The following is a 56,753-nucleotide window of genomic DNA, read 5'->3' on the forward strand; positions in this document are numbered from 1 at the left end:
CGCACGCCTCACCGCCGTCGGCGACGCCCGCGCCCGCACGGTGGGGGCGGCCGTGGCGCCGAGCGGTGCGCGGATCTCGGTGACCACCAACGGCGACGAGATCACCGTGCGGGTCGAAGCCGACGCGCCGCTGCTGCCGATGCTCACCGTGAGCGGGCACGCGGTCGCGGTGAAGGAACCCGACGGCGAGGGCGGGGAACCCGCGGATGCGCCGGCTGCTGGGTGAGGACGACGGCTCGGCCACTCCGGCGGGTGTGGCCGTGGTCGCCTGCCTGATCGCGTTGACGCTGGTCCTGGTCCACCTCGGGTCCGCGGTGCTGGGACGTCACCGTGCCGCCGCCGCGGCCGACCTCTCGGCGCTGGCCGCCGCGGCGGCGGTGCTCGCGGGCGAGGACGGATGCGCGACCGCGTCGCGGGTGGTTCGTGCGCAGGGCGACCCGGCGATGCGGCTGGCGTCCTGCACCGTCGACGGCGACTTCGTCGACGTGCGAGTCGAGGTACCGCTGAACCTGGGCCGCTTCGGCGTCGCGACGGCCCGGGCCGAGGCACGGGCGGGTCCGGTGGAATCCTGACCGTCGGAATTCAGCACTCGGCCTAGGCGTTGCACCACCCGTACGGGACGAACGCGGAGGCGAGGGTCGGGCAGATGGGCGAGTGGCACGGTGCGGAGTTGGACCTGGCGGCCCTGCTGACGCGCATCGGATTCGACGGAGAACCTGAACCGACCCTGTCGACCCTTGCGGCACTGCACCGCGCGTACACGACGACGATGCCGTTTGAGAATCTCGACATCTTTTTGGGGCGCCCGATCCCACTCGGGATCGCCGAGCTGCAGGACAAGCTCGTCCAGCGTCGACGAGGCGGCTATTGCTTCGAGCACGCGACGCTGTTCGCGGCGGCGCTCGAGGCGTTGGGCTTCCGGTTCACCGCCGCACTGGGACGGGTCAGCATGGGAGCGGCCGAGCCCATGCACCGCCCGGCCACGCACGCATTGCTCGTCGTCGAGTTCGACGACTCCAGGCGTTGTCTCTGCGACGTCGGATTCGGCCGTGGCCCGCTCGAGCCGATTCCCGTCGAGGACGGGACGGAGGTCGATCAAGAGGGTTGGCGGCTGCGGCTGACCCGGGACGCCGACGGGCCGCGCGGGTCGGCGCAGGCGTGGACGCTGTGGCAGCGGTCCGAGGTCGACGGCGCCGTCGGGTGGATCGACCGACACCGGTGGACTCTCGACCAGCGGCACCCCGTCGACTTTGCCGTCGGCAACCACTACGTCTCGACCTCCCCGCGTTCGCCGTTCACGATGCGACCGTTCGTGCAGCGGTTCCTTCCCGACCGGCAGGAGACCCTCGACGGCCGGACCTGGACCACGGTCGCGCCGGACGGCAGCGTCACGGCACAGCGCACGGTGGAGATCGAGGAGTTCCCCCAGATTCTCGACGAGCGGTTCGACGTCGAACTCACCGATACAGAGGCGACCGATCTGGTTGCCGTGCTGCCCGGCCTGCCGTGGATGCGCGAGTCGGCCGCAGCCCGGTGAGTTCAGGACTCCAACAGGCGGCGCGGACCCGGCCCGTGCTCGCCCCACCCGTCGTGCGGGTTGGCCAGTGTGCAGCGCTCCAATGACAGACATCCGCACCCGATACAGCCGGTGAAGTCGTCACGCAGCTGTTGGAGGCGGTGGATGCGATCGTCGAGGTCGGCGCGCCAGCCGGCTGACAGCTTCTCCCAGTCCGTGCGGGTGGGGGTCCGGCCCGCAGGCAGGCGGTCGAGCGCGTCGCGGATCTCGGCGAGGGGGATGCCGACCCGCTGCGCGATGCGGATCAGCGCCACCCGGCGCAGGGTGTCGCGGCGATAGCGCCGCTGATTGCCCGACGTGCGGCGGGCGGTGATCAGTCCCTCGCGCTCATAGAAGTGCAGTGCCGAGACGGCGGCGCCGCTACGCGCGGACAGTTCACCCACGGTCAGCTCCCGCTGATTCCAGGCCGGTGCGTCGGACATGACCGCCTCCTCGCTTGACCTCAACCTTACTTGATGTTTAACAGTGGTGGGACGCCGGACGATCGGCGTCGAAGGGAAGTGGACGAATGAGTATGGAGAGCACCGTGTGGAGCTCGATGTACACGACGATGTACGCGCGGCGCGACGAGCGACCGTTCAGCGCGGTGACGCTGCGGCGGATCGGCCGCTTTGCGCGGCCGCATCGTCGTCGGCTGGTCTGGTTCGCGGTGGTCAGTGTCGCCGTGGCGGTGTTGACCGTGGCGACGCCGCTGCTGGCCGGGCGCGTCATCGACGCGATCACCCATCGGTCGACGACGGGCACGGTGATCGGCCTCGCCGGCCTCATCGCGCTCGTGGCGGTTGCCGAGGCCGCGCTCGGCCTGGTCCAGCGACGACTCTCCGCGACCATCGGCGAAGGGTTGATCCTCGACCTGCGCACCGCCGTCTACGACCATGTGCAGACGCAGCCGGTCGCCTTCTTCAGCCGCACCCGCACCGGGGCGCTGGTCAGCCGCCTCAACAACGACGTGATCGGCGCGCAGCGCGCGTTCAGCGACACCTTCGCCGGGTTGGTCAGCAACGTCGTGACTCTGGTGCTGGCGCTCGTCGCGATGGTCACGCTCTCGTGGCAGATCACCCTGCTGGCACTACTCCTGCTGCCCGTCTTCCTCCTGCCGGCGCGTCGGATCGGCTCGCGCCTGGCCGGGCTGCAGCGGGAGCGGGCCGAGCACAACGCGGCGATGGGCAACCGGATGACCGAGCGCTTCTCGGCGCCGGGCGCCACGCTGATCAAGCTGTTCGGCGACCCGGCGCGCGAGTCAGCCGAGTTCGCCGCCCGGGCCGGTCGCGTCCGCGACATCGGGGTGCGCAGCGCCATGGTGCAGGAGACGTTCTACGTCGCGCTGATGCTGGTGTCGGCACTCGCGTTGGCGCTGATCTACGGGCTCGGCGGCTACTTCTCGCTGCGCGGTCAGCTGCAGGCGGGCACCGTCGTCGCCCTGGCGATGCTCCTCACCCGCCTCTATGCCCCGCTCACGGCGTTGGCCAACGCGCGGCTGGAGGTGATGAGTGCGATGGTCAGCTTCGAGCGGGTCTTCGAGGTCCTCGACCTCCCGCCGCTGATCACCGACTCACCCACCGCCGTCCCCGTGCCCGACGGCCCGCTCGACGTCGAGTTCGACGGTGTCCGATTCGCCTACCCGTCGGCCGACCGCGTCTCACTCGCCTCGCTCGAGGAGGTTGCCGTCCTCGACCCGCGGGCGGGGAGCACGGTGTTGCACGACGTGTCGTTCCGCGTCCCGGCCAGCAAGACCGTCGCCCTCGTGGGGTCGTCGGGAGCGGGAAAGTCGACGATCGCCGCGCTGGTTCCGCGGCTATACGACGTCGACGGCGGCGCCGTGCTCGTCGGCGGGCGCGATGTGCGCGAGCTGGAAGCGGCGTCGCTGCGGCGAGCGGTCGGCATGGTCACCCAGGACGGGCACCTGTTCCACGACACCGTGCGCGCCAACCTGACTCTCGGTCTGCCCGATGCCACCGACGAGCAGCTGTGGGACGCGCTACGACGAGCGCGACTGGTCGACCTGGTCGAGGCGTTGCCCGACGGCCTGGACACCGTCGTCGGTGAGCGCGGCTACCGCTTCTCCGGTGGGGAGCGGCAGCGCATGACGATCGCCCGCGTCCTGCTGGCGCAACCACGGGTGGTGATCCTCGACGAGGCGACGGCCCATCTCGACTCGACGTCGGAGGCAGCCGTCCAAGCGGCACTCGGCGAAGCACTGGCCGGGCGGACGGCCCTGGTCATCGCCCATCGACTCTCGACCGTCCGGCAGGCCGATCAGATCCTCGTCGTCGAAGCCGGGCGCATCGTCGAGTCCGGCACCCACGACGAGCTGCTCGCCGCCGACGGCCGCTACGCGCAGCTGTACCGCACCCAGTTCGATGACGTCGATGAGACAGCGGCTTGACGAGAGTCCTGAGATCTTTCGTGATGATCAGCCTGCAGATCGAGCGGAATCACGCCCAAGAAGCTCAAGCACCGCAATAGCCCCGGCCTTGTCGAGCGGCTCGTTGCCGTTGCCGCACTTGGGTGACTGCACGCAGGACGGACAGCCCTTCTCGCACCCGCACGACGACACCGCTTCATGGGTGGCGCGCACCCATTCGTCGAAGGCCTCGTAGCCGCGATCGGCGAAGCCTGCCCCACCGGGATAGCCGTCGTAGACGTAGACCGTCGGCAAACCCGTGTCGGCGTGGATGTTCGTCGACAGCCCACCGATATCCCACCGGTCGCATGTCGCGACCAGCGGCAACATGCCGATCATCGCGTGCTCGGCGGCGTGCAGCGCACCGGGAAGGTTGACGTCGGTGATCCCGGCGCCGGCCAGCGCCTCGGGGGTGAGGGTGTACTGCACGGCCCGCGTCGGCAGCGTTTGCGGCGGAAGGTCCAGTTCCACCGAGTCGAGGATCTCCCCGCTGTGCAGCTTGCGCAGGTAGCCGACGACCTGCGAGGTCACCTCCACCTCGACCAACCCCACGTGCAGCGGTCCGCGGTCCCACTCGCGGATGGTGTCGACCACCGCCACCTCGGTGGTCTCGCGCGGCGACGTCGTCCAATCCGGTTCCTCCGGATGCACCAGCGCCAACCCGTCCTCCAGGTCGAGGTCGTCGACGACGAAGGACGCGCCCTGGTGGATGTGGACGGCACCGGGGTGGACCGTCGAGAGCGCCCGAACGGTGTCGACGGTGCCGAGCAACCGCGACGTCGACGTGTCGACGATCAGGATCTGCCCGCCGATGCCGCCGCGGATGTCGATATCGGCGTGCGGCTCCACCCCGGCCGCGAGGTACCAGCCGGCCTTGCGCCGCCGCAGCAGTCCCTCCCCGGTCAACTCGTCGACGGCCTCGGCAACGCCCAGCCATTCCACCTCCGCCGGCTTCAACGGCAGTTCGGCGGCCGCGCACAACAGGTGCGGCTTGAGCACGTACGGGTTCATCGGATCGAAGACGGTCGCCTCCACCGGCTTGTGCAGGAGTGCCTCCGGGTGGTGCACGAGGTAGGTGTCCAGCGGGTCGTCGCGCGCGATGAGCACGACCGCCGACGCCGCTCCCCGTCGCCCGGCACGACCGGCCTGCTGCCAGAAGGACGCGACCGTCCCCGGGTAGCCGGCGATCACCACCGCGTCCAGACCGCTGATGTCCACGCCCAACTCGAGTGCGTTGGTCGTCGCAATGCCGAGCAGTTCGCCGTCGGCGATGGCGCGCTCCAACCGTCGCCGGTCGTCGGCGAGATAGCCCGCGCGATAGGCGGCCACCCGCCCCGCCAACTCGGGGGCCGACGACTCCAGCAACCCGGCCGCGGTGCGTGCGGTGATCTCCGCCCCGCGTCGGCTGCGCACGAAACAGAGCGTCCGCGCGCCCTCGATGACGAAGTCCGCCAGGATGCGCCCGGCCTCGGCACCCGCCGACCGTCGCACCGGTGCGCCGTTCTCCCCGGTGACCTCCGGAAGGAAATCCGGCTCCCAGAGTGCGACGGTTCTCTCCCCGGTGGGTGAGGAGTCGTGGGTCACTTCCACCGCGGGCTCGCCGATCAACCGGGTCAGCGTCCGCGCGGGCTCGGCGGTGGTGGCACTGGCCGCGATGACGACCGGCTCGGCGCCGGCCGCGCGGGCCACTCGCAATAACCGTCGCAGCACCAGTGCCGTGTGTGCTCCGAACACCCCGCGATAGTGGTGGCACTCGTCGACGACGATGAACTTCAGCTGCCGCAAGAACTGCTGCCAGCGGTGGTGGCCGGACAGGATCCCGATGTGCAGCATGTCCGGATTGGTGAACAGCACGCGCGAGTTCGCCCGCGCCCACTGACGCATCTGCGCGTCGGTGTCCCCGTCGTAGGTGCACGGCGCCAACCTCGCGAATTCCGGGTTCGTCGCGAGAATCGTTGTCAGAGAGCGCAATTGGTCGACGCCGAGCGCCTTGGTGGGCGATAGGTACAGGGCGGTCGAGGCATGGTCGTGGAGCAGGCGCTGCAACACCGGCAGTTGATAGGCGAGCGATTTGCCCGACGCCGTGCCGGTGGAGATGACCACGTGGCGGCCGGCGTGCGCGTGCTCGGCGGCCTCGATCTGGTGGCGCCACGGACGGTGAAGCCCCAGGTCGGCGTAGGCGGCGACGATGTCCGGGTCCAGCCACGACGGCCAGTCGACATGCTCGGCGACGGCCGCCTCGATCACCTCGGTGTGGGTGACCGGCGAGGCGTCGGGGTCGGTTCCGGCGAGGGCGGCGCGCAGCAACTCCTCCCCGTAGGAATCGCTCATCTCGCCCCAAATCCCGCCCGCGGCACACGTTCGGGCCGTCCCTGCAATCTAGCGATTGCGTGACGAGTTCGGCGCAATCGGGTCGGTGGACTATCGCGGCGCCCCGGAACGTGATTGACTGAACTCGGTCGCACGATTTGACCGTGTCTCGGGGGATCTCCCCGCCGCAGTCCGAATCTTGTTGCGAGCGTTGTACTTGGGTTGGTTCGCGGGCTCCGCAGGCTTTCACTCAGAATGGCGGTCGGAACCGACCACGACGCGAGACATCCTCGGTCGCAATCAGTAAATATGTAAGGAATTCTGGAATGGCACAGGGAACTGTGAAGTGGTTCAACGCGGAAAAGGGCTTCGGCTTCATCGCCCCCGACGAGGGAAACGGTGACGTGTTTGTGCACTACTCGGAGATTCAGGGATCCGGTTTCCGCACCCTGGAAGAGAACCAGCGCGTCGAGTTCGAGGTCGGCCAGGGCAGCAAGGGCCCGCAGGCTACCGGCGTTCGCGCCGTCTAAGACCTCGGGTCGCTGACGCGAACCACGAGACCAACACCGCGCCCGTCGCGTCCGGATCACCTCCGGACCGGCGGGCGCGGTTGTTTCTGCCGGTCATCGGGAGCCGCCGTACCGGCGATGTAACACGATCGCCGTAGCATTGGGGGCGTGAGCCAGCTCGCCTTCTTCTCCGCGGATACCGACGATCCGTCGCTTGCCGACGTCGCCGGTCTCCTCGCGGGCACCGGGCAGGCGGTCCCGATGGCCGGCGGAACGCGGGTTTCGGTCGTCGTCGACGCGCAGTGGCGCGCCCTGGCCCTCGCCGACGAGCTGACGGCCATCGGGCTCGACGTCGAGCTCACCCATTCCGAAGAGGGGTCGCCGGTCGTGCGCACCGAGCCGACGGCACTGCTCGACGACTTGCGCGAACAGTGGTCGTCGGGCGCGGTGAAGGCGGTGCCGCCGGGCTGGACGCCGACCGCCCGCGCGCTGCGGCAGTGGGCCATCGCCTCGGGCCGCCGCGACGGCGACAAGTACCTGCTCGGGCTGGACCCACACGCCCCCGACACCCATCCGGCCCTCGCCACGGCGCTCATGCGCGTGGGCGTCGCGCCGATCCTCACCGGCACCCGAGGGGGCGATCCGGGGCTGCGGATCGCCGGAAAACGACGGGTGACGCGATTCGTCGAGATGGTCGGCGCCCCGCCACAACAGCCCGGTGCCGCACAATTCTGGCCAACCTTCTGACGTCGACGCGGATTTCACCGGTGACCAGCGACGACGGCGTGCACCGGCCGGAAATGCCGCGCCGGGAACCGCTACCGTATGTGCAGTAGCACCCATATATAAGGTAGAAACCTCACCAGCGGGGTGCATCCGGCACTCCGAGGTGAACTGAGGGACGCCCGTGGCAAAGACCGACACCGCATCGCCCGGATCGGGCCGGACTCGACGACTCGTGATCGTCGAGTCGCCCACCAAGGCGCGCAAGATCGCCGGGTACCTCGGAAGCGACTACGTCGTCGAATCGTCGCGCGGCCACATCCGCGACCTTCCGCGCGGCGCCGCCGACGTCCCCGCGAAGTACAAGGGTCAGCCGTGGGCGCGCTTGGGCGTCAACGTCGAAGACAACTTCGAGCCGCTCTACGTGGTGTCCCCGGACAAGAAGTCCACCGTCACCGAACTCAAGCAGCTCCTCAAAGAGGTCGACGAGCTCTACCTCGCCACCGATGGTGACCGCGAGGGCGAGGCGATCGCCTGGCACCTGCTGGAGATCCTCAAGCCCAAGGTCCCGGTCAAGCGGATGGTGTTCCACGAGATCACCGAGCCCGCCATCCGGGCCGCCGCCGAGAGCCCTCGCGAACTCGACATCGACCTCGTCGACGCGCAGGAGACCCGGCGCATCCTCGACCGCCTCTACGGCTACGAGGTGTCGCCCGTGCTGTGGAAGAAGGTCATGCCGAAGCTGTCGGCGGGCCGCGTGCAGTCGGTCGCGACGCGGATCATCGTCGACCGCGAGCGTGAGCGCATGGCGTTCGTCTCCGCCGACTACTGGGACCTCGCCGCCACGCTCGACGCGGGCAAGGAGGCGACCCCGCCGACCTTCTCCTCGCGCCTGGTGAGCGTCGACGGCCAGCGCGTCGCCGCCGGACGTGACTTCGGCTCCGACGGCAAGCTGCGCAAGGCCGACGGCGTCGTCGTCCTCGACGAGACTCGTGCCCGCGCCCTCGCCGCCGGGCTGGACAAGGCGACGCTGACCGTCGCCTCGGTGGAGGAGAAGCCGTACACCCGCCGGCCCTACGCGCCGTTCATGACCTCGACGCTGCAGCAGGAGGCCGGGCGCAAGCTGCGCTTCACCTCCGACCGCACGATGCGCATCGCGCAGCGGCTGTACGAGAACGGCTACATCACCTACATGCGCACCGACTCGACGACGCTGAGCGAGTCGGCGATCACCGCGGCGCGCGCCCAGGCCCGCGACCTCTACGGCGACAACTACGTCCACCCGACGCCGCGCCAGTACACCCGCAAGGTGAAGAACGCCCAGGAGGCGCACGAGGCGATCCGCCCGGCCGGCGACAGCTTCCGCACCCCCGGTCAGGTCGCCTCGGCCCTGAACGCCGACGAGTTCAAGCTCTACGAGCTGATTTGGCAGCGGACGGTCGCGTCGCAGATGGCCGACGCCAAGGGCACGACGATGAGCGTGCGCATCAACGGCGCCGCCTCCGGCGGCGAGCAGGTCACCTTCTCCTCGTCGGGCCGCACCATCACCTTCCCCGGCTTCCTGTCGGCCTACGTCGAGACCGTCGACGAGCAGGCCGGCGGCCAGGCCGACGACGAGGAGCGCCGCCTGCCGCAGCTGCGCGAGGGTCAGACCCTGACCGCCGCCGAGCTCACCGCCGACGGGCACTCCACCAATCCGCCGGCCCGCTACACCGAGGCCTCGCTGGTCAAGGTGCTCGAGGACCTGGGCATCGGCCGCCCGTCGACCTACGCGTCGATTATCGGCACCATCCAGGACCGCGGCTACGTGGTGAAGAAGGGCAGTGCCCTCGTCCCGCAGTGGGTCGCGTTCGCCGTCGTCGGTCTGCTCGAGGGCTACTTCGAGAGCCTCGTCGACTACGACTTCACCGCCTCCCTCGAGGACGATCTGGACCAGATCGCCGCGGGCGAGGCCAATCGCACGCAGTGGCTGTCGGACTTCTACTTCGGCGACGCCGAGGGGTCGGGCACGGGCAGCGCCAAGCGCGACGTGGCCCACGCCGGCGGCCTCAAGAAGCTCGTCGGGGTGAACCTGGAGGAGATCGACGCCCGCGAGGTCAACTCGATCCACCTGTTCGACGATTCCGAAGGCCGCCCGGTCTACGTCCGCGTCGGCCGCTTCGGCCCGTACCTGGAGCGCTCGGTGACCGCCGCCGGTGCCGCCGAGCCGGAACTGCAGCGCGCGAACCTGCCCGCCGACATGACGCCCGACGAGCTCACCCTGGAGGTCGCCGAGAAGCTCTTCGCGACGCCGCAGGAGGGTCGCACGCTCGGCGTCGACCCGGTCTCCGGAAACGAGATCGTCGTCAAGGAGGGCCGCTTCGGTCCGTACGTCACCGAGATCCTGCCCCCCGACGACGAGGACGGCGAGGCGCCCGCGCTGACCGTCCCGGCCGGTCCGACGCCCCTCGACGGCGGCGAGGCGCCGGTTCCGCTGGACGTCGACGAGGGTTCCGGCGCGACGAAGACCGCGAAGAAGACGGCCAAGAAGACCGCCAAGAAGGCGGCGAAGAAGACCGGTCCCAAGCCGCGCACCGGGTCGTTGTTCAAGTCGATGACTCCCGCGACGGTCACCCTCGAGGAGGCGCTGCGACTGCTGTCGCTGCCGCGCGTCGTCGGTGTCGACCCGGCGACCAACGAGGAGATCACCGCACAGAACGGTCGCTATGGGCCGTACCTGAAGAAGGGTGCGGACTCGCGGTCGCTGGCCGGCGAGGAACAGCTCTTCGAGATCACGCTCGAGGAGGCGCTCAAGATCTACGCCGAGCCCAAGCGCCGCGGTCGTGCGGCCGCCGCGCCTCCGCTGCGCGAACTGGGCAACGACTCGGTGAGCGAGAAGCCGATGGTCATCAAGGACGGCCGCTTCGGCCCGTACGTCACCGACGGTGAGACCAACGCGAGCCTGCGCAAGGGCGATGAGGTCGCGACCATCACCCCGGAGCGGGCGATGGAGCTGCTGGCCGACCGTCGCGCCCGTGGACCGGTGAAGCGCACGGCGAAGAAGACCGCGGCCAAGAAGACGACGGCGAAGAAGGCCGCGGTCAAGAAGAAGGCCTGAGGCTAGGCGTCGGCGGCGTCCGCGGCCTTGCCGGGGCGGCCGATGGTCCTGTCGTCGGCGTTGGACTCGGAGATCGGCTCGATCTTCGGGCGGGCGAGCAGGGTCTCGATACCCCTGCCGCGCAGCTCCACGCCCTCACCGATCTCCCAGTGCGTCGCCTCCTCGTCGTCGCCGAGGAAGACCGCACGGGCCGATCCGAGCACGCGCGTCGGCTCGTCCTTGGCGAGCTCGGTCAGTCGGGCGGCCTCGTTGACCGGGTCGCCGATGACGGTGTACTCCAGGCGCTGCTCGGAACCGATGTGCCCGGCGACCGCGCGGCCGGCCGAGACGCCGATGCCGAAGTCCGTGTCGCCCAGGGTCGTCTCCAGTTCGATCCGCAGCTCGCGCGCGGCGGCCAGCGCCCGACCTGCGAAGTTGTCGAGCTCGAGCGGGGCGCCGAAGATCGCCAGCGCCGCGTCGCCCTGGAACTTGTTGACGAAGCCGCCGTGTCGGCCGACGACGTCGACGACGACCCGGAAGAACTCGTTGAGCAGGTCGACGACCTCGCGCGGCGCGTTCTGCACGGCCAGGCGCGTCGACCCGACGATGTCCACGAACAGGATGCCGACGTAGCGGTCCTCACCGCCCAGCTCGGTGCCCGTCTCGACGGCGCGGCGGGCGACGTCCTCACCGACGTAGCGGCCGAACAGGTTGCGCAGCTGGTTCCGCTCGCGCAGGTCGGAGACCATCTCGTTGAAGCCCGCCTGCAGCAGGCCGACGTCGCTGCCGTCGTAGATCCGCACCGACGTGTTGAGGTCGCCGTCGCGGACGCGGCTCATCGCCCGGCGCAGCTGGGTGATCGGGTCGTTGATGGCGCTGACCAGTCGGTACACCGCGAGGATGCCGAAGACGACGGCCGCGATGGACATCCAGATGATCGGCCGGATGACGGTGCGCGCGTCGGCGATGCCGAACGGCACGCAGAGTGCCATGCCGGCGATCGTCAGCAGCGGCAGGGCCACGGCGATGAGCCAGAAGACGGTGATGCGCGTCGAGACGCTGGGCGCCTGCGCGGAGTCGGGATCGTTGGCCATCGCCGCGACGGTGATGGGTCGCAGCACCTTCTCGCACTGCATGTAGCTCAGCGCGCCGGTCACGATGCCGCCGACGAAGCTGCCGAGGGCGACCATGATCGCGGTCTTGGGGGAGTCCAGCCAGGTCATGAACGTCAGCAGTCCGCCACCGATGACCCACAGGATGCCGTTGGACAGCGTCAGCATCCACGGCAGTGCGAGTGCGCGCCGCCGGGCGAAGTCGTTGTCCAGTCGGGTGCGGCGGCGGTGCCAGATCAGCACCGGCAGCGAGAGCTGGATGCTCAGCAACATGCTGGCGATCGTGCCGATGAGCAGGTAGGCGACGAAGACGATCTGGTTGCGCGCCGAGCCCTCGGTGAAGGTGACGGCGTAGTCGCTGGCCATGCCGAAGCGCAGGAAGGCGAAGGTGAAGATCGCGCCGATCATGTTGGCGCGCACCAGGTCCAGGGCGAGGATCGGCCACGGCGTACGGGCCAGCCACCGTGCGGTGTGCACGGCTGACGCCCATCGAGACCGCTTGTCGACCATGGCTTCAAGATTAGCTAAGTGCTTGCAATTGTTAAACACCCGAAGCGGCGGCTCGAGCGTCCGAGGAGGCCGATAGGCTGGTGGCGTGGCAGGGGTGTTCGATCGGCTGGTGGGCCAACACGGCGTCGTCGACGAGCTCCGTGCTGCCGCCAAGGGCGCGGTCGCCGCGTCGCGCCGACTGGACGAGAAGGCCTCCGGCGCGGTCTCAATGTTCGACTCCGACGCAGGTCAGGGCCTAGAAACCGTCGCAGCTGATCGGGCCGCCATGACACACTCGTGGCTGTTCACCGGTCCGCCCGGATCGGGTCGTTCGGTCGCCGCGACCTGCTTCGCCGCGGCCCTGCAGTGCCACTCCGAGGACGACCCGGGGTGTGGCGAATGTCGCGCCTGCAGCACTGTGATGAATCGCACCCACGCCGACGTGCGCCATGTTGTGCCACAGGGGCTGAGCCTGTCGGTCGCCGAGATCCGCGACGTCGTGCAAGCGGCCGCGCGCCGTCCGGCGACCGGTCGCTGGCAGATCGTCGTCGTCGAAGACGCCGACCGGTTGACCGAGGCGGCCGCGAATGCCCTGCTGAAGGTCGTGGAGGAGCCGCCCGCGCGGACCGTGTTCCTGCTGTGTGCCCCATCGGTGGATCCCGAGGACATCTCGGTGACGCTGAAGTCGCGTTGTCGGCACGTGCCGCTGGCCATCGCGCCGGCGGCCGACATCGAGCGCGTGCTCATCGAGCGCGACGGGATCGACCCGGCGAACGCGGCCTGGGCGGCGTCGGTCTGCGGCGGACACATCGGCCGGGCCAAGCGCCTCGCCACCGACCAGGGCGCCCGCGAACAACGGATGGCCGCTCTGGGCCTGGCGCGGGCCGCCGCCGTTCCGGCGCGCGCCTACGCCGCCGCCGAAGACCTCGTGAAGTCTGCGGAGGCGGCCGCCAAGGCGATCAGCGCCGAGAAGGACGAGGCCGAGGTCGAGGAGCTGATGACGGCGTTCGGCGCCGGTGGCACCGGCAAGGGGACCGCCCGGTCGACCCGCGGCAGCGCCGGTGCGATCAAGGACCTGGAGAAGCGGCAGAAGTCGCGGGCCACCCGCACCGCGCGCGACGTGCTGGACCTGGCGCTGATGGACCTGGCCGGGCTGTTCCGCGACGCGCTGATGGTGTCGTCGGGGGCGCACGTCACCGCCATGCACCCCGACCAGGCCGACCAGGTCGCCGGACTGGCCAACTATGCGACGAGCCGTCAGCTGCTCACCTGTATCGACGCGGTCCTCGAGTGCCGCGAGGTGCTCGACTTCAACGTGAAGCCGAAGTTCGCCGTCGACGCCATGGTCGCGACCATCGGGCAGGCGCTCGCGAACAGTGGGCGGACAATCAGGTAGTCACATACTCGTTTGACGGCGTCTCGGTTGATTGACGATGTTCTTGCTCCTCAGCAATCAACCCACGGAGGTCCCCGATGAGCACCATGAAGACGGCGTCGATTCTCGTCGCCATGTCCGCCGCTTCGGCCGCCACGTTCGGCGTCATGAGCCCGGCCGCGGCAGTCACCGAGAATCACACGATTGGCCACTTGTGTTCGGCGTGGGGCGGCGACTGCGGCCCCGCCGACACGTTCACCGTTTCCGCGTCGACGATCAGAATGATCGTGACCAACCGGGGCTGCTCGGAGATCTCGGGCGTGATGTTCGTCGACGGTCGGCCGTCACCGCACTTCACCATCTCCGAAGGACAGTCCAGCCCGGTGTTCAAGTTGAGTGTGCCGGCGGCCAGTCACAAGGTCGGCGTCGTCGCCTCGGCGCGGGTGGGCAGCTGCCCGGCGACCGTCTCGAAGCGAGTGAAAGGCGATTTGAACGTCCAGACCGATCTCGACGCCCTGATGGCCAGCTGACCCCGACGGCGCCGCGGGGGTCGACGGTTCAGTCGGCTCCCGCGCCCTTTTCCTCGCGCAGGGCGGCCACCTCGGCGCGCAACTGTCGCACCTCGTCGGTCAGGGCGAGCACGGCGGCGTGCGTCTGTTCCTCCACCTTCTCGGCATCCTCGATCGCCTCGACGAGCCAGGAGGCGACGAAGGCGGTGACGACACCGAGCAGGGCGATGCCCGCGAACATGAGGGTGACCGCCACCGACCGGCCGACGACGGTTTCGGGCACCTTGTCGCCGTAGCCGACGGTCGTCATGGTGGTGATCGCCCACCAGAGACCGTCGCCGACGCCGTTGATGTTCGATCCGGGACGGCCGCGCTCGGCCTCGGTGATGGCCAACGACGACACGGTCAGCAGCAGGATCGCACCGCCGAAGGCGTACACCGCGACCCGCCCGCGCAGCGACCGCGTCCCCACCCGGTTCAGCACCGACAGCAGCGTGATCAACCGCAGCATGCGCAACGGACGGGCCATCGGCAGGATCAGGATCACCAGGTCGAACAGGTGGTGGGTGAAGAATCGCCAGCGGTCGCGGGCGCGCAGCAGCCGCACCAGGTATTCGGCGATGAACAGCGCCCACACGGCGACGGTCACGATCCCGCAGATCCGTCGACCGGTCGCGCTCAGTGCGGGGTGCAGGATCGGCGCGGCATACGCGGCCAGGAACAGCAGCGAGGCGACGATCATCAACCATTCACCGGCGTGCGAGTCGAGCGTGCGGGTGACGGTGGTGCGGGCGTTCACGGTTCCAGCCTGTCAGACCGGGAAACCGCGGTGGAGCCGCCTAGGAGAATCGAACCCGCGTGGTCGGCGCGTACGCCAGAGCCTCCGGACGTCCGGGAGCGCGTCGCCAGTCATCGCCCCGGTGATAGCGTGACTCTCTTCGCCATTGGCGGAGTATCCGAGGAGGTTCGATGCCGAACCATCACCCGTCCCGCTCGTGGCGAGGTTGTGCGATGTGCAAGCCACAGAAGCGCCGCGGCAAAGGCCGTCCGGAGCGCGACCCTGTCGCGGTGCGCCGCAAACTCGGTCAGGCCCGCCGCTATTCACGGCACGACGTCGGAGACTGAGCGCGGTGGCCGCCCCACAGCCACATCGCGCAAACGGCACAATCTGGCGGATCTAGAGTCTGAACCGGCGTCTGTGCCGGTAATGGAGCCGCCTAGGAGAATCGAACTCCTGACCTATTCATTACGAGTGAATTGCTCTACCGACTGAGCTAAGGCGGCGTGCCGCGCTGGGCAGCGAGACTGAGTGTATCGGCAACGTCGACGCAGACCAAAACCGGTTTGCGCGCCTCAGTCCGTCGCCAGCAGGTGGCGCAGATAGCGGTCCGGTGCGGCGAGGAAATCGCGGGTGAGGCGCACCGGTGGCGCGTCGTCGTAGTCGACGCGGGCGATCGTTCCCTCGTCGTCGATGGCGAAGATCGTGGCTCCGGGCAGCGCCAGCAGGATCGGCGAGTGCGTGGCGATGAGGAACTGGCTGCCGCGGTCGACGAGGTCGGCCATGAGGGCCATCACGGTCAGGCAGGCCTGCGGTGAGAGGGCAGCCTCCGGCTCGTCCATCACATACAGCCCACCGGGGAAGAACCGCGACCGAATCACGTCGACGAACGACTCCCCGTGCGAGCGCTCGTGCGGGGAGACGCCGCCGAACACGTCGAGCTGCTCGGGGCCGAGGTCCTCGGTCGCGGTGGCGACGTTGTAGAAGGACTCGGCGCGCAGGAAGAAGCGGCTGCGCGGCTTGAGCGGGCCCCAGGTGGGGAACAGGTTGTCGGCGAGGTCGGATTCGGTGGAGCGCGTCGTGAAGCGGTAGTTCTGGCTGCCGCCCTCGGCGTTGAGGCCGACGGCCACGGCGATTGCCTCGATCAGCGTCGACTTTCCGCTGCCGTTCTCGCCGACGAAGAAGGTGACCCCGCCGGGGATCTCGAGGCCCTCGTCGGCCAGGTGCTCGACCACGGGCAGGTTGAACGGATAGCGGTCGCCGTCGTAGGAGCCGCCGACGCCGATCCGCTGGATGAACCGACCGGGCTCGCCGGCGCGATCGTCGAGCCCGGTCATTCGGGGAATTCGTTCTCGCCGCACGGCACCCGGACCCGATGGGCGGGGTCGAGCGCGTTGCGGACGAGGGCGCCCACCGTCGGCGAGAAGGCCATCCCGACGTGGCCCACGCGCGACGCCGGGCAGACGTGCTGGATCAGCGTGTTCGTGATGCCGGGCCCGGGCGGCATGAGGGTGACCGGATACGGGGTCGAGATGTGGTCGAACCGCGTCGCCAGGTTCACGTAGCGGATCCCGGGATGACGCGGCCCCCAATAGTTCTGACCCGGTGCCCGGGCGGGCAGGGCGTGTTGGAGCTCGTCGACGTCACTGTGCCCGCGGCTGGAGGCCGACAGTCCGACGATGGTGCCGATGCGGGAGGCGCGGCGCTGTGAGGCGAGCTGGGCGATCGGGCCGCCCTGGGAGTGGCCGATCAGGTCGACCTTGGCGGCACCGGTCGCGGCGAGCACCCGGTCGAGGAACGGCACGACTTGGCGGTAGGCCGACGCTTCGCGCTTGGCGAGGCCGCCGGTGTTGCCGCTCCAACTCGTCTGGCCGTAGGTGAGGCTGAAGACGCAGTAGCCGGCGTTCGCGAGCATCGGGGACAGGTACGCGAAGTTGGCCGCCTGGTTCATGGCGGTCGCGTGCAGCAGCACGACGGGATTGTGGCCGCTGTGGCACGACCACCGGTTCGCCCCGGGTGGGGGCGTCTGCGCGGAGGCGAAATAGTTGGCGGCGATCGCCGTCGGGACGTCGGTGGTCACCGGGAAAGGAACGGCTTGTGCGGCACCCGCGCCGGTCCCGATCAGGACGGCGGCCGCTGCGGAGAGGCTGGCGAGAAGGCGCATGACCCGATTCTGCAGCAGACCTAGTGTCGGCGGGCGGCACTGGGCAGCATCGGCGGGCACGGGGTGCCCGGGAACGTGACCGCCTCGAAGTGCCACCACTCGTTGGCGTAGGTGCGGCACAGTCCGTATCGGTTGCCGTTGCGCTCGAGCCAGAGGGCACCGCGACGCGGGCCGACGTCGATCGCGCGGCCGCTCACGTGGGTCGAGCGCGACGGCGGCAGGACCCAGCGCTGGGCCTCGCCGGGGCTGCCGTACTCCTTGATGCCCGCGCGCCACATGCGGTCCTGCTCGGCCCACGACCGTTTGCCCGAGGTGATCCACAGCGGCACACCCTCGAGATCGGCCTGCGCCTTGGCCAACTGGTAGGCGATTGCCAATTCGGGCACCAGGCCGGCGGTCGAGCCGGGGGCCGCGTGGGCGGTCGTCGCGGCGACGGCGGGCAGGGCCAGGGCACCGACGAGGGCGGCACCGGCGGTCAGCGTGCGAAGCGAGGACATGGGCTCATCCTAGGGGTGCTGGCTCCTCGGTACGATGGGCCGCCATGACCACCCTGACGCCGCCGCCGCGCTCGGCCGGGATCGGCGCCTCCGCGTGGACCCCCGTCGGCGCTGCGCTGTTCGTCAGCGCGTGGGGCGGCAACCAGTTCACCCCGCTGCTGGTGATGTACAAGCAGGAGGGGATCTCCAACGTCGTCGTGGACACCCTGCTGTTCGTCTACGTCTTCGGCATCGTCCCGGCCCTGCTGATCGGTGGACCGGCGTCGGACCGCTGGGGTCGTCGACCGCTGATGCTGCCCGCGCCGATCCTCGCCGGCCTCGGCTCCATCGCGCTGGCCCTGGGTGCGCACTCGGTGGTCCTGCTGAGCATCGGGCGGCTGCTGTCCGGCGCGGCGCTGGGTCTGGCGATGGCGGTCGGCGGCAGCTGGGTGGTCGAGCTGTCCCGCGGATCGGGTGCACCCGCAGGGGTCGGCGCCCGCCGCGCGACCATGTGCCTGACCGCGGGTTTCGGCGTCGGCGCCGCGGTGGCCGGGGTCCTCGCCCAGTGGGGACCGTGGCCAACGGTCCTGCCGTATCTCATCACCGTGACCCTGGCCGTCGTCACGTCGATCGCCCTGTGGCGGGTACCGGAGACTCGTTTCCGCGACCCCGGGCGGTCGACGAGTCTGCTCGCCGACCTGCGCATCCCCTCGGTCTTCACCCGACGGTTCCTTCTGGTCGTCGCACCGGTCGCGCCGTGGGTGTTCGGCTCCTGCGCCATCGCCTACGCGATCGTGCCCGACCTGCTGAGCGAGCAGACGTCGGTGCCCATCGCCTTTGCCGCGGCGTGCTGCCTGATCGGGTTGGCCGCGGGCTTCGGCATCCAGTCGGTCGGCCGTCGGATCGATCGGCCCGATTCGGTGCGCGGCATGGTCGTGGCCTGTGCCGTGCTCGCGATGGGACTGCTCATGGCCATCGCCGCCGACGCGACGCTGAGCGTGCCCGTGGCCCTGTTGGCGGCGGCCGTCCTGGGCTGCGGCTACGGGATGGCGCTCATCGGCGGCCTGCTGGAGGTGCAGCGGATCGCCGGGCCCGACGACCTCGGCGGACTCACCGCCGTCTTCTACGCGCTCACCTACATCGGCTTCGGCTCACCGGCCCTGCTCGCCTGGCTCGCCGCCCACCACCCGTCGCTGAGCTATCGGGAGTTCTTCGCCTTCGGGCTCGTCATGACCGGCGTGTGCCTGGCGCTCGTGCTGATCGGCGGGCGGCTGGGCGGTCGCCGCGCGGGCGACACTCCGTAGACTGCCCTCATGCGTGTTCTCCTCACCGGCGGTGCCGGGTACATCGGTGCGCACACCGCGGTGGAACTCATCGAGGCCGGCCACGAGGCGGTGATCTTCGACGACTTCTCCTGCTCGAGCCCCGTCGCGATCGAACGCATCAACGAGATCACCGGCCGGGTCGTGCCGTTCCGCACGATCGACGTCACCGATGCCGACGCGGTGCGCACCGGCATCGAGGAGACCGGCCCGTTCGACGCGATCATCCACCTGGCCGCGCGCAAGGCGGTCGGCGAATCGGTGACCATGCCGCTGGAGTACTACGCCACCAACGTCGGCGCCACGATCGTCATGCTGGGCGCGATGCGCGACCACGACATCGACACCTTCTTGTTCTCCGGCACCGGCACGGTCTACACCCACCAGGAGGACCTCCCGTTCGTGGAGACCTCGCGCACCGGCATCGAGCTGCCCAACCCGTACAGCAAGTCCAAGCGGATGTGTGAAGAGGTGATGGCCGACTTCGCGCTCACCGATCCGGCGAAGAAGCTCATCGGCCTGCGCTACTTCAACCCGATCGGCGCGCACGAGAGCGGGCTCATCGGGGAGGACCCGCAGGGCATCCCCAACAATCTGATGCCTATCGTTGCGCGGGTCGCCGCCGGACTCCTGCCGCAGGTCAGCGTCTTCGGACGCGACTACGACACCGCCGACGGGACCGCGCTGCGCGACTACATCCACGTCGTCGACCTCGCCAAGGGGCATCTCGCCGCGATTGAGCACGCCGAGGCGGGCATGCACTTCTACAACCTGGGCACCGGCAATCCGTCGAGCGTCCTGGAACTCATCGCGGCCTTCGAGGCGGCGTCGGGGACGACCATCCCCACCGTCGACGCGCCCCGTCGTCCGGGAGACGCGCAGGCCACCTATTGCCTGCCCGACAAGGCGCACGCGAAGCTCGGCTGGCGCGCCGAATACGACATCGCCCGCGCCTGTCGCGACTACTGGCGCTGGCAGGAGAAGAACCCGGCCGGCTATCGCTGACGGACTAGTCCCGCTCCCTCGTTTCGATCCTGCTCCCTCGATCGGTGGAGCGGGACCAGAATGCGGGCGCGGGAAGCTCAGTCCGTGACTTCCTGAGCGCGATCGAGGGTCTTCTCGGTCTTCGCATAGTTGGCCTCGACGCCGGCCTTGCGCGCGCGCCACCACGACTCGTTCTCGCGATACCAGTCGATGGTCGCGGCCAGGCCGCTGCGGAAATCGGTGTAGCGCGGTCGCCAACCGAGCTCGGTGCGCAGTTTCGTCGAATCGATCGCGTAGCGGCGGTCGTGACCGGGCCGGTCGGTGACGAAGACGAAGTCGTCGGCCGGCTTGCCCAGCAACTCGAGGATGGTCTCGACGACGGTCCGGTTGTCGGTCTCACCGTCGGCGCCGATCAGGTAGGTCTCGCCGACGCGCCCGCCGTCGACGATCGCCCACACGGCGTCGTTGTGGTCGTCGACGTGGATCCAGTCGCGCACGTTCCGGCCGTCGCCGTAGACCCGCGGCCGCACGCCGGTGAGGACGTTGGTGATCTGGCGGGGGATGAACTTCTCGACGTGCTGGTAGGGCCCGTAGTTGTTGGAGCAGTTGGAGATGGTCGCGGCGAGGTCGAAGGAGCGCACCCAGGCGCGCACGAGCATGTCCGAGCCGGCCTTGGTCGAGCTGTACGGACTCGACGGGTTGTACGCGGTGGCCTCGGTGAAGCGCGCCGGGTCGTCGAGTTCCAGGTCGCCGTACACCTCGTCGGTGGAGACGTGGTGCAACCGCTTGCCGTGGCGGCGGATCGCCTCGAGCAGGGTGAACGTGCCGACGAGGTTGGTCTGCACGAACGGCGAGGGATCGTTCAGCGAGTTGTCGTTGTGCGACTCGGCCGCGAAGTGCACGACGAGGTCGGTCTGTGCGACCAGACCGTCGACCAGCTCGGCGTCGGCGATGTCCCCGACGACCAGCCGGATCCGATCCTCCACCGCCGCGAGTGACGCCGGGTCGGCGGCGTAGGTCAGCTTGTCGAGCACCGTGAGCTCGACGTCGCCGCGGGTCGCCAGGGTGCGCAGCACGAAGTTGACGCCGATGAATCCGGCGCCACCGGTCACCAGTACGCGCATGCATCTCCCACGTCGACACGGCAGTGTTGCCGCCGCCCAGTGTATGTGTCCTGTCGGGAAAAGCCGGCGAGCCCGATAGCCTGGGGTGATGCGCGGAATCATCCTGGCCGGCGGCACCGGCTCGCGGCTGCACCCCATCACGCAGGGGGTCAGCAAGCAGCTGGTTCCGGTCTACGACAAGCCGATGATCTACTACCCGCTGTCCACGCTGATGCTGGCGGGGATCACCGACATCCTCATCATCACCACCCCGCACGATCGCCCCGCCTTCGAGAACCTCCTCGGCGACGGCTCGCAGTTCGGCATCTCGTTGAGCTACACGGTCCAGCCGCAGCCCGAGGGACTGGCACAGGCGTTCGTCCTCGGCGCCGACCACATCGGCTCGGACTCGGTGGCCCTCGTCCTCGGCGACAACATCTTCTACGGCCCCGGGTTGGGCAGCCGATTGGCCGGCAACCGCGACGTCGAAGGCGGCGCCGTCTTCGCCTACTGGGTGGCCGATCCGAGCGCCTACGGCGTCATCGAGTTCGACGACGACGGCAAGGCCGTCTCGCTGGAGGAGAAGCCCGCGCGACCGCGGTCGAGCTTCGCGGTGCCCGGGCTGTACTTCTACGACAACGACGTCATCGAGGTCGCACGCGGGCTGACGCCGTCGGCGCGCGGCGAATACGAGATCACCGACGTCAACCGGCACTACCTGGATCGCGGCGCCCTGTCGGTGACGGTGCTGCCGCGCGGCACCGCTTGGCTCGACACCGGCACCTTCGACTCGCTGCTCGACGCGGGCAACTTCGTGCGGACCGTCGAACAGCGGCAGGGACTGAAGATCGCCGTGCCCGAGGAGATCGCCTGGCGGCAGGGGTGGCTCTCCGACGAGGATCTTCGGACGCGCGCGGCGGGCCTGGCGAAGTCGGGATACGGCGACTACCTGCTGGACCTCCTCGAGCGCGGGAAGGCCGTCTAGCGCGATGGACATCCGGGAACTGGCGATCAGCGGCGCGTGGGAGTTCACGCCGAAGCAGCACGGGGACAGCCGCGGGGTGTTCCTCGAGGCCTTCAAGGCACCGCTGCTCGCCGAGGTCATCGGCCACGACCTCCAGCTCGCCCAGGTCAACGTGTCCGTCTCGGCGGCCGGAACCCTGCGCGGCATCCACTTCGCCGACGTCCCGCCCGGGCAGGCCAAGTACGTCACCTGCACGGCGGGCGCGGTCCTGGACGTCATCGTCGACATCCGCGTCGGCTCCCCGACCTTCGGCCGACACGACGCCGTGCTGCTCGACGACGTCGACCGTCGCGCGGTCTACCTCAGCGAGGGACTCGGCCACGCCTTCTGCGCGCTCGCCGACGGCTCGACCGTCTCGTACCTGTGTTCCACCGGCTACAACCCGTCCGCCGAGCACGGGGTCAACCCGCTGGACCCGGCCCTGGGCATCGAATGGCCGACGACGGCCCGCGACGGCTCGCCGCTGACCTACGAGCTGTCCGCGAAGGACACCGCCGCGCCGACCTTGGCCGAAGCGGCCGACGCCGGCTTGCTGCCCGACTTCGACGCGGTGACCGCCTACCTGCGGGCGCGCTCGGACGAGAGCGAGGGCTGATGACCAAACCGGGCCGCACGACCTTCGACCTCGACGACGTGTCGCTGGAGGCACTCACGTGGGGGGACGCCGGCGCACCGCTGGCGCTGTGCCTGCACGGCTACCCGGACACCGCGTGGACGTGGCGCCACCTCGGCCCGGCACTCGCCGACGCCGGGTATCGCGTCGTCGCGCCGTTCTCCCGCGGGTACGCCCCGTCGTCGGCGCCGCGCGACGTGTCGACCGGCGCGCGGGTCGCCGACGCCCTGGACATCGCCGCGCAGACCGGGGCGAAGCGATCGGTGGTCATCGGCCACGACTGGGGTGCGTTCACCGCCAACGCACTGGCGGCGATGCCCGAGCAGCCGTTCGACGCGATGGTCTCGATGGCGGTACCGCCGTTGTCGGCGGTCCGCATCACACGGGCCGACTTCGCCCGCCAGGTGCTGACCGTGCTCGCCCAGTCCGGCAACAGCTGGTACATCCTCGCCAACCAGGTGCCGGGGATCCCCGAGCGCGTCTTCACCTCGATGACCGCATTGCTGTGGCGCCGCTGGTCGCCCGGCTACGACGCCACCGAGGACCTCGCCCACCTCGCCGCGGCCGCACCACCGGACCACCGCTCCGCCATCATCGGCTACTACCGGCAACTCATCGCGCCCAAGCCGAGCTCGGACCGCCACCGCGAACTGTGCGACCTGCTCATGGCCCCGCTGCACCACCCGATCCTGCAGCTCTACGGCGCCACCGACGGCTGTCTGCGCCAACGCTTCTTCACCGGGCTCGCCGAACAGCTGCCCGCGGGCAGCCGACTCGAGCGGATCGAACGGGGCGGCCACTTCATGCATCTCGAGCAGCCCGAGCAGGTCAACGCGATCGTGCTCGACTACCTCGCCTCGACTCGCTGACCGCTCAGCCGGGAAACGGCGGCAGCTCGACGTCGTGCAGCCACGCCTGCCACAGGTCGCCGAGCGGCTCGGGCGAATGGTGGGCGGCGAGCGCGGTGAAGTCCTCGGTGCCCACAGAGCCGTAGCGGTACTTCTCCGTCCACTGGCGCAGCAGTGCGAAGAAGGACTCGTCGCCGATCCGCAGCCGCAGGGCGTGCAGGGTCAGTGCGCCGCGCTTGTAGAGCCAGTCGTCGAACATGTGGTCCGGGCCCGGGTCGGCGAGGGGGCGTTGCTGGGCCTTCGATGCCCTGAGCTTGCCGTAGTAGTGCCGCGCCCAACTCTCGGTGGTGACCTGGCCGCTGCGCTCGCTCCACAGCCATTCGGCGTAGCAGGCGAAGCCCTCGTGCAGCCAGATGTCGCGCCACCGTTTGATGGTCACCGAGTTGCCGAACCACTGGTGGGCCAGTTCGTGCGCGACGAGGCGCTCGGCGTCGCTCTCCGGGTAGCAGTGGTTGGCGCCGAAGGTCGACAGGCCCTGGGCCTCGAGCGGGATGTCCAGCGGGTCCTCGGTCACGACCGCGGTGTACCGCGGGAAGGGGTAGGGCCCGAACATCTCGGTGAAGACCCGCAGCATCTCGACCTGCGGCTCGAAGCGGGCCAACGCCTCCCGCCGCAGTCGTGGCGGCGCGACCAGGTCGACGGGCACCGGGCGCGCGGCCAGCGCGACGCTCTCGTACTGGCCGATCTGGATCGCCGCCAGGTAGGTCGCCATCGGCTCGGTCTGCTCGAACACCCACGTCGTCTGGGCGGCCTTGGTCCGCTTGCCGGTCAGGACGCCGTTGGCGACGACGTGGAACGGCGAGTCGGTGGTGATCGCGATCCGGTAGCTCGCCTTGGAGATCGGATGGTCGTCGCAGGGGAACCACGACGGCGCGCCGTTGGGCTGGTTGGCACACAGCGAGCCCTCGGTGAGCTCCTCCCAGCCGACCTCGCCCCACTTCCCGCGCACCGGTCGCGGGTTGCCGCCATACCGGACGACGATCGAGAGCGCGCCCCCGGTGGGCACCGGCTCCGACAGCGCCACGACGAGCTTGCCCTGCCGGTGGGTGTAGCGGCGCCGCTGCCCGTTGACCGTCACCCGAGCGACGGTCATGGTCGTCGCCAGGTCGAGCTGGAGGCGCTTGAGCGACGCGGTGGTGGTGGCTGTGATGGTCGCGATGCCGGCGAGCCGGTTCGCGGCGACCTTGTACTCCAGCTCCAGCTCGTACCGGCTCACCCGGTAGCCGAGGTTCCCGTTCTCGGGCAGATAGTCGTCGACGACGTCGATCGGGCTGCCGAGCACAGGGGAGGGTCGGCCGGATCGGCTGTTGCCTGACTTCGGCGACACGGGGTGCTCCTGACAGCGGATCGCGGCGGGTGGAATCGGTAAAACGCGGCTTCGCGGCCAACGTTACCTGGCAGGCTGAGCGGTAGCTCGGCGGCTGCGCGTCGAGCACGTCGACGAGAGGACTCGACCATGACCTTCCTGCGTACCCCCGCGCTGCTCCTGGCGCGCCTGGCCCTTGGCTTCATCTTCGTCATGCACGGCTGGCAGAAGTTCCACAACGGCCATGCCGCCACCACCGAGGGGTTCCGGGGGATGGGCGTGCCCAACCCCAGCGCCTCCGCCTTCTACGCGACGTGGGTCGAGCTGCTCGGCGGAATCGCGCTGATCCTGGGCGTGCTGCTGCCGCTGGCCGGTTTCCTGCTCGCCGTCAACATGATCGGCGCACTGTTCACCGTCCACGCCGAGCACGGGTTCTGGATGCCCGACAAGGGTTACGAGTACGTGCTGGCGCTCGCCGCGGGCGCCCTCGCCGTCGGCTTCGCCAACTCCGGCGTGGTGTCCATCGACCACTATCTGTTCCGACGCGCCGGGGCCGGCAAGCAGGTGGTCGTCGAAGGCAGCTGACACCCGTCGCGCGTGAGCCATTAGGGTGTCCTAATTAGGACATTCCACCCGAAAGGCAACCGATGGCTCACGTGCGCACGGCGACGCTGTTCCTCCTCCGCATCACCCTGGGCGTGGTCTTCATCGCCCACGGGTGGGAGAAGCTGCATCTCAAGGGCATCGACAAGACGGCCGCGATGTTCGACAAGCACCTGCACATCCCGTATCCGACGGCGGCCGCGTACTTCGCGACCTGGGCCGAGTTGCTCGGCGGGATCGCGCTGATCCTGGGCGTGCTGCTGCCGTATGTCGGGGTGCTGCTCGCCGCGACGATGATCGGCGCCGGCTACTACGGCCACCACGAGAACGGCTTCTGGATCCAGAAGAACGGCTGGGAGTTCAACCTGGTCCTGGCCGCCGCGGTACTCGCGGTCGGGTTCGCGGTTCCGGGGATCACCGCGCTGGACCACTACCTCCGCAAGCGCCGGTCACACCCGGTTGGCGGCGGTGACGAGCCACAGGGCGCCGGGTAGTTTCACCGACCCGTCGACGAGGTGGCGGCGGATCCCGTCGCGCGCCCGGTCGAGCAGCGCGGCCCACTGCTGCTCGTCGAGCCGGTCGGCCAGCTGTTCGCGCGCGAGGCGGCCGGTGGTCGTCGCGAGGATCAGGGCGAGCCGCTCGTCCACGCCGTCGCTGCCGTCGATCCCGTGGTCGAAATGCGTGTCGAACGGCTTGATCGACACGTTCGACCAGCCCGCCTTCTTGAGGATCGCGGCCAGCTGGTCGTGGTCGGCGAACGCCACCGGCCCGGGTGAGCCGGGCGCCGGCGGCGCGGGCGGATCCGGCAGCTCGGCGGTGATCACCTCGGTGCCCGCACCCCCGAACGTCGGGTTCTCCTCGACGCCCCGCCAGCACGCGAAGACGAGCCGACCGTCGGGGGCGGTGACGCCGCGCAGGTTGGCGAAGGCGGCGGCGGGATCGGCGAAGAACATCACGCCGAACCGTGAGATGACGCGGTCGAAGGGCGCTCCGGGGGCCTCGTGGCCGATGGCCATGGTCTGCGCGTCACCGAGCAGGACCGTCGCCGTGGGCACCCGCCGGCGCGCGGCGTCGACCATGTCCGGGGCGATGTCGACCCCGACCATGTCGGCGCCGGCCTTGGTGCCGGCCTCCAGCAGGGTCCCGGACCCGCATCCGACGTCCAGGACGCGCATGTCCGGGCCGAGGTCGGCGGCGGCGAGGATCGCCGCGGTGACCGGGGTGTAGACCGCGTCGAAGAGTGCTTCGTTCTCCACCCAGCCCGACGCGCCGGCGCCCCAGCTGCTCGAGTCGTATTTGTCGGAATCGGCCATGGGGCCGATGGTAACTAACCCCAGGGCGCGATCGGGTTGCCCTGCCAGCGGGTGTGGGCGGGCACGGCGTCGCCGCGCATGACCAACGACGCCGGGCCGACCGTCGCCGATTCGCCCAGTCGTGAGGCGGGGAGTGCGACGCAGTGCGGGCCGAGCGTCGCCCCGACATCCAACTCGACGGTGTCTATCGCCATCACCCGGTCGTGGAAGAGATGGGTCTGCACGACGCAGCCGCGTTGGACGGTGGCCCCGTCGCGCAGGGTCACCAGGTCGGCCTCGGGCAGCCAATAGGTCTCGCACCACACGCCGCGACCGATGTGGGCGCCGAGCAGCCGCAGCCACAGGGTGAGGACCGGTGTGCCGGTGGCGGCGTTGGCGAACCACGGCGCGGCGACGGTCTCGACGAAGGCGTCGGACAACTCGTTGCGCCAGACGAACGGGCTCCACAGCGGATGCTCGGACACCCGGATGCGCCCGACGACGAGCCATTTGGCGGCCGCGGCGATGCAGCACGCCGCCGCGCCCGCGACCAGCAGGAGCAGTCCGCTGCACGCCGCGGCGACGAGGGGACTGCCGTGCACCGCGATGTACTGGGCGCCGAGCAGGACGAAGACGCCGATCCCGAAGGACACCATGACCGGGACCAACCGCAGCGTCTCGATGACGGCCCGCGCCACGCGCAGTCGGGCGGGTGGGGCGAAGGTGCGCGACGAGTCCGCGTCGGTGGCCACCCGACGCAGCCGGACCGGCGGGCTGCCCAACCAGCTCGATCCGGACTTGGCCTTGGTGGGGGTTGCGGACAGGACCGCGACGAGGCTGTTCTTCGGCACCTTGCGGCCCGGTCCGGTGATGCCCGAGTTGCCCAGGAAGGCGCGTTTGCCGATGCGCGCCTCGTCGATGCGCAGCCAGCCGCCGCCCAGCTCGTAGGAGGCGACCATCGTGTCGTCGGCCAGGAAGGCGCCGTCGTCGATCGTGGTGAACTTCGGCAGGACCAGGGCGGTGGAGATCTCGGTGTTCTTGCCGACCTTCGCGCCCAGGATCCGGAACCAGATCGGGGTGAGCAGCGAGGCGTAGAGGACGAACAGGTAGGTGCGCGCGGCGTCGAGGATCCGCTCGGTCAGCCACACCTGCCAGCCGACCCGCGAACGCACCGGGTGGTACCCCGCGGTCATGCCGACGGACAGGAGTCGGACCGCCGCGGCGGTGATGACGGCGTAGGTCAGCAGGCTCACCAGCGTGGCGACCGGGATGAGTGCGCCGGCGCTGAGCGCGACGTCGCGCAGTCGGGTGCGGTCGGCGACGCCCCAGCCGATCACGGCCAGTCCGGCGGCGAGGGACACCAGGGGCAGCGCGGCGAGTGCGAAGGCCGACAGGCCGTAGACGATCGCCCAGCGGGTCCGCCGTTGCGGCCGGTGGTCGGGCCAGCCGCCCCGGGCGCGCCCGACCTTGGTCGCCGGGGAACCGGCCCATTGCTGGCGCGCCCGCACGCGTCCGCGCACCGCCGACCCCGGTTCCACGACGGCGTTGCGGCCGACGACCGCGTCCGGGAACAGGGTCGAGCGGGCGCCGATCGTCGCGCCCGGCTTGATGACGATTGCGCCGATCCGCACCTCGTCGCCGTCGATCCACCAGCCGGCGAGGTCGACCTCGGGTTCCACCGAGGCGCCCTCGCCGATGGTCAGCAGTCCGGTGACCGGCGGCAGCGTGTGCAGGTCGACCCCGTGCCCGACGTCGGCCCCGAGTGCGCGGGCGAAGTGGATCATCCACGGTGCGCCGGAGATGTTCGCCGCGCCGCTGGCCTCGACCAGCCGCTCGGCGCACCACAACCGGATGTGCACCCCGCCGCCGCGCGGGTAGACGCCCGGCCCGACGCCGCGCAGCAGCAGCCGCGCGAACAGCGCGGCGTAGGCCATCCGGCCCAAGGGCGAGATGAACACGACGAAGGCGACGAGCAACACCCACCAGTCGACCCCGAACAGCCAGGGGATGTCGGGCCGCAGCCGGGCGCCGACGTTGTTCACGACCGCCAGCCACGTCACCCACTGCAGGCCGGTGAGCGTGGCGAGCGGGATGCTCAGCACCGTCTGCGCCAGCCCGGCGCTGCGCGGCGTCGGCCGCACCGTGCGCGGCACGACCTCCGGCGCGGGACCCCACGAGTCGAGCAACTGGGCGAGACGACCGAGCCGCGGGTTGTCGTAGAGGTCGCCGACGGTGACGTCGGGGTAGCGCTCGCGCAGCACCGAGACCAGCTGCGCCGCGGCCAGGGACCCGCCGCCCTCGGCGAAGAAGTCGGCGTCGGGACTGCTCACCGTCGCGCCCAGGACCGCGGTCCACGCATCGGCGAGCCAGCGCTGGGTCCCGGTGAGCTCGACCGCGCCGTCGTCGGCGGCGATCCCGGGCAACGGCCACGGCAGCGCGTCGCGGTCAACCTTGCCGGACACTCGCGTGGGGAGTTCGTCCACGACCGCCAGCCGCGGCACCATGGCCGCCGGCAGCCGCTCGGTCAGCGCCGCGTGCGCGGCGGCGACGTCGAAGTCGGGATCGGTGGAGGCCAGATAGCCGACGAGGAGTTGGTTGCCCGCTGCGGTCGTGCGCACGGCCGCAGCGCCGCCGGAGACGCCGGGCAGGTTCTGCAGCGCCGCGTCGATCTCGCCGAGCTCGATGCGCCGCCCCCCGACCTTCACCTGGTCGTCGGCGCGGCCGGCGAACACCAGCCCCTCGGGGTCGAGGCGGACCAGGTCCCCGCTGCGGTAGGCGCGCTCCCACCCGAGGCTCGGCATGGGTGCGTACTTTTCGGCGTCCTTGGCCGGATCGAGGTATCGGGCCAGGCCGACGCCGCCGATCACCAGCTGGCCGGTCTCGCCCCACCCGACCTCGTTCTCCTGCTCGTCGACGACCGCCAGGTCCCAACCGTCCAGCGGCAGCCCGATGCGCACCGGCGACGAGCCGTCCAGCGGTGCGGCGCAGGACACGACCGTCGCCTCGGTGGGGCCGTAGGTGTTCCACACCTCGCGCCCGTCGACGGCGAGCCGCTGTCCCAGTTCGGGCGGACAGGCCTCGCCGCCGAAGATCAGCAGGCGCACCGATTCGAGCGCCTGCGGCGGCCACAGGGCGGCGAGGGTTGGGACGGTCGACACCGCGGTGACCGCGCGGCGCACCAGCCACGGCCCCAGGTCCATGCCGCTGCGCACCAGGTCGCGGGGCGCCGGGACCAGGCAGGCGCCGTTGCGCCAGGACAGCCACATCTCCTCGCAAGACGCGTCGAAGGCCACCGACAGCCCGGCCAGCACGCGGTCGGCGGGCCCGAGCGGGTGCTCGCGCAGGAACAGTCCCGCCTCGGCGTCGACGAAGGCAGCTGCACTGCGGTGGGTGACGGCCACACCCTTCGGGGTGCCGGTGGAGCCGGAGGTGAAGATGATCCACGCGTCGTCGCCGAGGTCGGGGACCGGCGTCACGTTCGCCGGTTGATCGGGCACCGGGTCGCCGGGCCGGCCGTCGACGGCGTGGAAGATGCCGTCGTCGGTGATGATCGCGTCGACCCGTGCCTCGCCGAAGACGAGGTCGGCCCGCTCCGGTGGATCGTCAACGTCGACCGGTACATAGGCGGCGCCGGCGAACAGCGTCGACAGGATCGCCAGGTAGAGCTGCCGGGTTCCCGAGGTCATCCGGATCCCGACGCGCGAGCCCGGCCCGATCCGCGCACCGGCGAGGACCGCGGCGTTGCGGCGGACCAGTGCGACGGTCTGCCGGTAGGTGAGGGGGACGTCGCCGTCGTCGATCGCGACGGCATCGGGGTGCGCCTGTGCCGACGCGAGGAAGACGTCGCGCAGCGTGCGCGGCGGGGTGGCGCGGTCGCCGAGCCGGTAGCGGTCCTCGATGCGCGCGGCGGGGGAATTCTCCGGCACGCGGGCAACCTCTCGGCAGGGCGGGTGGAAGGACTGTTCGGGCATGTCGATTCTGCCCGACGGGAGGCGGCGGATCATCCTGAGACCGGTGCGACCCGAAGTCGTCGCCGACTCTTAAGGCGCCGTTAACCTTGTCCCCGGTGCAGGTAGACGGTGTAGTTTCACGTCATGCCCATCGTGCACCACCGCCGCCCGAGCCCGGTGTCCTACCTCATCTGGCTGGCCGCGCGGACCTTTCTCAAGCCCATCCTGGCGCTCGCCCCGATCAAGCCGTACGTCTTCAAGCTCAACGCCGCCATGGAAGGCCGGCTGGAGAAGCGCAAGGCGGGCCGGTCGGTCGTCATCGAGCCCATCACGCTCGGCGGTCGGCCCACCGAACTCGTCATGGCCAAGGGTCCGACCGGGGCCTCGACCGACACCGCGGTGCTGTATCTGCACGGCGGTGCCTTCATGAGTTGCGGCCCGGGCACCCACCGGCCGATCACCACGTCGCTGGCCAAGGGGTTGCACGTCCCGGTGTTCGCCCTCGACTACCGCCAGATCCCCGAGGCCGGCGTGGGGACCTCGGTCCACGACGCCCTCGAGGCCTACCGCGAACTGTTGGGCGAGCGCGGGTATCGGCACGTCGTCGTCGCCGGTGACTCGGCCGGCGGCTACCTGACCGGCAAGGTCGCCGAGCTCGCCGCGGCGAACGGCCTGCCGGCGCCCACCGCACTGGCGATGCTGTCCCCGCTGCTCGACCTCGATCTGGGCGACCGCACGCAGGACCGCACCAGCAAGCACGACGCCTACCTGCCGATGCGGCAGATGACCGTCCTGGCGCCGATGTTCGACTGGGGCCCGGTCCCGTTCGCCGGTGAGCGCAGCATCGGCAACGTCGAGCCGGCGGTGTTTCCGCCGACGATCGTGATCACCGCGCAGGACGAGATGGTCGAGCCCGATTCGCTCGAGTTCGTCCAGAAGCTGGACGCCGCTCATCGCCGCGCGGTGCTGCACAGCTACCCGTGGCAGGTCCACGCCTTCACGGTGCCGCTGCGGCACCGCGAGGGTCGCGAATCGGTGGGGCTCGTCGTCGATTTCCTCGCCGAGGCGATCGCCGACGCGCATGCCCAGGGCGACGACCGTCGGCACGAGGCGAGCTGAGATGCCGCAGACCGTCGACGAACTGTTCGCGATCGACTCCCTGCTCCACGACGATGAACGCGCCGTCGTCGACCTGGTGCGCGACTTCGGCACCAAGCGCCTGCGCCCTCACATCGCCGACTGGTTCGAGGAGGGGAGGCTGCCGGTCCGCGAGCTGGCCGTCGAACTCGGGTCGTTGGGCGTGTTCGGCATGCACCTGGACGGTTACGGCTGCGCCGGTGCGTCGGCCACCGCCTACGGCCTGGCGTGCCGGGAACTGGAGGCCGTCGACTCGGGGCTGCGCAGCTTCGTCTCCGTGCAGGGCTCGCTGTCCATGTTCGCCATCTGGAAATTCGGGAGCGACGAGCAGAAGGACCGCTGGCTGCCGGACATGGCCGCCGGCCGCGCGCTCGGCTGCTTCGGCCTGACCGAGCCGGACTTCGGGTCGAACCCCGCCGGGATGCGGACCAGGGCGAACCGGTCGCCGGGAGCGGCAGCGAGCGGGACCAAGGAGAACCGGTCGCCGGGAGCGGCAGCGAGCGGGACCAAGGCGAACCGGGACGGCGGCGACTGGATCCTCAACGGCGCCAAGATGTGGATCACCAACGCGCCGGTCGCCGACGTGGCCGTCGTGTGGGCGCGCACAGACCTCGCCGAGGGCGCCCGCGGGATCCGCGGTTTCGTCATCCCCACCGACACCCCCGGCTTCAGCGCCCCGGAGATCACCCGCAAGATGTCGCTGCGCGCCTCGGTCACCGGGGAGATCGTGCTGGAGGACGTGCGGGTGCCGGCGTCGGCGATGCTGCCCGGCGTCGAGGGGCTGCGCGGACCGCTGTCCTGCCTCAACGAGGCGCGCTTCGGGATCGTGTTCGGCGCCACCGGTGCCGCGCGGGACTGCCTGGAGACGGCCATCGCGTACGCCGGCAGCCGCGAGGTCTTCGACAAGCCGCTCTCGGGCTATCAGCTGACCCAGCGCAAGATCGCCGACATGGCCGTCGACCTGGGCACCTCGCAGCTGCTCGCCCTGCACCTCGGGCGACTCAAGGACGCGGCGGGGGTGCGGCCCGAGCAGATCAGCCTGGGCAAGCTCAACAACGTCCGCAACGCGATCGCCATCGCCCGCGAGTGCCGCACGATCCTCGGCGCCAACGGCATCACGCTGGAGTACCCGGTCATCCGGCACGCCAACAATCTCGAGTCCGTCCTCACCTACGAGGGCACCTCGGAGATGCACCAGCTGATGATCGGCAAGGCCCTCACCGGCGAAGACGCCTTCCGGTAGGGGCCCGGCCCTACCAACCAAGCAAATGCTTGGGTAGCGTTGGCGGCATGGCGCAGAAACTGAAACTCGGATTCAAGGCCTCGGCGGAGCAGTTCACTCCGCGCGAGCTGGTGGAGATCGCGGTCGCGGCCGAGGAACACGGTCTGGACTCGGTCGCGGTCAGCGACCACTTCCAGCCCTGGCGCCACAACGGCGGCCACGCGCCCTTCTCGCTGGCCTGGATGGCCGCCGTCGGGGAGCGCACCGAGCGCGTGCAGATCGGCACGTCGGTGCTGACCCCGACCTTCCGCTACAACCCCGCCGTCATCGCCCAGGCCTTCGCGACGATGGCCTGCCTGTACCCCGGGCGGATCATGCTCGGCGTCGGCACCGGCGAGGCGCTCAACGAATACGCCACCGGCTTCACCGGCGAATGGCCCGAGTTCAAGGAGCGCTTCGCCCGCCTCCGCGAGGCCGTCCGCCTGATGCGCGAGCTGTGGACCGGCGAGAAGGTGAACTTCGACGGCGAGTACTACAAGACGCAGGACGCCTTCATGTACGACGTGCCCGACCAGCCGGTGCCGGTGTACATCGCCGCCGGCGGACCGGTGGTCGCGCGGTACGCCGGCCGGGCCGGCGACGGCTTCATCTGCACGTCGGGCAAGGGCATGGACCTCTACACCGAGAAGCTCATCCCCGCGGTGAAGGAGGGCGCGGCCAAGGCCGAGCGGGATTTCGACGCCATCGACCGGATGATCGAGATCAAGATCTCCTACGACCCCGACCCCGAGCTCGCCCTGGAGAACACCCGCTTCTGGGCGCCGCTGTCGCTGACCCCGGAGCAGAAGCACTCGGTCAACTCGTCGGTGGAGATGGAGCGCCTGGCCGACGAGCTGCCGATCGAGCAGGTCGCCAAGCGGTGGATCGTCGCCTCCGACCCCGACGACGCCGTCGAGCAGGTCCGCCAATACACCGACGCCGGGCTCAACCACCTGGTCTTCCACGCCCCCGGCCACGACCAGCGCCGCTTCTTGGACAACTTTGCGCGCGATCTGGCGCCGAAGCTGCGCGACCTCAAGCCCGCGCAGTGACCAACTTCGGGTGAAATGGCTGACGGCAAGGGAACATTGCCGCCGGTGGCAGCTATATCGGACAAAGTTGGCGAACGACTAGCCTGTTCGACATGGATCGCGAGCGGATGGTCGACGTCGGCGTCGCCCTCGTGTCCCGATTCGGGGCCAGGGCGCTGAGCCTGACATCGGTGGCCAAGCAGGCCGGTGTCGCCCGCGCCACCGCCTATCGCATGTTCGGCGGCAAGGAAGCCCTGATCGCGGCGATCGTCGAGCGCGAGGTCACCACACTGCGCGAGCGGCTGAACACCTGGGCCACCGCCGAACCCACCGTCGAGGGCAAGGTGCGGGTGCAGGTCCTCGAGTCGCTGCGGTACATCCGCGAGAACGAGGCGCTGCAGTATGTGCTGCGCAACGAGCCGGGCGAGATCGTCGAATCGCTCGTCTCCACCACCGACGGCGGTCCCGCGATCGTCACCCAGATCGTCGCGGCCGCGCTGCCCGACGTCGACGAGTCGGTCGCCCACCGGCTGCGGCCCAGCCCGGAGGGCGCCGCCGAGTTCATGGTGCGCACCGTGTACTCGATGATGCTCGTGCCGGATTCGGCGATGACCGACGAGCAGGTGGCCGAGCTGGTCGTCGCCGCGGTGGTCGCACCGGAGTAGCGCGTCACTCCCGCCGTCCCCGGCGTCGGGTTAGGGTTACGACCATGACCCGCAACGGCGCCGATTCCACGCATTCGGCGATCTACCTGGCGTCGGCCGAGGGAGAGACCGGAAAGTCGTCGATCGCGCTGGGCCTGCTGTCGCTGCTCTCGGCGACCGGCGGCCGGATCGGCGTGTTCCGCCCGATCAGCCGCACCCCCGACGGCAAGAACGACTACATCCTCGAGTTGCTGCTCGCCCACGACTCGGTCGGACTGGACTACTCCGACTGCATCGGCGTCACCTACGACGATGTGCACGCCGACCCCGACGGTGCGCTCGCCACCATCGTCGACCGGTTCCACGCGGTGCAGGAGCAGTGCGACACGGTGCTCGTCGTCGGCTCCGACTACACCGACGTCGGCAATCCGTCGGAGCTGTCCTACAACGCGCGCATCGCGGCCAACCTGGCCAGTCCCATCGTGCTGGCCCTGCGGGCCAACGACCGCACGCCGGACCAGGTGCGCGCGTTGGCCAACCATGCGCTCGCCGAGATCTCGGCCGCCCATGCGACGACCGTCGCGATCATCGTCAACCGCGTCGCCCCGGGTGACCAGGAGGAGACGAAGGCGGCGTTGAAGGGGATCGGGCCGGGCGTGTGGACGCTGCCCGAGGACCAGGTGCTCAGCGCCCCGACGATGGCCGAGCTCCTCGAAGCCCTCGGCGGCACCCTCTACAGCGGCGACCAGGACCTGCTCGACCGCGAGGCGCTGCACATGATGGTGGGCGGCATGACCGTCGAGCACTGCCTGGAGCGCCTCGAGGAGGGCATGGTCGTGATCGCGCCGGCCGATCGCTCCGACGTCCTGCTGGCGATGGTCAACGCGAACTCCGCGCAGGGGTTCCCCAAGTTGGCCGGGCTGATCCTCAACGGCGGACTCAAGCCGCATCCGATGATCGACGCGCTGGTCCGGGGCCTGAACCCGACGCTGCCGATCATCTGCTGCGAGCAGAGCACCTACGAGACCGCGCGGATCGCCTCGCACACCCGCGGCAAGATGGCCAACCAGTCGGTGCGCAAGGTCGAGACCTCGCTGGCGCTCATGGAGCACCACATCGACCCGGCCAAGCTGATGGCCGACCTGAACCTGGCGATCCCCGAGGTCACCACCCCGCAGATGTTCGAGTACCAGCTCACCGCGCGCGCCAAGGCCGACCGCAAGCACATCGTGCTGCCGGAGGGTGAGGAGCCGCGCATCCTGCGCGCGGCCGCCCAGCTCGTCGCCCGCGGCGTCGCCCAGCTCACCCTGCTCGGCGACCCGGCGAAGGTGAAGGCGCAGATCGCCGACCTGGGCATCGACCTGCCCGGCGTCGACGTCATCAACCCGCTCGACTCGGAGCTGACCGAGATGTTCGCCAAGCAGTACGCCGAGCTGCGCAAACACAAGAACGTGGCGATGGACCGCGCCCGCGACCTCATGCGTGACGTCTCCTACTTCGGCACGATGATGGTCCACAACGGGCTCGCCGACGGCATGGTGTCGGGCTCGATCCACACCACCGCCCACACGATCCGGCCGGCCTTCGAAATCATCAAGACCAAGCCGGGCGTGGACACCGTCTCGAGTGTCTTCTTCATGTGCCTGGCCGACCGCGTGCTGACCTACGGCGACTGTGCCGTGGTGCCCGACCCGACCGCCGAGCAGCTCGCCGACATCGCGATCTCGTCGGCCGAGACGGCGTCGGCCTTCGGCATCGAGCCGCGCGTCGCGCTGCTGTCCTACTCGACCGGCGAGTCCGGCTCGGGTGCGGAGGTGGACAAGGTGCGCACGGCCACGGAGCTGGTGCGCAAGCGCGCGCCCAAGCTCCTCGTCGAGGGCCCGATCCAGTACGACGCCGCTGTCGAGCCCAGTGTCGCCAAGACGAAGATGCCCGACTCGCCGGTGGCCGGCCAGGCGACGGTGCTGATCTTCCCGGACCTCAACACCGGCAACAACACCTACAAGGCGGTGCAGCGCAGCGCCGGCGCGATCGCGATCGGACCGGTCCTGCAGGGGTTGAACAAGCCGATCAACGACCTGTCCCGCGGCGCGCTCGTCGCCGACATCGTCAACACCGTCGCGATCACCGCGATCCAGGCGCAAGCGACGACGGGGGCCGCGAAGTGAGCGACAAGCCGCTGGTGCTGGTCATCAACGCCGGTTCGTCGTCGTTGAAGTACCAGCTGCTCGAGCCCGATTCGGGGACGGTGACCGCCGACGGGCTGGTGGAGCGGATCGGTGAGCCGACGTCGGTGATCACCCACGAGCAGGGCGGCGCCGACACCGTCGAGGAACTGCACTTGCCCGACCACCGGGCGGCCATCGACAAGATGCTGGAGCTCTTCGCCGCGAAGGGGACCGACCTGGCCCACGCGAACCTGTGCGCGGTCGGGCACCGGGTGGTGCACGGCGGCCGGTCGCTGTACGAGCCGACGCTCATCGACTCCCACGTCATCGACGAGGTCGAGCGGGTCTCGCCATTGGCGCCGCTGCACAACCCGCCCAACCTGGTCGGCATCGAGGCCGCGCAGGCGGCGCTGCCCGACGTGCCCGGCGTGGCCGTTTTCGACACCGGCTTCTTCCACGACCTGCCCGATGCGGCGGCCCTCTACGCCATCGACCGCTCGGTCTCCGAGGAGTACGCGCTGCGGCGCTACGGCTTCCACGGCACCAGCCACGAGTACGTGTCGCACCGGGCCGCGGAGTTCCTCGGCCGCGACTACGACAAGACCAATCAGATCGTCGCGCACCTTGGCAACGGCGCGTCGATGTCGGCGATCAAGCAGGGTCGCCCGGTCGACACGTCGATGGGCCTCACCCCGCTCGAGGGCCTGGTCATGGGCACCCGCTGCGGCGACATCGACCCCGGACTGCTGCTGCACCTGCACCGGGTCGTCGGACTGTCCGTCGACGACATCGACCAGCTGCTCAACAAGCGCTCCGGGCTCAAGGGGCTGTGCGGGGAGAACGACTTCCGCTCGGTCACCGAGATGATCGAGGGCGGCGACGCCGACGCCAAGACCGCCTACGACATCTACATCCACCGGCTGCGGCGCTACTTCGGCGCCTACCTGGTGGAGTTGGGCCACACCGACGTCATCTCCTTCACCGCCGGTGTCGGCGAGAACGCGGTCGGGGTGCGTGCCGACTCGCTCGCCGGCCTGGAGGGATTCGGGATCGCCATCGACCCCGAGCGCAACGCCGTGCGCAGTCGTGAGCCGCGGGTCATCTCCACCGACGATTCGACGACGACCGTCCTGGTGGTGCCGACCAACGAGGAACTCGAGATCGCGCGCCAGGCGAAGGCGGTCGTGGGCGGCTGACGCCGATGGGTTGTGGGCATCGGATGTCGAGAACGGTGGTGCGGCTTCGTCTCAGGGGTGAGCGACCAACCCGGTCGTGAACCGAAGGGAGATTGTCATGGCGAAGTACCTGCTGCTCAAGCACTATCGAGGCGCACCGGACCCGGTCAACAACGTACCGATGAGTCAGTGGGCGCCCGAGGAGGTCGACGCCCATATCGCCTACATGCGCGATTTCGCGGCACGACTGCGCGAATCGGGCGAGTTCGTGTTCGAGCAGGCGCTGATGCCGGCCGGCGAATGGGTTCGCTCCGGCGGAGCGGGCAAGCCTCCGGTGACCGACGGCCCGTTCGCCGAGACCAAGGATTTGATCGCCGGCTTCATGATCATCGACGTCGACTCGCACGAACGGGCGCTGGAACTGGCCGGAGAGCTGTCGGCGGCCCCGGGTGCCGGTGGTGAGCCGGTGGGCGAGTGGCTGGAGGTCCGCCCGGAGTTCGGTGACATGCCGTCGACCATCGACTGGTAGCCGAGGTGGACGAGTCGACGCCGTTCGGCGCGGCGGGGATCCGCGAATTGGTGCCCGCCGCGCTGAGCGTGCTCGTCGGCCGTGGCGCCGACTTCGCGACCGCTGAAGACGCGGTGCAGGATGCACTCGCCAAAGCGGTTCAGACGTGGCCGCAGCGGATGCCCGACGATCCCAAGGCGTGGCTGATCACCACCGCGTGGCGCTGCTTCGTCGACCTCGCCCGCTCGGATGTGGCGCGTCGCCGGCGCGAACTCCGCGTCGTCGTCGAGCCGCCGCCGGGACTGACGGAGGCGGCCGACGACACGCTGCAGCTGTACTTCCTGTGTGCACATCCGAGTCTGACCGAGTCATCGGCGGTGGCACTCACGCTGCGCGCGGTCGGCGGCCTCACGACACGCCAGATTGCGCGGGCGTTCCTGGTGCCGGAAGCGACCATGGCACAACGGATCTCGCGAGCGAAGCGGACGGTGAGTGGTGAGCGCCTCGATCGACCCGGCGACCTCGGCGCGGTCCTGCGGGTGCTGTACCTCGTCTTCAACGAGGGATACTCCGGCGATGTCGACCTGGTGGCCGAGGCGATCCGCTTGACGCGCCAGGTCGTCGCCGTCACCGATGATCCTGACGCCGCCGGCTTGCTCGCGCTCATGCTGCTCCATGCCGCGCGGCGCCCTGCGCGTACCCGGTCCGACGGCACGCTGGTTCCGCTGCGCGAGCAGGACCGCAGCAAGTGGCGCACCGATCTCATCGTCGAGGGGATCGCGGTGCTGCAGTCGGCGCTGGAACGCGACCGGCTCGGCGAGTACCAGGCTCAGGCGGCCATCGCCGCGCTGCATGCCGACGCGCAGCGGGTGCAGGACACCGACTGGGTCCAGATCGTCGAGTGGTACGACGAGCTTGTGGCCCTCACCGACAGTCCCGTCGCCCGCCTCAATCGCGCGGTCGCCGTCGGGGAGGCGGGCGGTCCTCAGGCGGGTCTGGCGGCGCTCGCCGACCTCGACCCCGCGCTGCCCCGGCACGCCGCGGCACGCGCGTACTTCCTCGAACGGTCGGGGGACCGAGCGCAGGCGGCGCGGTTGTACGCCGAAGCGGCCGAGCGGGCCGAGAACACCACTGAACGAGATCACCTGATCAGGAAGGCAGCGGAGCTGGGCTCGTAGTCGGCAATGTAGTCGTCCAGCGATCCCTGACTGGTCCGGCCCGCGTCACACAGACTCAGAACCAGGTCGCCGGCCGGACGTAGTTGGCAAGGTCCACCAGTTGGAAGCGGTGGGCGCGGTTGGAGCGGGTCTCGCGGGCGAGATCGCGCAGCGTGGCCTCGGTGCCGGTGCGCAGGCCGTACTCGGTGAACGGGTACCCCATCAGATCGGGCAGGTTATCGCTCGGCTTGTTCTCGACGACCCAGCCCAGCGCGGTGCCCAGCACGATGAGCTTGAGGCGCGGTTTGCGGGTGGCGCCGTCGGGGATCTGATCCAGCCGGGTGGCCGCCTCGGCGATCTCGGCGTGGGTGATCTCGGTCAGAGGGCGCCCGCGGACCAGCGCGAGGACGGCGGTCTCGCGCGCGGTGTTGTAGTGGCGGCTCGTCGTCGGCACCTCGTCGAGTCCGACGATGGCCTCGGCGACCTCGCCGTAGGCGAGGTGGATGCGCGCCAGCCCGAAGGCGGCGGTGAGGATCGTGTGGTCGGTGTACCAGAGGTCCTGGTAGTGGTGGCGGGCGATCTCGTACCAGCGGTGGACCTGCGGATCGGGGGCATCGGCGTCGGCCGTTTCACCCGCCAGCCACCGGCCGATCAGCTCGGCGGTGCCGGCGACGGCCAGCTTGGGGCCGATCTCGCCGGGCATCGCCTCCAGCGTCTCGTTGAAGCGCTCGTAGGCCAGCTCCGGCTCGTCGTTGCGCAGCGCGCAGATGCCCAGGTACCACTCGATGCGCCAGTTGTGGCCGTAGTACTGGTCGGCGCCCCGCAGCACGCCGAGCGCCGTGTCCACGTCGTCGAGCTCGAGGTAGGCGCGGGCCTCGGCCAACTCCAGCTCGAGGGACACGTGGGTGGTCGGCTCGTCGGCGGCCAACCCCTCGTCGCGGTGCGCACGGATCGAGTCGAGGATCTGCCGCGGGTCCGAGAGCGCCGCCGAGCTGAGGACGCGCGCCGCCGGATCGGTCGGGTCCAGCAGCGGTACCGGCAGCGCCGCCGCGATGTCGGCGGGGTCGTAGAAGGGGGACTGGTCGGGGTCGAAGAAGGCGTCGACCGGCGCGAGAAGCAACTCGGTGCCGAAGGTTGAGCGCGGCGGGGTGAACACCGTCGACATCGCCGGCCGAGGCACGCCGGTGTGCACGGCGACCGTCTCGCGCAGCACGTTGAGGACCTGTGTGGTCATCTCGGCGGTGCTCGCGAACCGCTCGGCCGGGTCGTCGGCGGTCGCGCGGGCCAGCAGCAGGTGGAAGGACGGGTTCTCGGCGAACAGCGGCACCTCGTCGACGTCGGGCAGCCCGGGCAGGTACTGCCCGCCCTCCATCGGCATGTCGACGGTGAGCACCGCCAGGGTACGGCCGATCGAGTAGATGTCGGTGGCCACCTGTGGCCCCGTTTCGACGATCTCGGGGGCCTGGAACCCGGGCGTGCCGTACAGGCGACCGTGGCCGCCGATCGGCGCCACCGCACCCAGGTCGATGAGCGTCACGTCCGACGCGCTGATCATGATGTTGTCCGGCTTCACGTCGTTGTAGACCAGCCCCACCGAGTGCAGGTATCCGACGGCGGGCAGCACCTCCAGGATGTAGGCCATCGCCTGTTCCGGGGACAGCAGCGTCGGCGCAGTGGACTTGTCGTCGTCCGGCGAGGTGAGCTGCTTGAGCGTCTTGCCGCCGATGTACTCCATGACGATGTAGCCGATGTAGCGGTCGTCGGGGAGGCGGTGCTCGACGAAGTTGTAGATCTTCACGATGCCCGGGTGGCTCACCGAGGCGAGGAACTGTCGCTCGGCCACCGCGACGGCCTGCGCGGAGGCGTCACCGGCGTTGAGCAACCCCTTGAGCACGACGGGCCGGTCGTTGACGTTGCGGTCGGTGGCCACGTAGATCCACCCCATGCCGCCGTGCGCGATGGCGCCGAGGATCTCGTACTGGTCGGCGACGAGCGTGCCCGCGGCGAGGCTCGGCTTGAAGGCGTAGCGCACGCCGCAGTTCGGGCAGGTGCCGGTGACCGGCCCCTTGTGCGGACCGGAACTGCGGCCGACGGGGGTCCCACAGTTCCAGCACTTGCGCTTGCGCTCGGGGATCTCCGGGTTGTGCAGGACCGCGTCGGTCGGCTCGATGTCGACGATGCGCGGCAGATCGACGAGCCCGCTGCCGAGCCGACGGTCGTGGACCTGGGGGGCGCTGCGTTCGGGTACCAGCACGCGGCCGCGCGGGACCGGGAAGGTCGTGCGCGGGGTGACGGCCTGCGGCTCCTCGCCGGTCTCGACGGCGACGGTGTCCGACCCGAGGATCATGTCGGCGCCCACGGTCTGGGTGCCGGTGTCGGTCTCGAGGTCGAACGGCGCCGCCTGGGTCGCCTGCGTCTCGGCCTGTTCGACGGCCTGGGTGGCCACCGGCTCGGGGGTCTGTTCGTCGGGATCGTCGTGGGCCATGGTCAATCCCGGTACGTCGGTTGGGGAGGGGCGATCCGGGTGCCGAGGACCGACAGCCACTCCTCGGCGATCTGCTGCCACCGGCCACTGGCGATCAGGTCGGCCAGCACGGCGTTCACGAAGCGCACCAGCTCGTCGCGGCCCTTGGTGATGCCGATGCCGTAGTACTCCTCGCCCAGGCTCGGGCCGACCATGTGCAGCCACGGGTCCTGCGCGGCGAGGCCGGCCAGGATCGCGTCGTCGGTGGACACCGCGTCGACGTTCGCCTGCTGCAGCAGCACGAGGCAGTCGGCCCACGTCGACGTCTCGACCAGCGTGACCGTCGGGACGATCCGGCGCAGTCGCACGGCCGACGTCGCACCCCGCGCGACGCATGCGCGTTTGCCGGCGAGGTCGGCGGCGGTGGAGATCTTCGAGTTGCTCACCGCCAGGATCCGCTGCGCGGCGACGTAGTACGGCGAGGAGAAGTCGACCTTCTTGCGGCGCTCGCAGGTGATGCTCATCGTCTTGACGACGAGGTCGACCTCGCGGGACTCGAGGGCGCCGATTCGATCGGCGGTGCGCATGACGCGGAACTCGATGCGGTTCGGGTCGTTGAAGATTGCCCGGCTGATCTCGCGGGCGAGGTCGACGTCGAAGCCGCGCAGATCGCCCGAGAGCGGGTCGCGGAAGCTGAACGGGTTCGACCCGGTGTCGATCCCCACGATGAGGCGGCCGTTGGCCTGGATGTCGCCCATCGGGGTGTGCGGCGGCATCTGTCCCGGCGGCGGCAGCGGAATGGGGCTGAGGCTGGCCAGGCGGTGGCAGTTGTCGACGTCGGACTCCGGCGACGTCGCGCCGCCGGGGGCCTGCGTCGCCATGCCGGGCGGCGCGGGTGTGCTGGCCGTGGTGAGCGGCGACGGGCTGTCCGGGGCGGCGAAGCGGACGCACCCGGTCGCGGTGGCGGTGACCAGGAGCAGCGTCGCGAGCAGACGGATCCTCATCGGTACTCCCGCACCCGGTTGGCCAGCCCGACCGGCACCGCGACGGCCGCGATCAACGCCAGGACCGCGATGCCCGAGCTGCTGAAGGCGAGGAACCGACCGGCCGTGTAGATGTTGTCGCGGAATGCGCTGCGCGCCGCGGTGATCGATCGGACGATCGCGTCGTCGACCCGCGCGTAGTAGGTGGCCGCGCTGGTCTTGCCCGTGCCGACGGTGAGGTCGCGCGCACCCACGTAGTCGCCCGCCGCCAGGCGCTTGCCGATCTCGCGGTCGGTGGACTGCCAGTCGACGAGCGAGGTCTGGGCGGTCTTCAGGTCGCTCACCGGGATGGATCTGATGTCGCCGGACTTCGATTCGTCGACGAGCTTGTTGAGCACTTCGGCGACGCCGCGCGTCGCGTCGGTGAAGTTGTCGTTCAGGGCGGTCTGGTCGCGTCGGACCAGCGACAGCGTCTGTGCGGAGCGGGCCTGCTGGAGGCTGATGCGCGCGGCGGTCAGCGCGTGCAGCGGGTCCGACCCGTCGATGCGGGCGGTGTTCGTCGACGCCACCGACGTCAGCCCGGCGACGAGGAGCCAGACGGTGCCGGTCGTCATCGCGACGAGGCTGACCAGCACGCCCATGTTGAGTCGGCGGTGGGTGCGGCGCTCCAGGAACCGCGAGGTCACGATCAGCGCCCCGATCAGCGTGAACAGCAGGATGTAGACGAGGTAGGGCGGGCGGGTCAGGGCCTGCTGCGGTTGCGCGATGGCCGCGGTCCGCTGCTCGTAGATGCGTTGGGCGGCCGGTAGCAGGGTCTCCTGCATGAGTCCGCTGGCCTCGTTCAGATACGCCGATCCGACCGGGTTGCCGAGTCGGTTGTTGGCCCGGGCCGTTTCGACGAGGCCGGTGTAGACGGGCAGGTTCACCGTCAGGGACACCAGATCGGGTTGGACCGGGTCGGCGTCGGGGCTGAGGGCACCGCCGGTCTCGTCGGGGCTGTTGGCGGCCGTGATGAGCGCGGCCGAGGCGCTGGCGATCGCATCCGAATAGCGCTGCCGCAGTTCGACCGGTTCGAGACCGCCGGAGATGAAGGCCGAGTTCGCCGATGCGTCGGCGATCGACAGCGAGCTGAACAGGACCTGCGACGACTCGGCGATCGGTTCGGCCCGCGAGATCAGCTGTTGGAGGGTGTGGGTGCGGCCGTTCAGGTTGACCGAGGCGTACCAACCGGTGACCAGGCAGCCGAGGGTCAACGCGATCGCGATGAGGATGAGCTTGCCCGGCGTCGACGCCCCGAAGGTGCGCAGGGCGGCGACCGGCGATTGGGCGCGTCCGCGTGCGGCGGCGAGCAGTTCGCGACGGTCGGCCAGGGCGCGGCGCAGTTGGGGGCTGGTGGACAGGCGGCCCGCCGACTCGGCGATGGCATCGGGGGTGGACCGGCCGGGTCTGCCGCCCAGGCCGACGAAACGCGGGCGCACGGGTGATGCGTCGGATTTCACCGCATCATCTCCCCGTCACCAGTGGATAAACGTGTGCGGTCCAGCGTAGTCGTCGGCGCAGGCAGACGCCGACGACACGCAACGGCGACGGGCGGCGAAGTCGAAAATCGACTCCGATGCGTGTTGCCCGACCCGGCACTCGCACGTCGCCTACGGTGGACGGCAGAGTCGATGAATCGGCGATTCGGGAGGGCGCGGGTGCGCGGAGACGGCGACGGTTGGGTGTTCGACCCCGACGGCTCACGGTATTGGGGCCGCCACGGGGCGGCCGGCCTGTTGCTGCGTGCGCCGTCGGCCGACGGCGAGGTCGTGATCCTGCTGCAGCACCGCGCGGTCTGGTCCCACCAGGGCGGCACGTGGGCGTTGCCCGGCGGTGCGCGCGACTCCCACGAGAGCGTCGTCGACACCGCGATCCGCGAGGCAGACGAGGAAGCCGGCATCGGCCACCACGACCTGGATGTGCGGATGACGGTCGTGACCGCCGAAGCCGAGAGCGGATGGACCTACACGACGGTCATCGCCGACGTCGCGTCGCCGGTGAGCACCGTGCCCAACGGGGAGTCCACCGAACTTCGGTGGGTACGCCCGGACGACGTCGACGCGCTGCCGTTGCACCCGGGATTCGCCCGCAGCTGGCCGGTGCTGCGCGACCACCTGGCCGAGCTCGCCTGAGCGTCGCCCTCAGTGGGCCAGCAGGTTCGCGCCGGCGATCAGCGCGTTGCGGTTGGCCTCGTCGCCGTCGGCACCCGAGCCGACGGCCCAGCGCTCGGCGTGATCGTTGCCGCACAGCAGGATCGTGACGACCTCGGCTTCGGTCCGGCGCTGGTGGAGTTCGCGGATCTCGACGCCGGCCCCCACGTCGTAGAGCATCGAGGTGAGCGCGCCCAGTTGCCCGGTGGCACGCGCCGCGACGGTGCGCGGACGGTCGTCGACGACGATGGTCGCGCGGCAGTCGAGCCGGTCGCCGTCGGCGGTGGCGGCCGACCACGAGTCCAGTCGAATGGTCTCGGCGGGGGTGAGCCGATCGGCGATTTCCTCGGTGGACAAGGTGTGTGCCTCCTCGCGCAGGCCGGATGGAAAGTCGGCGGTACGCGAGAAGAATGACGGGTCGAGGTGTCGGAAGTGCATCAGATGTCTGCTCTCGGTCTGGATGAGAAGTGACCGATGTGTGAATAGCTCGACTCCCGCAGCGGGGGTCGGCCGGTGAGACCCCGCTACGGGCGAGTTACGAGCTTGCTGATGCGCACCCGGCCAGGTTAGGCCCGCGACGTGCCGTCGGCAAGGTGGATTCCGATTCCGGTGAGCGACGGCACATCCGGTCTCGTCGGTGAAGAAGCGATAACCTCGCACAATGACTTCCTGGCAACCCCAACCCGGGCAGTACCCGGGCCAGCAGCCGCCCGCCGCCCCGCAGCCCGGTGTGCCCGCTCCGCCGGGTGCGCAGCCCGGGGCGGTCCCGGGTGCGCCCGCGCAACCGCTCGGACAGGCGCCGTACGGCCAGCCGCCCTACGGACAGGCTCCCTACGGACAGGCTCCCTACGGCCAGGGGCCCTACACCGCCGACCCGTACGCGGCCTACGGCACCCAGTACGCGGGCTACGCCTACCAGGGTGAACCCAGCGGCGGTACCGCCATCACCGCCGGAGTGCTCAGTGTGCTCGGCGCGGTCGCGAGCTTCGTCGGCCTGATCGCGATCATCGGGTTGCTCGCGGTGCTGAGCAAGCTCGACGACGCGCGACGTCTCCTGCCGGACTGGTACACCACGGTGATGGCCGCGCAGATCCCGGTCAGCGTCGTCCTGGGCGTCATGCTCCTCGTCGGCGGTGTCGCACTGCTGACGCGTCGGGCGTGGGGCCGCTACGTCATCGCGATCGCCTGCGTGTTCTCACTCGTCGGCAGCATCGTCGGGCTGGTCGTCGAGAATGCGGTCTCCGCCGAGGTCAGCGATATGCACGCGAACATCGCGACCAGCACCATCTCCAGCATCCTGGGGATGATCTTCCCGATAATCACGCTCGTCCTGGCCCTCGTGCCGGCGACCAAGGCGTGGTGCGACGCGAAGCGCTAATCCGCCTCGACCGGGGCCATCCACTTCTCCTCGATGCGGCCGTAGCGCCACACGAGGAGGGCGACGATCCACGTCGCGACGAACAACCCCACGATCGCGAACCCGACGAACTCGAGGTTCGCGGCGCCGATGACGGCCAGTGGTCCGGTGGTGACGCCCAGGCGGTCGGCGAGGAGGTCGGCCAGCACGATCAGCCCGATCACCAGGGCGACGATCACCGACAGCACGGTCACGGTCAGGTTGTAGAAGACCTTGCGCACCGGCGCCAGGAACGCCCAGCCGTAGGCCCGCGCCATGAAGACGCCGTCGACGGTGTCGAACAGGCTCATCCCGGCGGCGAACAGCACGGGCAGGACCAGGATCGCGTACCAGGGGAGGGTGAAGGCCGCGGTCCCCGCGGCGAGGACGAGCAGCGCGACCTGGGTGGCCGTGTCGAAGCCGAGGCCCATCAGCAGGCCGACCGGGTACAGCTGCCACGGCTTGCGGACCCGGCGCATCACCCCGGCGAGCAGCCGGGCGAGGAACCCGCGCGATTCCAGCTGGCGCTCCAACTCGGCCTCGTCGAGCTCGCCGCCCCGCATGTTGCGGAACACCTTCGCGATGCCCACCACGGCGACCAGGTTCGTCAACCCGATCACGATGAGGAAGAGCCCGGCCACGAGTGAGCCGACGAGCCCGAGGGTTTGCAGCATCGACGAGTCCTCGTCCTGAACGGGCCCGGCGATCGCGTGCACGCCGATCGCCAGCAGGAAGGCCAGACCGAACACCACGCTGGAATGCCCCAACGAGAACCAGAAGCCGGTGGACAGCGACCGTCGGCCCTCGCCGACGAGCTTGCGGGTCGTGTTGTCGATGACCGCGATGTGGTCGGCGTCGAAGGCGTGCCGGACCCCGAGGAGGTAGGCGGTCACGCCGAGGCCGACGCCGAACACGCCACTCGGGCCGAGAGTGAAGTGCCGCGGTGCGACACCCATCAGCAAAACGCCCCAGCCGAAGAGGTGAAGCGCCAGGATGACCACGCCCATCGTCGTGATGGTGACCCAATCCGAGCGGTCGAAGCGGGTACCGGATTCGGGTGACGTGCTCGCGGCGCTGCTCACATTCTCGAGGCTAACCGACATGTGTCCGGTTGTTCAGATGTTTGGCGACGATGGCGGGAGAGGCCGTGGATCAGCACCCGAGTCGGTCGGCGAGGTCGACGAAATCCGTCGCGTTGATCGTGAAGGCATCGTCGAAGGCCGTGTCCGGTGTGCCGTGCGGACCGAACTCGAGGTGACGGGCGACGAAGGCGGTCGCCAGGCCCAACTCCGCGGCGGCGTGCAGGTCGTACTTGTGGCAGGCGACCATCATGATCTGGTCCGGCGGGGTGTCGAGGTAGCGCGCGGCGGTCAGATAGGCCCGCGGGTCGGGTTTGAACGCGTCGGCCATCTCGGCGGTGAACACCGCGTCGAACGGCAGGCCCGCGTGTTTGACGATGCGGACCGCCGCCGCCACGTCGGCGTTCGAGAGTGTTGCGGTGGTGAAGCGGGCGCGCAGGCGCGACAGGCCCTCCACCGAGTCCGGCCACGGCCGCATCCGTTGCCACGCGCGGGTCAGCTCCTCGCAGGTGCTCTCCCGGGCGGACAGTCCCGCCTCCTCGAGGACCTCGTCGAGCGCGGTGCGGTACATCGCGTGGACCGAGATCCACGGACCGTCGTCGCGCGGTGCGCCGGGTCCGGTTTGTTCGAAATAGCCGGCCCGCCACCGGTCGACGAGTGTGTCGACGTCGGCGTCGGGAAACGCGGCCCGCAGCGCCGCCGCCACGGGCGTGTAGAAGTCGGCGGCCGTGCCCTGGAGGTCGAAGAGCAGGGCCGTGATCCCGCGGGTCGTCGTCACCGGTTCGACGCTATCGTCGGTCGGCCGGATCGCGCTGCGCCCTGATCGCCCTGTGCAACGCCTCGGCCGCCGCCTGCGGATCGTCGGCGCCGGTGAGCGCGCGCACGACGACGATCCGGCTCGCGCCGGCGGCGGCGACCTGCGGCGCACGGTCGAGGTCGATGCCGCCGATGGCGAACCACGGATGCGCGGTCGACAGCGCGGCCGCGTGGCGCACCAGGTCGAGCCCCGTGCCGCTGCGACCGGGCTTGGTCGGCGTCGCCCAGCAGGGCCCGACGCAGAAGTAATCGATCCGTTCGTCGCCGGCCGCGGCGGTCGCCTGATCCGGATCATGGGTGGACAGGCCCAGCAGGACATCGTCGCCGACCAACTCGCGGGCGGTCGCCACCGGCAGGTCGTCCTGTCCGACGTGCAGGACGTCGGCGCCGGATGCGACGGCGATGTCGGCCCGGTCGTTGACCGCCAAGAGTGCACCGGCGCGCACGGTCAGATCTTTCAACCCGGCCAGCAACTCCAGTTCCGGGCCGGCCTCGAGCGCGCCGAACTCACGCTCACCCGGCGACCCCTTGTCGCGCAGCTGCACGATGTCGACGCCGCCGTCGAGCGCGGCGGCGACGAAGTCGAGCAGGTCACCGCGCTCGCGCCGAGCGTCGGTGCACAGGTACAGCGACGACCGGGCCAGGCGTTCACGGCGGTTCACGTCGTCAACGGTAGCGATAGGCTGCGGTGGTGACCCCGACCGACTCCACGCCGACCCTCGCGGTCATCGGCGGGGGTGTCATCGGCAGCATGTGTGCGCTCGCCGCGGCCGACGCCGGCTGGCACGTCGATGTCTACGACGCCGGACCGGAGATCCGTGCCGCCGAGGTCGCCGGCGGGATGCTCGGCTCCCTGGGCGAGGGCCATCCGGGCGAGGGCGACCTACTCGCGCTCTCGGCCGAGTCGACGGCGCTGTGGCCCGGGTGGATCGACCGCATCGGCGACCGGGCCATCGTGACGGCGCGGGACTCGCTGTTCGTCGCGACGACCGCCGCCGACGGGGAGTACCTGCGCCAGCTCGCCGACTTCGTGTGGGCCGAGCAGATCGGGGCCGACCGACTGACCGCACTGCGCCCGCGCGAGGTCCGCGCGCAGGAGACGGCGCTGAGCACCCGGGTCCACAGCGGGTATCTGGCCCTGGGGGAAGGCGCGTTGGACAACGGGCTGCTGTTGTCCCGGCTGCGCGCGGCACTCGCCGACGCGGGTGTGCACTGGCACCGCATCCACATCGACCGGGTCGACGAGGTGCCCGCCGACCAGGTCCTCGTCGCCGCCGGGATGGGCACCACGGCCCTGCTGCCCGACGTCTCCCTCATCCCCGCCAAGGGGGAGATCCTGCGGCTGGCGCGCAACCGCCACTCGATCCCGGTGCCGACGCACGTGGTGCGGGCGCGCGTCGAGGGCCGCAACCTCTACCTGGTGCCCCGCGCCGGGGGCGTCGTCGTCGGGGCGACGCAGTACGAACCCGTCGACGCCGACGATCGCCGCCCGCAGGCCGGCGGGGTGGCCGACCTGCTGGCCGACGCCGTCGAGGTGATGCCCGGGCTGCGCACCTACGACGTCGCCGAGGTCGCCGCCGGGATCCGACCGGGCTCGACCGACGGCATGCCGATCGTCGAACGGATCGACGACCGCACCCTCGTCGCCGCCGGCCACGGCCGCAACGGCATCGTGCTCGCCCCGGTCACCGCGGCCCGGATCGCCGCCCTGCTGGCGGGCTAATCTGGACCCATGACCTCCACCGGTACTCCGATCGCCGTCACCGTGAACGGCGATGCGCGCGACCTCGCCGCCGGAACCACCGTCGCCGGACTCGTCACCGAACTCGGACTGCCCGACCGCGGGATCGCCGTCGCCGTCGACGGTTTCGTGATCCCGTGCAGTCGGTGGGGGGAGACCGCGCTGCGCGACGAGGACACCGTCGAGATCGTCACGGCGGTCCAGGGTGGCTGATCCCGATCAGCTGAAGGTCGGTGCGCACGGCTTCGCCTCGCGCCTGATCATGGGCACCGGCGGCGCGACCAACCTCGCCTCCCTCGAACGCGCCCTCGTCGCCAGCGGCACCGAACTGACGACGGTCGCGATGCGCCGCGTCAGCGCCGACACCGGCACCGGCGTGATCGACCTGCTGCGCCGCCTCGACATCGCCGTGCTGCCCAACACCGCCGGGTGTCACACCACCGCCGAGGTCCTGCTCACCGCGCAGTTGGCGCGCGAGGCCGTGCAGACCGACCTGGTGAAGCTGGAGGTCGTGGCCGACGACAAGACGCTGCTGCCCGATCCGATCGAGACGCTCGACGCCGCGCAGGCGCTCGTCGCCGACGGGTTCACCGTGATGGCGTACACGAACGACGACCCGGTGCTCGCCCTGCGCCTGCAGGACGCCGGCGTCGCCGCGGTCATGCCGCTCGGCTCGCCGATCGGCACGGGTTTGGGCATCCGCAACCCGCACAACATCGAACTGATCGTTTCCCGGGCGAGCGTGCCGGTGGTCCTCGACGCCGGCATCGGCACCGCCTCAGACGCGGCGCTGGCGATGGAGCTGGGCTGCGACGCCGTCCTGCTCGCCACCGCCGTCACCCGCGCCGACGACCCCCGGGCGATGGCCACCGCGATGCGCCACGCCGTCCTCGCCGGCCACCTGGCCCGCAGCGCCGGCCGCATCCCGAAGCGCTTCTGGGCGCAGGCCTCCTCGCCCGACCGCGACTGACCGGCCGACCGACTACCGGGGCGGCTCCGCGCCGCGCTTGGGCGTCGTGGTCCCGCGGATCGAGACGCCGGCCGTCTCCCGCAGGAACAGCAGCGCCACCATGCCGATGACGCACGCGGCCATCATGTAGCAGGCCGGGAAGAGCCGCCACCCGGTGCCGTCGACGACGGCCTCGTTCACCAGCGGCGCCGTGCCGCCGAACATCGCGGTCGACGTGTTGTAGGCGATGGCGAAACCGGCGTAGCGGGCCTGGGTGGGGAACATCGCCGGGAAGGTCGCCGAAATGGTCGACAGCTGCGGGATGTAGAGCAACCCCAGCACGACGAATCCGACGACCGCCCAGGCGAAGCCGCGGCCCATCAGCCAGAACATCGGCACGGCGAACACGAACAGGCCGACGAGCGAGGCCCACCACATCGGCTTGCGACCGGTGCGATCGGACCAGGCGCCGAACACCGGGATCAGCAGCATCATCGCGACCTGGCCGATCAGGACGACCACCGCGCCACCGTCCTCGGACAGGCCGATGGTGTTCTTCAGGTAGTCGGGCATGTACGCCAGCAGCGTGTAGTTGCTGATGTTCAACGCGACGACCATCCCGAACATGATCAGGATCGGCCGCCAATACCGGGTGAGTGTCCGGCGCAGCGATGCCCACATCGACACGTTCGTCTGGTCGCTGTCCGCGGCGACCTCGGTGAACACCGGGGAGTCGCCCAGCCGGGAGCGCAGGTAGAGGCCGACGAGGCCCAGCGGCAGGGCCAGCAGGAAGGGCAGTCGCCAACCCCAGGAGGCCATCTGGTCGTCGGACAGGAGGACGGTCAGCAGCAAGACGATCGCGGTGCCGGAGGCGAAGCCGGCCATGGTGCCGAACTCCAAGAAGCTGCCGTAGCGGCCGCGCTTGCGGTCGGGTGCGTACTCGGCCATGAACGTCGCCGCGCCGCCGTATTCGCCGCCGGTGGAAAAGCCCTGGACGACGCGCAGAGTGATGAGCAGGACCGGCGCCCAGACGCCGATGGTCGCGTGGGTGGGCAGCACGCCGATCAGGGCGGTGGCCGCCGAGATCAGCAGGATGGTCAGCGCCAGAACGTGCTTGCGGCCGACTCGGTCACCGATCGGCCCCCACACGAACCCGCCGAGCGGCCGCAGGACGAAGGAGACGGCGAAGCCGAGCATCGTGCCGACGGTGCCGAGTGACCCGGGGAAGAAGGCCTGGGTCAGGTAGGTCGTCGTCGCGGCATAGACGCCGTAGTCGAACCACTCGGTGGCATTGCCGATCGCCGACGCCGCGATGGCCTTGCGGACCGTGTGCGGCGACGGGACGTCGAACTGATGGGGTTGCGCGGCGAACCACTCCCAGAGGTCGGGTGCTCTGCGCCTCGAACCTACCGCGACGACGAGGCGACGTCACCCGCCGCGCCGTCACCGACCCGCCAGAGCGGGTTCACCGGGCCGTGGCCGCCGCCCAGCGGATAGGCCGCCCGTAGGCAGCGCGTCACCCACGCCTTCGCGAACGAGAGGGCGTCGGGAACCGAATAGCCGTGTGCCAGCGCCGCGGTCAGGGCGGCACCGAGGGTGTCGCCGGCGCCGTGGTCGTGCGGGGTGTCGATCCGCTCGTGGTCGAACTCCAGGTAGTCCTCGCCGTTGAACAGCAGGTCCGGGCTGTGATCGCTCGACCGCAGGTGGCCGCCCTTCACCAGCGCCCACGTCGCGCCGAGGTCGTGCAGCGCGCGGGCGGCCGCGCGCTGCGTCTGCGCGTCGACGACGTCGATCCCGGTGATCAGGCGCACCTCGTCGAGGTTGGGCGTGACCACGGTCGCCCGCGGGATCAACTCGGTGCGGACGTCCTCGAGGGCCTCGGGTGCCAGCAGCGGATCGCCGTGCATCGACGCACAGACCGGGTCGACGACGAAGGGGATCGGGCCGTCGCCGCCGATGCCCAGGTCTGCGCACGTGTCGACGACCGCGCCGATGATCGCGCTGGAGGCGAGCATGCCGGTCTTGGCGGCTCCGATGCCGATGTCGGTGACGACGGTGCGGATCTGATCGGCCACGATCTGCGGGTCGATCTCCTGGTAGCCGCTGACCCCCTGCGAGTTCTGCACGGTGACGGCGGTGACGGCCACGCACGCGTGCACGCCCAGCAGCGCGAAGGTGCGCATGTCGGCCTGGATTCCGGCGCCGCCGCCGGAGTCCGAGCCCGCGATGGTCAGGGTGCGGACCGGGGTCTGCCCGTCACCGGCGGTCGGCAGCAGGGGCACGGTGGGCGTCATCGTGCCCACGGTAGCGGAACGCCGCCCGCTCCCTGCGGGCGAAGCGTCGCCGGGAGAGGGCGTAGATCACGCGGTACGGCGCGCCCGCCAGGGCGAACATCCGCTCGCGTCCCTCGTCCGACAGGCCCGACATCGCCCACGGCACCGTGAACGACGCGGTCCGCATCGGGTGGGACCGGGCGACGGCCTGCTCGGCGGTGGTGAACTCCTCGTCGGTCATGACCCGCTGGATCATCGGCAACACCACCGATTCCTCGTGCCGCAGGTGGGCCTCCAAGCCGTCGTGGAGGGTGCCGAGGTCGGCCAGCAGGTCGCGCCGCAGGTCCTCGTCGGGCCCGTTCGCCATCGCGGCGAAGCCCTCCGCGCAGCGGGTCACCGCCGGATCGATGGCGGCGTGCTCGTCTTCCATCGCGGCGACCTCGGCGCGGTCACCGTCGTCGCCGCGTCGGCGCACCGACTCCAGGAGCGCGGGCCAGAACAGATCGTCCTCGGCACCGTGGTGGTGGTGCAGCTCGGCGGCGAAGCGGGCCCAGCGGCGACGCAGGGCCTGCCACGTGTCGGCGGCGTAGAGCGGGGTGCGGCGCACCGCCGAGGTGAAGTCGACGAGGTCGCGGCGCAACGCGTGGTGCATCACGTACATGCCGGTCTGATCATGCGGTCCGTCGGCGGTGTGGGACTGGCGGGGGAGGGTGAGCTGTGTCGTTGTCATGCCCCACACCGTGCGCCGACCCGCTTGGATCCGGCTTGGCGCGCGGTTCCAAGCGGTCGGCAAGCGGCGGGCGGTTTACACCTTCTCGCTGATCGGCAGGTACACCTGGTTGCCCTGCTCGGCGAACTCGGCGGACTTGGCCGCCATCTCCGCCGCAATCTTCGCGTCGATGTCCGCGGCGGTCTCCAGGCCGTTCTCCTCCGCGTAGGCGCGCACGTCGGCCGAGATGCGCATGGAGCAGAACTTCGGCCCGCACATCGAGCAGAAGTGCGCGGTCTTGGCCGGCTCGGCCGGCATCGTCTCGTCGTGGAACTCCCGCGCGGTGTCCGGGTCGAGGGCCAGGTTGAACTGGTCGGTCCAGCGGAACTCGAAGCGGGCCTTGGACAGCGCGTCGTCGCGCTCCTGGGCCCGCGGGTGTCCCTTCGCGAGGTCGGCGGAGTGGGCGGCGATCTTGTAGGTGATGACGCCGGTCTTCACATCGTCGCGGTTGGGCAGGCCGAGGTGTTCCTTGGGGGTGACGTAGCAGAGCATCGCGGTGCCGGCCTGGGCGATCATCGCGGCGCCGATCGCCGACGTGATGTGGTCGTAGGCCGGTGCGATGTCGGTGGCGAGCGGCCCGAGCGTGTAGAACGGCGCCTCGTTGCAGAGCTCCTCCTCCAGGCGGACGTTCTCGGCGATCTTGTGCATCGGCACGTGGCCGGGGCCCTCGATCATCACCTGCACGCCGCGGCGCTGGGCGATGGCGGTGAGCTCGCCGAGGGTGCGCAGCTCGGCGAACTGCGCCTCGTCGTTGGCGTCGGCGATCGAGCCGGGCCGCAGGCCGTCGCCGAGGGAGAAGGTGATGTCGTACTCGGCGAAGATGTCGCACAGCTCGTCGAAGTGCGTGTAGAGGAAGGACTCCTCGTGGTGCGCCAGGCACCACGCCGCCATGATCGACCCGCCGCGCGAGACGATTCCGGTGACGCGTTTGGCGGTCAGCGGCACGTAGCGCAGCAGCACGCCGGCGTGCACGGTCATGTAGTCGACGCCCTGCTCGGCCTGCTCGATCACGGTGTCGCGGTAGATCTCCCAGGTGAGCTTGGTCGGATCGCCGTTGACCTTCTCCAGGGCCTGGTAGATCGGCACGGTCCCGACCGGCACGGGGGAGTTGCGCATGATCCACTCGCGGGTCTGGTGGATGTCCTTGCCGGTGGACAGGTCCATGATCGTGTCGGCGCCCCAGCGGGTGGCCCACACCATCTTCTCGACCTCCTCGGCGATGGAGCTGGACACCGCCGAGTTGCCGATGTTGGCGTTGATCTTCACCAAGAACTTCTTGCCGATGATGGTGGGCTCGAGCTCGGGGTGGCGGTGATTGGCCGGGATGACCGCACGGCCGCGGGCGACCTCGGCGCGGACCAGCTCGACGTCGACGCCCTCGCGTGCGGCGATGAAGCGCATCTCTTCGGTGGCGATCCCGGCGCGAGCCCAGGCGAGCTGGGTCGCGGCGCCGTCGACGGGCTCGGGCCGTCGCCACCCGTCACGGGTGGGGGCCAGGCCGGCCTCGACGTCGATGGTGGCTTGTTCGTCGGTGTACGGACCGGAGGTGTCGTACAGGTCGAGGTGCTCGCCGTTGGTGAGGTGGACGCGGCGCTGCGGGATCCGCAGATCCCCGACCTCGAGGTAGTGCTTGGTGCTGCCCTCGATGGGGCCGGTGGTGACCGCGGCAGCGGAATCGGGCACACGTGTGCTCATGATGACTCTCCCTACGCCGGCATTACCCGGACAGGTTCAGGCGGTCGGCGACCGCCCGTCGCCATCTCAGCCCCTGGTTCGCAAGAGCCCCCGCGATGTTCTGTTGTGTGCGGGAAAACCCCGCGGGACCAGCCTACGACAGTCACCGCCAGGTCTCGGATGGGTGGAGACATGGGAATCACTCTGGTCACTCCAGTCACACACCCGTACAATGTGAAGCAGGTCACATATAATTGGTGACAACGAACTCCATGGAGGGAGGCTGCAATGCGAAACCGGAAGAAGTCGGCCCAGCCGGCCGAGCAGATCCTGCAGCAGATCAGTCAGGTCCAGCACAACCCGGAGCGCGAGCGTTTCGAGCTGTGGGTGGCCGGCGACCTCGTCGGCGTCCTCGGCTACCACTCCGAGCGCGGCGACGACGGCGCGCCCGTCGTGACGGTGCTGCACACGGTTCTCTACGACGAGTACACCGGGCACGGACTGGCGACGCGGCTCACGCGATCGGCCGTGGACTACGTGAAGCAGACCGGTGCCCGCCTGCGCCCGGTGTGCACCTTCACGCGCCACTACCTGGAGCGCCACCCGGGTCAAGTGCGCCTGGCCGCCGTCTGAGGGGTGGCGCGGTAGGTTAGGTTACGCTAACCTACCAACATGTTCCCCGGTAACGCGTACTCGTCGCTCCTCCATCGCCCGCGGACCGATCTCTGTTCGG

The 56,753-nt window shown here is 70.1% G+C and carries 53 protein-coding genes, 1 tRNA gene and 1 riboswitch (1 of these 55 running past the window's edge); of the genes, 31 read left to right on the plus strand and 23 right to left on the minus strand.

Translation table 11 applies throughout. The features are described from left to right. From QM634_RS11810 to QM634_RS11820, 3 genes are all read left to right on the plus strand, one after another. The coding region (locus tag QM634_RS11810) for a TadE family type IV pilus minor pilin (protein WP_415042973.1) at positions 1 to 226 on the plus strand (226 nt) is incomplete at its 5' end. After that, entirely contained in the window at positions 207 to 572 is a 366-nt protein-coding gene (locus QM634_RS11815; protein ID WP_415042974.1) for an Rv3654c family TadE-like protein, read from the plus strand. The genes QM634_RS11810 and QM634_RS11815, both read left to right, overlap by 20 nt. A 74-nt stretch (positions 573 to 646) precedes the next feature. Further along, a complete protein-coding gene (locus QM634_RS11820) occupies positions 647 to 1,537 on the plus strand; it encodes an arylamine N-acetyltransferase family protein (protein WP_415042975.1) in 891 nt (296 codons plus the stop codon). Positions 1,538 to 1,539: 2 nt separating this feature from the next. On the opposite strand, the gene soxR is transcribed toward QM634_RS11820, so the two are convergent. After that, complete coding sequence (gene soxR / locus QM634_RS11825; RefSeq protein WP_415042976.1) at positions 1,540 to 1,998, minus strand: redox-sensitive transcriptional activator SoxR; 459 nt, start codon at positions 1,996 to 1,998, stop codon at positions 1,540 to 1,542. An 86-nt stretch (positions 1,999 to 2,084) separates the two neighbouring features. Between soxR and QM634_RS11830 the strand changes: the two genes are divergently transcribed. Then, positions 2,085 to 3,962 (plus strand): ABC transporter ATP-binding protein, encoded by a 1,878-nt coding sequence (locus QM634_RS11830; RefSeq protein WP_415042977.1) that lies wholly within the window; start codon positions 2,085 to 2,087, stop codon positions 3,960 to 3,962. A 27-nt stretch (positions 3,963 to 3,989) separates the two neighbouring features. Here QM634_RS11830 and QM634_RS11835 read toward each other — a convergent pair whose 3' ends face one another. After that, positions 3,990 to 6,311, minus strand: coding sequence for a DEAD/DEAH box helicase (locus QM634_RS11835; protein ID WP_415042978.1), 2,322 nt, complete (start codon positions 6,309 to 6,311; stop codon positions 3,990 to 3,992). Between the two features lie 305 nt (positions 6,312 to 6,616). Here QM634_RS11835 and QM634_RS11840 point away from each other — a divergent pair, with 305 nt between their 5' ends. From QM634_RS11840 to topA, 3 genes are all read left to right on the plus strand, one after another. Next, complete coding sequence (locus QM634_RS11840; RefSeq protein ID WP_415042979.1) at positions 6,617 to 6,820, plus strand: cold-shock protein; 204 nt, start codon at positions 6,617 to 6,619, stop codon at positions 6,818 to 6,820. A gap of 147 nt (positions 6,821 to 6,967) precedes the next feature. Beyond that, positions 6,968 to 7,546, plus strand: a complete 579-nt coding sequence (locus tag QM634_RS11845; RefSeq protein ID WP_415042980.1) for a hypothetical protein — start codon at positions 6,968 to 6,970, stop codon at positions 7,544 to 7,546. A 160-nt stretch (positions 7,547 to 7,706) separates the two neighbouring features. Next, positions 7,707 to 10,619 carry a type I DNA topoisomerase gene (gene topA, locus QM634_RS11850; protein WP_415042981.1) on the plus strand — a complete coding sequence of 971 codons (2,913 nt, stop codon included), beginning with the start codon at positions 7,707 to 7,709 and terminating at the stop codon, positions 10,617 to 10,619. Between the two features lie 2 nt (positions 10,620 to 10,621). On the opposite strand, the gene QM634_RS11855 is transcribed toward topA, so the two are convergent. Further along, positions 10,622 to 12,220 carry an adenylate/guanylate cyclase domain-containing protein gene (locus QM634_RS11855; RefSeq protein ID WP_415042982.1) on the minus strand — a complete coding sequence of 533 codons (1,599 nt, stop codon included), beginning with the start codon at positions 12,218 to 12,220 and terminating at the stop codon, positions 10,622 to 10,624. Between the two features lie 85 nt (positions 12,221 to 12,305). Between QM634_RS11855 and QM634_RS11860 the strand changes: the two genes are divergently transcribed. After that, positions 12,306 to 13,595, plus strand: a complete 1,290-nt coding sequence (locus tag QM634_RS11860; RefSeq protein ID WP_415042983.1) for a DNA polymerase III subunit delta' — start codon at positions 12,306 to 12,308, stop codon at positions 13,593 to 13,595. Positions 13,596 to 13,672: 77 nt separating this feature from the next. Continuing rightward, positions 13,673 to 14,104 carry a hypothetical protein gene (locus QM634_RS11865; protein WP_415042984.1) on the plus strand — a complete coding sequence of 144 codons (432 nt, stop codon included), beginning with the start codon at positions 13,673 to 13,675 and terminating at the stop codon, positions 14,102 to 14,104. A 28-nt stretch (positions 14,105 to 14,132) separates the two neighbouring features. Here the strand turns inward: QM634_RS11865 and QM634_RS11870 are convergent, their stop codons facing one another. From QM634_RS11870 to QM634_RS11890, 5 genes are all read right to left on the minus strand, one after another. Beyond that, positions 14,133 to 14,882: a potassium channel family protein gene (locus QM634_RS11870; RefSeq protein WP_415042985.1), complete on the minus strand. Its 750-nt coding sequence runs from the start codon at positions 14,880 to 14,882 to the stop codon at positions 14,133 to 14,135. A gap of 409 nt (positions 14,883 to 15,291) precedes the next feature. Beyond that, positions 15,292 to 15,367 (minus strand) — tRNA-Thr (locus QM634_RS11875). Between the two features lie 69 nt (positions 15,368 to 15,436). Next, complete coding sequence (locus QM634_RS11880; RefSeq protein ID WP_415042986.1) at positions 15,437 to 16,198, minus strand: AAA family ATPase; 762 nt, start codon at positions 16,196 to 16,198, stop codon at positions 15,437 to 15,439. Beyond that, a complete protein-coding gene (locus QM634_RS11885) occupies positions 16,195 to 17,025 on the minus strand; it encodes an esterase/lipase family protein (protein WP_415042987.1) in 831 nt (276 codons plus the stop codon). The genes QM634_RS11880 and QM634_RS11885 overlap by 4 nt, the downstream gene beginning before the upstream one ends. A gap of 20 nt (positions 17,026 to 17,045) precedes the next feature. Then, positions 17,046 to 17,522, minus strand: a complete 477-nt coding sequence (locus QM634_RS11890) for a M15 family metallopeptidase (RefSeq protein ID WP_415042988.1) — start codon at positions 17,520 to 17,522, stop codon at positions 17,046 to 17,048. Positions 17,523 to 17,566: 44 nt separating this feature from the next. Between QM634_RS11890 and QM634_RS11895 the strand changes: the two genes are divergently transcribed. Both QM634_RS11895 and galE read left to right on the plus strand, forming a co-directional pair. Further along, on the plus strand, positions 17,567 to 18,805 hold the full coding sequence (locus QM634_RS11895) for an MFS transporter (RefSeq protein WP_415042989.1): 1,239 nt from the start codon (positions 17,567 to 17,569) through the stop codon (positions 18,803 to 18,805). Positions 18,806 to 18,814: 9 nt separating this feature from the next. Continuing rightward, positions 18,815 to 19,828 (plus strand): UDP-glucose 4-epimerase GalE, encoded by a 1,014-nt coding sequence (gene galE / locus QM634_RS11900; RefSeq protein WP_415042990.1) that lies wholly within the window; start codon positions 18,815 to 18,817, stop codon positions 19,826 to 19,828. A gap of 77 nt (positions 19,829 to 19,905) precedes the next feature. Here the strand turns inward: galE and rfbB are convergent, their stop codons facing one another. Beyond that, positions 19,906 to 20,931: a dTDP-glucose 4,6-dehydratase gene (gene rfbB / locus QM634_RS11905; RefSeq protein ID WP_415042991.1), complete on the minus strand. Its 1,026-nt coding sequence runs from the start codon at positions 20,929 to 20,931 to the stop codon at positions 19,906 to 19,908. Positions 20,932 to 21,019: 88 nt separating this feature from the next. On the opposite strand from rfbB, the gene rfbA reads away from it, so the two are divergent. The 3 genes from rfbA to QM634_RS11920 are packed head-to-tail and all read left to right on the plus strand — an operon-like array spanning position 21,020 to position 23,416. After that, complete coding sequence (gene rfbA, locus QM634_RS11910) at positions 21,020 to 21,895, plus strand: glucose-1-phosphate thymidylyltransferase RfbA (RefSeq protein ID WP_415042992.1); 876 nt, start codon at positions 21,020 to 21,022, stop codon at positions 21,893 to 21,895. Positions 21,896 to 21,899: 4 nt separating this feature from the next. Further along, positions 21,900 to 22,529 carry a dTDP-4-dehydrorhamnose 3,5-epimerase family protein gene (locus tag QM634_RS11915; protein ID WP_415042993.1) on the plus strand — a complete coding sequence of 210 codons (630 nt, stop codon included), beginning with the start codon at positions 21,900 to 21,902 and terminating at the stop codon, positions 22,527 to 22,529. After that, positions 22,529 to 23,416, plus strand: coding sequence for an alpha/beta fold hydrolase (locus QM634_RS11920; protein ID WP_415042994.1), 888 nt, complete (start codon positions 22,529 to 22,531; stop codon positions 23,414 to 23,416). The genes QM634_RS11915 and QM634_RS11920 overlap by 1 nt, the downstream gene beginning before the upstream one ends. A 4-nt stretch (positions 23,417 to 23,420) precedes the next feature. Here the strand turns inward: QM634_RS11920 and QM634_RS11925 are convergent, their stop codons facing one another. Next, positions 23,421 to 24,782, minus strand: coding sequence for a M1 family metallopeptidase (locus QM634_RS11925; protein ID WP_415042995.1), 1,362 nt, complete (start codon positions 24,780 to 24,782; stop codon positions 23,421 to 23,423). 129 nt (positions 24,783 to 24,911) lie between these two features. Here QM634_RS11925 and QM634_RS11930 point away from each other — a divergent pair, with 129 nt between their 5' ends. Continuing rightward, complete coding sequence (locus QM634_RS11930) at positions 24,912 to 25,346, plus strand: DoxX family protein (protein ID WP_415042996.1); 435 nt, start codon at positions 24,912 to 24,914, stop codon at positions 25,344 to 25,346. A gap of 62 nt (positions 25,347 to 25,408) precedes the next feature. Further along, positions 25,409 to 25,858, plus strand: a complete 450-nt coding sequence (locus QM634_RS11935) for a DoxX family protein (protein WP_415042997.1) — start codon at positions 25,409 to 25,411, stop codon at positions 25,856 to 25,858. Here the strand turns inward: QM634_RS11935 and QM634_RS11940 are convergent. After that, complete coding sequence (locus tag QM634_RS11940; RefSeq protein ID WP_415042998.1) at positions 25,814 to 26,677, minus strand: class I SAM-dependent methyltransferase; 864 nt, start codon at positions 26,675 to 26,677, stop codon at positions 25,814 to 25,816. The two genes, QM634_RS11935 and QM634_RS11940, sit on opposite strands and share 45 nt — an antisense overlap. A gap of 14 nt (positions 26,678 to 26,691) precedes the next feature. Then, positions 26,692 to 30,582: a Pls/PosA family non-ribosomal peptide synthetase gene (locus QM634_RS11945; protein WP_415042999.1), complete on the minus strand. Its 3,891-nt coding sequence runs from the start codon at positions 30,580 to 30,582 to the stop codon at positions 26,692 to 26,694. Positions 30,583 to 30,750: 168 nt separating this feature from the next. Between QM634_RS11945 and QM634_RS11950 the strand changes: the two genes are divergently transcribed. From QM634_RS11950 to QM634_RS11985, 8 genes are all read left to right on the plus strand, one after another. Then, positions 30,751 to 31,725 carry an alpha/beta hydrolase gene (locus QM634_RS11950; protein WP_415043000.1) on the plus strand — a complete coding sequence of 325 codons (975 nt, stop codon included), beginning with the start codon at positions 30,751 to 30,753 and terminating at the stop codon, positions 31,723 to 31,725. A gap of 1 nt (position 31,726) precedes the next feature. Next, positions 31,727 to 32,986: an acyl-CoA dehydrogenase family protein gene (locus QM634_RS11955; protein ID WP_415043001.1), complete on the plus strand. Its 1,260-nt coding sequence runs from the start codon at positions 31,727 to 31,729 to the stop codon at positions 32,984 to 32,986. Positions 32,987 to 33,033: 47 nt separating this feature from the next. Further along, the gene (fgd, locus tag QM634_RS11960; protein WP_415043002.1) at positions 33,034 to 34,056 is read left to right on the plus strand and encodes a glucose-6-phosphate dehydrogenase (coenzyme-F420); all 1,023 of its coding nucleotides are present in this window, start codon (positions 33,034 to 33,036) and stop codon (positions 34,054 to 34,056) included. Between the two features lie 92 nt (positions 34,057 to 34,148). After that, positions 34,149 to 34,700, plus strand: coding sequence for a TetR/AcrR family transcriptional regulator (locus tag QM634_RS11965; RefSeq protein ID WP_415043003.1), 552 nt, complete (start codon positions 34,149 to 34,151; stop codon positions 34,698 to 34,700). A gap of 44 nt (positions 34,701 to 34,744) precedes the next feature. Then, complete coding sequence (gene pta, locus QM634_RS11970; RefSeq protein ID WP_415043004.1) at positions 34,745 to 36,847, plus strand: phosphate acetyltransferase; 2,103 nt, start codon at positions 34,745 to 34,747, stop codon at positions 36,845 to 36,847. Beyond that, on the plus strand, positions 36,844 to 38,043 hold the full coding sequence (locus QM634_RS11975) for an acetate kinase (protein WP_415043005.1): 1,200 nt from the start codon (positions 36,844 to 36,846) through the stop codon (positions 38,041 to 38,043). Before pta ends, QM634_RS11975 begins: the two co-directional genes overlap by 4 nt. A gap of 97 nt (positions 38,044 to 38,140) precedes the next feature. Next, entirely contained in the window at positions 38,141 to 38,551 is a 411-nt protein-coding gene (locus QM634_RS11980) for a YciI family protein (protein ID WP_415043006.1), read from the plus strand. Positions 38,552 to 38,556: 5 nt separating this feature from the next. Then, positions 38,557 to 39,708, plus strand: coding sequence for an RNA polymerase sigma factor (locus QM634_RS11985; protein WP_415043007.1), 1,152 nt, complete (start codon positions 38,557 to 38,559; stop codon positions 39,706 to 39,708). Between the two features lie 55 nt (positions 39,709 to 39,763). On the opposite strand, the gene QM634_RS11990 is transcribed toward QM634_RS11985, so the two are convergent. From QM634_RS11990 to QM634_RS12000, 3 genes are read right to left on the minus strand one after another with little or no spacing between them, the layout of a single operon-like run. Further along, complete coding sequence (locus QM634_RS11990) at positions 39,764 to 42,172, minus strand: tetratricopeptide repeat protein (RefSeq protein ID WP_415043008.1); 2,409 nt, start codon at positions 42,170 to 42,172, stop codon at positions 39,764 to 39,766. A gap of 2 nt (positions 42,173 to 42,174) precedes the next feature. Further along, positions 42,175 to 43,155, minus strand: a complete 981-nt coding sequence (locus QM634_RS11995; RefSeq protein ID WP_415043009.1) for a transporter substrate-binding domain-containing protein — start codon at positions 43,153 to 43,155, stop codon at positions 42,175 to 42,177. Next, the gene (locus tag QM634_RS12000; protein ID WP_415043010.1) at positions 43,152 to 44,633 is read right to left on the minus strand and encodes a hypothetical protein; all 1,482 of its coding nucleotides are present in this window, start codon (positions 44,631 to 44,633) and stop codon (positions 43,152 to 43,154) included. Before QM634_RS12000 ends, QM634_RS11995 begins: the two co-directional genes overlap by 4 nt. 198 nt (positions 44,634 to 44,831) lie before the next feature. On the opposite strand from QM634_RS12000, the gene QM634_RS12005 reads away from it, so the two are divergent. Next, complete coding sequence (locus QM634_RS12005; RefSeq protein WP_415043011.1) at positions 44,832 to 45,305, plus strand: NUDIX hydrolase; 474 nt, start codon at positions 44,832 to 44,834, stop codon at positions 45,303 to 45,305. A gap of 9 nt (positions 45,306 to 45,314) precedes the next feature. On the opposite strand, the gene QM634_RS12010 is transcribed toward QM634_RS12005, so the two are convergent. After that, positions 45,315 to 45,761, minus strand: coding sequence for a hypothetical protein (locus tag QM634_RS12010; protein WP_415043012.1), 447 nt, complete (start codon positions 45,759 to 45,761; stop codon positions 45,315 to 45,317). Between the two features lie 223 nt (positions 45,762 to 45,984). Here QM634_RS12010 and QM634_RS12015 point away from each other — a divergent pair, with 223 nt between their 5' ends. Then, entirely contained in the window at positions 45,985 to 46,701 is a 717-nt protein-coding gene (locus tag QM634_RS12015) for a hypothetical protein (RefSeq protein WP_415043013.1), read from the plus strand. Here the strand turns inward: QM634_RS12015 and QM634_RS12020 are convergent. The 3 genes from QM634_RS12020 to thiE form a co-directional block, all read right to left on the minus strand. Beyond that, a complete protein-coding gene (locus QM634_RS12020; RefSeq protein WP_415043014.1) occupies positions 46,698 to 47,801 on the minus strand; it encodes a HoxN/HupN/NixA family nickel/cobalt transporter in 1,104 nt (367 codons plus the stop codon). The genes QM634_RS12015 and QM634_RS12020 overlap by 4 nt on opposite strands. A gap of 70 nt (positions 47,802 to 47,871) precedes the next feature. After that, the gene (locus QM634_RS12025; protein WP_415043015.1) at positions 47,872 to 48,576 is read right to left on the minus strand and encodes a haloacid dehalogenase type II; all 705 of its coding nucleotides are present in this window, start codon (positions 48,574 to 48,576) and stop codon (positions 47,872 to 47,874) included. A 10-nt stretch (positions 48,577 to 48,586) separates the two neighbouring features. Further along, complete coding sequence (gene thiE / locus QM634_RS12030) at positions 48,587 to 49,276, minus strand: thiamine phosphate synthase (protein WP_415043016.1); 690 nt, start codon at positions 49,274 to 49,276, stop codon at positions 48,587 to 48,589. Positions 49,277 to 49,305: 29 nt separating this feature from the next. Between thiE and QM634_RS12035 the strand changes: the two genes are divergently transcribed. Genes QM634_RS12035 through QM634_RS12045 form a run of 3 tightly spaced genes read left to right on the plus strand, consistent with a single transcriptional unit; the run spans position 49,306 to position 51,325 of the window. Next, positions 49,306 to 50,337, plus strand: coding sequence for an FAD-dependent oxidoreductase (locus tag QM634_RS12035; RefSeq protein ID WP_415043017.1), 1,032 nt, complete (start codon positions 49,306 to 49,308; stop codon positions 50,335 to 50,337). A 30-nt stretch (positions 50,338 to 50,367) separates the two neighbouring features. After that, positions 50,368 to 50,568, plus strand: coding sequence for a sulfur carrier protein ThiS (gene thiS, locus QM634_RS12040; protein WP_415043026.1), 201 nt, complete (start codon positions 50,368 to 50,370; stop codon positions 50,566 to 50,568). After that, complete coding sequence (locus tag QM634_RS12045; protein ID WP_415043018.1) at positions 50,561 to 51,325, plus strand: thiazole synthase; 765 nt, start codon at positions 50,561 to 50,563, stop codon at positions 51,323 to 51,325. The genes thiS and QM634_RS12045 overlap by 8 nt, the downstream gene beginning before the upstream one ends. Before the next feature lie 12 nt (positions 51,326 to 51,337). Here QM634_RS12045 and QM634_RS12050 read toward each other — a convergent pair whose 3' ends face one another. From QM634_RS12050 to thiC, 4 genes are all read right to left on the minus strand, one after another. Next, entirely contained in the window at positions 51,338 to 52,618 is a 1,281-nt protein-coding gene (locus QM634_RS12050) for an MFS transporter (protein ID WP_415043027.1), read from the minus strand. A gap of 92 nt (positions 52,619 to 52,710) precedes the next feature. After that, positions 52,711 to 53,598 carry a bifunctional hydroxymethylpyrimidine kinase/phosphomethylpyrimidine kinase gene (gene thiD, locus QM634_RS12055; protein ID WP_415043019.1) on the minus strand — a complete coding sequence of 296 codons (888 nt, stop codon included), beginning with the start codon at positions 53,596 to 53,598 and terminating at the stop codon, positions 52,711 to 52,713. Further along, positions 53,561 to 54,307: a hemerythrin domain-containing protein gene (locus QM634_RS12060; RefSeq protein WP_415043020.1), complete on the minus strand. Its 747-nt coding sequence runs from the start codon at positions 54,305 to 54,307 to the stop codon at positions 53,561 to 53,563. The genes thiD and QM634_RS12060 overlap by 38 nt, the downstream gene beginning before the upstream one ends. A 75-nt stretch (positions 54,308 to 54,382) precedes the next feature. Continuing rightward, the gene (gene thiC / locus QM634_RS12065) at positions 54,383 to 56,041 is read right to left on the minus strand and encodes a phosphomethylpyrimidine synthase ThiC (RefSeq protein WP_415043021.1); all 1,659 of its coding nucleotides are present in this window, start codon (positions 56,039 to 56,041) and stop codon (positions 54,383 to 54,385) included. Beyond that, positions 56,033 to 56,145: riboswitch (TPP riboswitch) on the minus strand. Its footprint overlaps the gene before it by 9 nt. A gap of 163 nt (positions 56,146 to 56,308) precedes the next feature. On the opposite strand from thiC, the gene QM634_RS12070 reads away from it, so the two are divergent. Together QM634_RS12070 and QM634_RS12075 are read left to right on the plus strand one after the other, a co-directional pair. Next, positions 56,309 to 56,653: a GNAT family N-acetyltransferase gene (locus QM634_RS12070; RefSeq protein WP_415043022.1), complete on the plus strand. Its 345-nt coding sequence runs from the start codon at positions 56,309 to 56,311 to the stop codon at positions 56,651 to 56,653. Positions 56,654 to 56,692: 39 nt separating this feature from the next. Then, positions 56,693 to 56,753, plus strand: the 5' portion of a protein-coding gene (locus QM634_RS12075; protein WP_415043023.1) for a siderophore-interacting protein. Its footprint extends 698 nt past the window's final position; 61 of the gene's 759 nt are visible here — the first part of the coding sequence; its start codon is at positions 56,693 to 56,695; its stop codon lies off the right edge, out of view.

It is taken from the genome of Gordonia sp. (in: high G+C Gram-positive bacteria) (assembly GCF_047606305.1).
GTDB lineage: Bacteria > Actinomycetota > Actinomycetes > Mycobacteriales > Mycobacteriaceae > Gordonia.

Excerpts from the sequence above, each read along its gene's own strand:
- QM634_RS11895 (WP_415042989.1), top strand. The coding sequence starts at position 17,567 with ATGACCACCCTGACGCCGCCGCCGCGCTCGGCCGGGATCGGCGCCTCC.
- soxR (WP_415042976.1), bottom strand. The coding sequence starts at position 1,998 with ATGTCCGACGCACCGGCCTGGAATCAGCGGGAGCTGACCGTGGGTGAA.
- rfbB (WP_415042991.1), bottom strand. The coding sequence starts at position 20,931 with ATGCGCGTACTGGTGACCGGTGGCGCCGGATTCATCGGCGTCAACTTC.
- QM634_RS11885 (WP_415042987.1), bottom strand. The coding sequence starts at position 17,025 with ATGCGCCTTCTCGCCAGCCTCTCCGCAGCGGCCGCCGTCCTGATCGGG.
- QM634_RS11935 (WP_415042997.1), top strand. The coding sequence starts at position 25,409 with ATGGCTCACGTGCGCACGGCGACGCTGTTCCTCCTCCGCATCACCCTG.
- QM634_RS11955 (WP_415043001.1), top strand. The coding sequence starts at position 31,727 with ATGCCGCAGACCGTCGACGAACTGTTCGCGATCGACTCCCTGCTCCAC.
- QM634_RS11840 (WP_415042979.1), top strand. The coding sequence starts at position 6,617 with ATGGCACAGGGAACTGTGAAGTGGTTCAACGCGGAAAAGGGCTTCGGC.
- pta (WP_415043004.1), top strand. The coding sequence starts at position 34,745 with ATGACCCGCAACGGCGCCGATTCCACGCATTCGGCGATCTACCTGGCG.
- QM634_RS11890 (WP_415042988.1), bottom strand. The coding sequence starts at position 17,522 with ATGTCCTCGCTTCGCACGCTGACCGCCGGTGCCGCCCTCGTCGGTGCC.
- fgd (WP_415043002.1), top strand. The coding sequence starts at position 33,034 with ATGGCGCAGAAACTGAAACTCGGATTCAAGGCCTCGGCGGAGCAGTTC.
- QM634_RS11820 (WP_415042975.1), top strand. The coding sequence starts at position 647 with ATGGGCGAGTGGCACGGTGCGGAGTTGGACCTGGCGGCCCTGCTGACG.
- QM634_RS11920 (WP_415042994.1), top strand. The coding sequence starts at position 22,529 with ATGACCAAACCGGGCCGCACGACCTTCGACCTCGACGACGTGTCGCTG.
- QM634_RS11990 (WP_415043008.1), bottom strand. The coding sequence starts at position 42,172 with ATGGCCCACGACGATCCCGACGAACAGACCCCCGAGCCGGTGGCCACC.
- QM634_RS11965 (WP_415043003.1), top strand. The coding sequence starts at position 34,149 with ATGGATCGCGAGCGGATGGTCGACGTCGGCGTCGCCCTCGTGTCCCGA.
- QM634_RS12070 (WP_415043022.1), top strand. The coding sequence starts at position 56,309 with ATGCGAAACCGGAAGAAGTCGGCCCAGCCGGCCGAGCAGATCCTGCAG.
- QM634_RS11855 (WP_415042982.1), bottom strand. The coding sequence starts at position 12,220 with ATGGTCGACAAGCGGTCTCGATGGGCGTCAGCCGTGCACACCGCACGG.
- QM634_RS11930 (WP_415042996.1), top strand. The coding sequence starts at position 24,912 with ATGACCTTCCTGCGTACCCCCGCGCTGCTCCTGGCGCGCCTGGCCCTT.
- QM634_RS12060 (WP_415043020.1), bottom strand. The coding sequence starts at position 54,307 with ATGACAACGACACAGCTCACCCTCCCCCGCCAGTCCCACACCGCCGAC.
- QM634_RS11815 (WP_415042974.1), top strand. The coding sequence starts at position 207 with ATGCGCCGGCTGCTGGGTGAGGACGACGGCTCGGCCACTCCGGCGGGT.
- QM634_RS11835 (WP_415042978.1), bottom strand. The coding sequence starts at position 6,311 with ATGAGCGATTCCTACGGGGAGGAGTTGCTGCGCGCCGCCCTCGCCGGA.
- galE (WP_415042990.1), top strand. The coding sequence starts at position 18,815 with ATGCGTGTTCTCCTCACCGGCGGTGCCGGGTACATCGGTGCGCACACC.
- thiD (WP_415043019.1), bottom strand. The coding sequence starts at position 53,598 with ATGACGCCCACCGTGCCCCTGCTGCCGACCGCCGGTGACGGGCAGACC.
- QM634_RS12010 (WP_415043012.1), bottom strand. The coding sequence starts at position 45,761 with ATGCACTTCCGACACCTCGACCCGTCATTCTTCTCGCGTACCGCCGAC.
- thiC (WP_415043021.1), bottom strand. The coding sequence starts at position 56,041 with ATGAGCACACGTGTGCCCGATTCCGCTGCCGCGGTCACCACCGGCCCC.
- QM634_RS12015 (WP_415043013.1), top strand. The coding sequence starts at position 45,985 with ATGACTTCCTGGCAACCCCAACCCGGGCAGTACCCGGGCCAGCAGCCG.
- QM634_RS11880 (WP_415042986.1), bottom strand. The coding sequence starts at position 16,198 with ATGACCGGGCTCGACGATCGCGCCGGCGAGCCCGGTCGGTTCATCCAG.
- QM634_RS11915 (WP_415042993.1), top strand. The coding sequence starts at position 21,900 with ATGGACATCCGGGAACTGGCGATCAGCGGCGCGTGGGAGTTCACGCCG.
- QM634_RS11940 (WP_415042998.1), bottom strand. The coding sequence starts at position 26,677 with ATGGCCGATTCCGACAAATACGACTCGAGCAGCTGGGGCGCCGGCGCG.
- QM634_RS11950 (WP_415043000.1), top strand. The coding sequence starts at position 30,751 with ATGCCCATCGTGCACCACCGCCGCCCGAGCCCGGTGTCCTACCTCATC.
- rfbA (WP_415042992.1), top strand. The coding sequence starts at position 21,020 with ATGCGCGGAATCATCCTGGCCGGCGGCACCGGCTCGCGGCTGCACCCC.
- QM634_RS11995 (WP_415043009.1), bottom strand. The coding sequence starts at position 43,155 with ATGAGGATCCGTCTGCTCGCGACGCTGCTCCTGGTCACCGCCACCGCG.
- QM634_RS11830 (WP_415042977.1), top strand. The coding sequence starts at position 2,085 with ATGAGTATGGAGAGCACCGTGTGGAGCTCGATGTACACGACGATGTAC.
- QM634_RS11865 (WP_415042984.1), top strand. The coding sequence starts at position 13,673 with ATGAGCACCATGAAGACGGCGTCGATTCTCGTCGCCATGTCCGCCGCT.
- QM634_RS11980 (WP_415043006.1), top strand. The coding sequence starts at position 38,141 with ATGGCGAAGTACCTGCTGCTCAAGCACTATCGAGGCGCACCGGACCCG.